This is a genomic window from uncultured Shewanella sp., assembly GCF_947491715.1.
Lineage (GTDB): Bacteria > Pseudomonadota > Gammaproteobacteria > Enterobacterales > Shewanellaceae > Shewanella.
Genome location: NZ_CANLKR010000031.1, coordinates 1 through 57,671 on the forward strand (window position 1 = coordinate 1; position 57,671 = coordinate 57,671).

Annotated in this window: 50 protein-coding genes (1 of these 50 running past the window's edge); 19 read left to right on the plus strand and 31 right to left on the minus strand. The window is 42.2% G+C overall.

The genetic code is table 11. From position 1 onward, the window contains the following. Positions 1-161: 161 nt before the first annotated feature. The 4 genes from Q0779_RS17850 to Q0779_RS17865 all read right to left on the minus strand — a co-directional run bounded on the left by Q0779_RS17850 (position 162) and on the right by Q0779_RS17865 (position 6,569). The gene (locus Q0779_RS17850; protein ID WP_298774657.1) at positions 162-2,468 is read right to left on the minus strand and encodes a S8 family serine peptidase; all 2,307 of its coding nucleotides are present in this window, start codon (positions 2,466-2,468) and stop codon (positions 162-164) included. Between the two features lie 384 nt (positions 2,469-2,852). Beyond that, complete coding sequence (locus Q0779_RS17855) at positions 2,853-3,749, minus strand: flagellin (RefSeq protein ID WP_298774658.1); 897 nt, start codon at positions 3,747-3,749, stop codon at positions 2,853-2,855. 444 nt (positions 3,750-4,193) lie between these two features. Continuing rightward, entirely contained in the window at positions 4,194-5,081 is an 888-nt protein-coding gene (locus Q0779_RS17860) for a flagellin (RefSeq protein WP_298774660.1), read from the minus strand. A gap of 657 nt (positions 5,082-5,738) precedes the next feature. After that, entirely contained in the window at positions 5,739-6,569 is an 831-nt protein-coding gene (locus tag Q0779_RS17865; RefSeq protein WP_298774662.1) for a flagellin, read from the minus strand. A 335-nt stretch (positions 6,570-6,904) separates the two neighbouring features. On the opposite strand from Q0779_RS17865, the gene Q0779_RS17870 reads away from it, so the two are divergent. Next, positions 6,905-7,138, plus strand: a complete 234-nt coding sequence (locus Q0779_RS17870) for a hypothetical protein (protein WP_298774663.1) — start codon at positions 6,905-6,907, stop codon at positions 7,136-7,138. Positions 7,139-7,394: 256 nt separating this feature from the next. Here the strand turns inward: Q0779_RS17870 and Q0779_RS17875 are convergent, their stop codons facing one another. From Q0779_RS17875 to flgB, 14 genes are all read right to left on the minus strand, one after another. After that, entirely contained in the window at positions 7,395-8,372 is a 978-nt protein-coding gene (locus Q0779_RS17875) for a transposase (RefSeq protein ID WP_298774664.1), read from the minus strand. Between the two features lie 272 nt (positions 8,373-8,644). After that, on the minus strand, positions 8,645-10,825 hold the full coding sequence (locus Q0779_RS17880) for a hypothetical protein (protein ID WP_298774667.1): 2,181 nt from the start codon (positions 10,823-10,825) through the stop codon (positions 8,645-8,647). A gap of 447 nt (positions 10,826-11,272) precedes the next feature. Continuing rightward, positions 11,273-12,328 (minus strand): hypothetical protein, encoded by a 1,056-nt coding sequence (locus Q0779_RS17885; protein ID WP_298774669.1) that lies wholly within the window; start codon positions 12,326-12,328, stop codon positions 11,273-11,275. A 12-nt stretch (positions 12,329-12,340) separates the two neighbouring features. Beyond that, positions 12,341-13,255, minus strand: coding sequence for a flagellar hook-associated protein FlgL (gene flgL / locus Q0779_RS17890; protein WP_298774670.1), 915 nt, complete (start codon positions 13,253-13,255; stop codon positions 12,341-12,343). 11 nt (positions 13,256-13,266) lie between these two features. Further along, positions 13,267-14,640, minus strand: coding sequence for a flagellar hook-associated protein FlgK (gene flgK, locus Q0779_RS17895; protein WP_298774673.1), 1,374 nt, complete (start codon positions 14,638-14,640; stop codon positions 13,267-13,269). A gap of 86 nt (positions 14,641-14,726) precedes the next feature. Continuing rightward, positions 14,727-15,155 carry a rod-binding protein gene (locus tag Q0779_RS17900; RefSeq protein WP_298774675.1) on the minus strand — a complete coding sequence of 143 codons (429 nt, stop codon included), beginning with the start codon at positions 15,153-15,155 and terminating at the stop codon, positions 14,727-14,729. Between the two features lie 82 nt (positions 15,156-15,237). Then, positions 15,238-16,368, minus strand: coding sequence for a flagellar basal body P-ring protein FlgI (locus tag Q0779_RS17905; RefSeq protein WP_298774678.1), 1,131 nt, complete (start codon positions 16,366-16,368; stop codon positions 15,238-15,240). Between the two features lie 47 nt (positions 16,369-16,415). Further along, positions 16,416-17,078, minus strand: coding sequence for a flagellar basal body L-ring protein FlgH (gene flgH / locus Q0779_RS17910; protein WP_298774680.1), 663 nt, complete (start codon positions 17,076-17,078; stop codon positions 16,416-16,418). Between the two features lie 48 nt (positions 17,079-17,126). After that, complete coding sequence (flgG, locus tag Q0779_RS17915; RefSeq protein ID WP_298774683.1) at positions 17,127-17,912, minus strand: flagellar basal-body rod protein FlgG; 786 nt, start codon at positions 17,910-17,912, stop codon at positions 17,127-17,129. Between the two features lie 11 nt (positions 17,913-17,923). Continuing rightward, positions 17,924-18,658, minus strand: coding sequence for a flagellar basal body rod protein FlgF (locus Q0779_RS17920; RefSeq protein WP_298774685.1), 735 nt, complete (start codon positions 18,656-18,658; stop codon positions 17,924-17,926). A gap of 83 nt (positions 18,659-18,741) precedes the next feature. Next, entirely contained in the window at positions 18,742-19,950 is a 1,209-nt protein-coding gene (gene flgE / locus Q0779_RS17925) for a flagellar hook protein FlgE (RefSeq protein ID WP_298774689.1), read from the minus strand. 62 nt (positions 19,951-20,012) lie between these two features. After that, complete coding sequence (locus Q0779_RS17930; RefSeq protein ID WP_298774691.1) at positions 20,013-20,672, minus strand: flagellar hook capping FlgD N-terminal domain-containing protein; 660 nt, start codon at positions 20,670-20,672, stop codon at positions 20,013-20,015. 1 nt (position 20,673) lies between these two features. Continuing rightward, on the minus strand, positions 20,674-21,090 hold the full coding sequence (gene flgC / locus Q0779_RS17935) for a flagellar basal body rod protein FlgC (protein ID WP_298774692.1): 417 nt from the start codon (positions 21,088-21,090) through the stop codon (positions 20,674-20,676). A gap of 9 nt (positions 21,091-21,099) precedes the next feature. Beyond that, positions 21,100-21,450 carry a flagellar basal body rod protein FlgB gene (flgB, locus tag Q0779_RS17940; RefSeq protein WP_298774694.1) on the minus strand — a complete coding sequence of 117 codons (351 nt, stop codon included), beginning with the start codon at positions 21,448-21,450 and terminating at the stop codon, positions 21,100-21,102. 259 nt (positions 21,451-21,709) lie between these two features. On the opposite strand from flgB, the gene flgA reads away from it, so the two are divergent. The 6 genes from flgA (at position 21,710) to Q0779_RS17970 (ending at position 29,502) form a co-directional block, all read left to right on the plus strand. Next, complete coding sequence (gene flgA, locus Q0779_RS17945; protein ID WP_298774696.1) at positions 21,710-22,429, plus strand: flagellar basal body P-ring formation chaperone FlgA; 720 nt, start codon at positions 21,710-21,712, stop codon at positions 22,427-22,429. A gap of 181 nt (positions 22,430-22,610) precedes the next feature. Beyond that, positions 22,611-22,901, plus strand: a complete 291-nt coding sequence (flgM, locus tag Q0779_RS17950; protein WP_298774699.1) for a flagellar biosynthesis anti-sigma factor FlgM — start codon at positions 22,611-22,613, stop codon at positions 22,899-22,901. A gap of 4 nt (positions 22,902-22,905) precedes the next feature. After that, positions 22,906-23,355 (plus strand): flagellar protein FlgN, encoded by a 450-nt coding sequence (locus Q0779_RS17955; RefSeq protein ID WP_298774701.1) that lies wholly within the window; start codon positions 22,906-22,908, stop codon positions 23,353-23,355. Positions 23,356-23,709: 354 nt separating this feature from the next. Next, positions 23,710-25,059 carry a M20/M25/M40 family metallo-hydrolase gene (locus Q0779_RS17960; RefSeq protein WP_298774703.1) on the plus strand — a complete coding sequence of 450 codons (1,350 nt, stop codon included), beginning with the start codon at positions 23,710-23,712 and terminating at the stop codon, positions 25,057-25,059. 265 nt (positions 25,060-25,324) lie between these two features. Next, positions 25,325-26,392, plus strand: coding sequence for an efflux RND transporter periplasmic adaptor subunit (locus tag Q0779_RS17965; RefSeq protein WP_298774704.1), 1,068 nt, complete (start codon positions 25,325-25,327; stop codon positions 26,390-26,392). After that, the gene (locus Q0779_RS17970) at positions 26,389-29,502 is read left to right on the plus strand and encodes an efflux RND transporter permease subunit (RefSeq protein ID WP_298774706.1); all 3,114 of its coding nucleotides are present in this window, start codon (positions 26,389-26,391) and stop codon (positions 29,500-29,502) included. The genes Q0779_RS17965 and Q0779_RS17970 overlap by 4 nt, the downstream gene beginning before the upstream one ends. A 95-nt stretch (positions 29,503-29,597) precedes the next feature. Here Q0779_RS17970 and Q0779_RS17975 read toward each other — a convergent pair whose 3' ends face one another. The 8 genes from Q0779_RS17975 to Q0779_RS18010 all read right to left on the minus strand — a co-directional run bounded on the left by Q0779_RS17975 (position 29,598) and on the right by Q0779_RS18010 (position 37,693). Next, positions 29,598-30,026, minus strand: a complete 429-nt coding sequence (locus Q0779_RS17975; RefSeq protein ID WP_298774708.1) for a flagellar FliJ family protein — start codon at positions 30,024-30,026, stop codon at positions 29,598-29,600. 96 nt (positions 30,027-30,122) lie between these two features. Further along, the gene (gene fliI / locus Q0779_RS17980) at positions 30,123-31,436 is read right to left on the minus strand and encodes a flagellar protein export ATPase FliI (protein WP_298774710.1); all 1,314 of its coding nucleotides are present in this window, start codon (positions 31,434-31,436) and stop codon (positions 30,123-30,125) included. After that, a complete protein-coding gene (fliH, locus tag Q0779_RS17985; protein ID WP_298774713.1) occupies positions 31,426-32,172 on the minus strand; it encodes a flagellar assembly protein FliH in 747 nt (248 codons plus the stop codon). Before fliH ends, fliI begins: the two co-directional genes overlap by 11 nt. Further along, the gene (locus tag Q0779_RS17990; RefSeq protein WP_298774759.1) at positions 32,172-33,158 is read right to left on the minus strand and encodes a flagellar motor switch protein FliG; all 987 of its coding nucleotides are present in this window, start codon (positions 33,156-33,158) and stop codon (positions 32,172-32,174) included. The genes fliH and Q0779_RS17990 overlap by 1 nt, the downstream gene beginning before the upstream one ends. 143 nt (positions 33,159-33,301) lie before the next feature. Then, positions 33,302-35,020 carry a flagellar basal-body MS-ring/collar protein FliF gene (gene fliF / locus Q0779_RS17995; RefSeq protein ID WP_298774716.1) on the minus strand — a complete coding sequence of 573 codons (1,719 nt, stop codon included), beginning with the start codon at positions 35,018-35,020 and terminating at the stop codon, positions 33,302-33,304. 75 nt (positions 35,021-35,095) lie between these two features. Continuing rightward, positions 35,096-35,434: a flagellar hook-basal body complex protein FliE gene (gene fliE / locus Q0779_RS18000; RefSeq protein ID WP_298774719.1), complete on the minus strand. Its 339-nt coding sequence runs from the start codon at positions 35,432-35,434 to the stop codon at positions 35,096-35,098. 41 nt (positions 35,435-35,475) lie between these two features. Further along, a complete protein-coding gene (locus tag Q0779_RS18005; RefSeq protein WP_298774721.1) occupies positions 35,476-36,795 on the minus strand; it encodes a sigma-54-dependent Fis family transcriptional regulator in 1,320 nt (439 codons plus the stop codon). After that, positions 36,782-37,693 carry an OmpA family protein gene (locus tag Q0779_RS18010; protein WP_298774724.1) on the minus strand — a complete coding sequence of 304 codons (912 nt, stop codon included), beginning with the start codon at positions 37,691-37,693 and terminating at the stop codon, positions 36,782-36,784. The genes Q0779_RS18005 and Q0779_RS18010 overlap by 14 nt, the downstream gene beginning before the upstream one ends. An 871-nt stretch (positions 37,694-38,564) precedes the next feature. On the opposite strand from Q0779_RS18010, the gene Q0779_RS18015 reads away from it, so the two are divergent. The 7 genes from Q0779_RS18015 to flhA all read left to right on the plus strand — a co-directional run bounded on the left by Q0779_RS18015 (position 38,565) and on the right by flhA (position 45,192). Beyond that, positions 38,565-39,446 carry a FliM/FliN family flagellar motor switch protein gene (locus Q0779_RS18015; protein ID WP_298774726.1) on the plus strand — a complete coding sequence of 294 codons (882 nt, stop codon included), beginning with the start codon at positions 38,565-38,567 and terminating at the stop codon, positions 39,444-39,446. Beyond that, positions 39,439-39,795: a flagellar motor switch protein FliN gene (gene fliN, locus Q0779_RS18020; protein WP_298774729.1), complete on the plus strand. Its 357-nt coding sequence runs from the start codon at positions 39,439-39,441 to the stop codon at positions 39,793-39,795. The genes Q0779_RS18015 and fliN overlap by 8 nt, the downstream gene beginning before the upstream one ends. A gap of 1 nt (position 39,796) precedes the next feature. Beyond that, complete coding sequence (gene fliP / locus Q0779_RS18025; RefSeq protein WP_298774762.1) at positions 39,797-40,525, plus strand: flagellar type III secretion system pore protein FliP; 729 nt, start codon at positions 39,797-39,799, stop codon at positions 40,523-40,525. A 287-nt stretch (positions 40,526-40,812) separates the two neighbouring features. Beyond that, positions 40,813-41,082: a flagellar biosynthesis protein FliQ gene (gene fliQ / locus Q0779_RS18030; RefSeq protein WP_298774730.1), complete on the plus strand. Its 270-nt coding sequence runs from the start codon at positions 40,813-40,815 to the stop codon at positions 41,080-41,082. Positions 41,083-41,084: 2 nt separating this feature from the next. After that, complete coding sequence (gene fliR / locus Q0779_RS18035; protein WP_298774732.1) at positions 41,085-41,864, plus strand: flagellar biosynthetic protein FliR; 780 nt, start codon at positions 41,085-41,087, stop codon at positions 41,862-41,864. Positions 41,865-41,964: 100 nt separating this feature from the next. Next, positions 41,965-43,095, plus strand: coding sequence for a flagellar biosynthesis protein FlhB (gene flhB, locus Q0779_RS18040; protein ID WP_298774734.1), 1,131 nt, complete (start codon positions 41,965-41,967; stop codon positions 43,093-43,095). A 15-nt stretch (positions 43,096-43,110) separates the two neighbouring features. Next, entirely contained in the window at positions 43,111-45,192 is a 2,082-nt protein-coding gene (gene flhA / locus Q0779_RS18045; protein WP_298774736.1) for a flagellar biosynthesis protein FlhA, read from the plus strand. Positions 45,193-45,630: 438 nt separating this feature from the next. Here flhA and Q0779_RS18050 read toward each other — a convergent pair whose 3' ends face one another. From Q0779_RS18050 to Q0779_RS18070, 5 genes are all read right to left on the minus strand, one after another. After that, a complete protein-coding gene (locus Q0779_RS18050; protein ID WP_298774737.1) occupies positions 45,631-46,701 on the minus strand; it encodes a serine hydrolase in 1,071 nt (356 codons plus the stop codon). 842 nt (positions 46,702-47,543) lie between these two features. After that, positions 47,544-48,257, minus strand: a complete 714-nt coding sequence (locus Q0779_RS18055) for a hypothetical protein (protein WP_298774739.1) — start codon at positions 48,255-48,257, stop codon at positions 47,544-47,546. 153 nt (positions 48,258-48,410) lie between these two features. After that, positions 48,411-48,758, minus strand: a complete 348-nt coding sequence (locus Q0779_RS18060) for a hypothetical protein (RefSeq protein ID WP_298774741.1) — start codon at positions 48,756-48,758, stop codon at positions 48,411-48,413. A 318-nt stretch (positions 48,759-49,076) separates the two neighbouring features. After that, a complete protein-coding gene (locus Q0779_RS18065) occupies positions 49,077-49,442 on the minus strand; it encodes an MmcQ/YjbR family DNA-binding protein (protein ID WP_298774743.1) in 366 nt (121 codons plus the stop codon). Between the two features lie 22 nt (positions 49,443-49,464). After that, positions 49,465-50,274, minus strand: a complete 810-nt coding sequence (locus Q0779_RS18070) for a sterol desaturase family protein (RefSeq protein WP_298774744.1) — start codon at positions 50,272-50,274, stop codon at positions 49,465-49,467. A 368-nt stretch (positions 50,275-50,642) separates the two neighbouring features. Here Q0779_RS18070 and Q0779_RS18075 point away from each other — a divergent pair, with 368 nt between their 5' ends. From Q0779_RS18075 to prpF, 5 genes are all read left to right on the plus strand, one after another. Beyond that, on the plus strand, positions 50,643-51,341 hold the full coding sequence (locus Q0779_RS18075) for a GntR family transcriptional regulator (protein ID WP_298774765.1): 699 nt from the start codon (positions 50,643-50,645) through the stop codon (positions 51,339-51,341). Then, positions 51,328-52,206, plus strand: a complete 879-nt coding sequence (prpB, locus tag Q0779_RS18080) for a methylisocitrate lyase (protein ID WP_298774746.1) — start codon at positions 51,328-51,330, stop codon at positions 52,204-52,206. Before Q0779_RS18075 ends, prpB begins: the two co-directional genes overlap by 14 nt. A gap of 381 nt (positions 52,207-52,587) precedes the next feature. Then, a complete protein-coding gene (prpC, locus tag Q0779_RS18085) occupies positions 52,588-53,712 on the plus strand; it encodes a 2-methylcitrate synthase (protein ID WP_298774748.1) in 1,125 nt (374 codons plus the stop codon). A 177-nt stretch (positions 53,713-53,889) separates the two neighbouring features. Further along, positions 53,890-56,496 (plus strand): Fe/S-dependent 2-methylisocitrate dehydratase AcnD, encoded by a 2,607-nt coding sequence (gene acnD, locus Q0779_RS18090; protein WP_298774751.1) that lies wholly within the window; start codon positions 53,890-53,892, stop codon positions 56,494-56,496. Then, positions 56,496-57,671, plus strand: the 5' portion of a protein-coding gene (prpF, locus tag Q0779_RS18095) for a 2-methylaconitate cis-trans isomerase PrpF (protein WP_298774752.1). Its footprint extends 39 nt past the window's final position; the window shows 1,176 of its 1,215 coding nt (coding positions 1-1,176); the start codon lies at positions 56,496-56,498; the stop codon falls past the right edge of the window. Before acnD ends, prpF begins: the two co-directional genes overlap by 1 nt.

The window sequence follows — 57,671 nt, forward strand, 5'->3', positions numbered from 1 at the left end:
CAGGAGCAATTAATGACCTTGCCTAAACGCGTTTTAATTCCAGCTGAATCCTGCATCTTCAAGTGGTTTGGGTATAGGCATCGTAAAATGGAAAATAAAAAGGCGCTTAACAATAAGCGCCTAATGGTATGATTGTCTGTGCATAAATGAAGGTAATGAGATTATAAGAAGCTTATGCTCCAAGAATTAATATGGCCAGAGTCCTTTCTATATTTATCAACAATTTTCAACTTCCAAGTCCCTTGAGAACTAACATTCGACATATCAAGATTATAGGTCTTAACTAGGCTGTTATTACTGCCTCCCCAATTTTTATGTAATGTAGTCACTTCACCCGTTGGGCTATATAGATCAATTTTAAGATCGCCCACAAAACTGTGAGTGATGTCGACATTGATACTAATATTGCTCGCATTGCCTGAATGAGTGACTGTAATTGGTAGTGTTACTCCATTATCATCATTATCTGGAATGTTAGTTTGGGTTGTGTAGCTATATATAATCGAATCTTCAACGGGGTCGATAGGGTCGATAGGGTCGATAGGGTCGATAGGGTCAACAGGGTCAACAGGGTCAACAGGGTCAACAGGGTCAACAGGGTCAACAGGGTCAACAGGGTCGATAGGGTCGACAGGGTCAACAGGGTCAATAGGGTCAACAGGGTCTGAACCTTCACAAGAATCCGTTAAATAAATACTGGCAGCGCTGGCATTCACTAAGCCATAACCGGTTCGGTCATCTCGCCCAGCAACATCAATATCGTCAGCTGTGGCGGTTAACGCGGCGCGGACTTCTGTTGCTGTACATTCTGGATGATGGCTCCACACTAAAGTGGCGACACCCGCGACATGGGGTGAGGCCATAGAAGTGCCATCGTAGAAAGCATAGTCGCCATCATCAAATGTGCTTAAGGTAGTACTGGAACCTAATTTCTCTTTAAGTAAAAGCCCTGTTGCTCTGTCTACGTTAGCTGCAATCAAGTTGATGCTACCATTTGCATCGACAAAACTGCTATTTTTAAGCCCTGGAAGTTGTTCTCCATTGAAAACAATGGCCCCTTTTGCACCATAATATTGGCAAGCACTAATCCCCCAAGTGACTCCATTTTCTTTTTGATCGATCAAACAAATGCTGTTTGTGACATTACCTGTACAGCTGGTTTGATTTAAATTGTTCATACTGCAATCAAGTATTACTAAATCGCCTGTGACACTGCCTAATATATTAGCCGATAGGGTTTCTTTTTTACCGTTAATGACTCTGCCTGTGTAAAGGTAACGAGTGGCTGGGAATATTTGATGCTCAATATACGATTTCCCGTCAACAATAATGTCGGCTAGATACCCTTCGCCTTGAGTGACCGTCGATAAAACAGCTACTCCCGGTGCCGATATTTCAACTTGAGGTGTATATTGTGAAAAAGCAGCGTGATTACCGTCATTGTCGACAGCGGCAACAGCCATGACACTGTCATATGAAGCGGGGTAGCTCAGTGCATTATTACCATCATTTCCTGCGGCAGCAATAAGCAAAACATCATTATTATAGTGTGTTTGCAGGGCGGTTTCTTCTAAAGAACTACGACTTGGGCCACCTAAACTCATGTTAATAACGTTAGCCCCATTTTCAGCGCATTTATCAATAGCACTTGCGACGCCAGAGGCATAACCCCAACCATCGCTATTAAACACTTTAACAATATGAACATTGACATTTTGGTTTGGCATGACACCTATAACGCCTTGACCATTACTGATCGCTGCGATAGTGCCAGCAACATGAGTGCCATGGGCATTATTGACACCCGGTACAGACCAATCACCTGTGCCTGTCACATTGGTGCCGCTAACATTATTACCGTTTAAATCTGGATGGCTAATATCATAACCTGAGTCGATAATACAAACCGTGCGGTTACTGGTTTGGCTATCATCGAGTAGGTCATTATTATCAGACAGTAGTCCTATGTGATCGAGTCCCCATGGACTGGCTTCATTGAAGGTAAAGTTACTATTAAATAATCTTCTAGGTACATCTTCTTCAACATATTCAACGTCCGCTCTAAGTTTTAGGGCATCGACTTCTGTCTGTGAAAGCGCACTAGTATAACTATTACTTCGGCCAATTCTGCGCACATCGGCGCGCTCGGTATCAAAACTTACCGCTTGCTGTAAAATCGCTTCTTGAGTAAACACTTCATGACTCATAGGCTCATAGTTCAGTGAATGAGAACTTGAACTCGCTGCGGTGTTTAAGTGAGTCGAAGAGCGACGCATGTTATTGGATGGGTTTTTAAATTTAACAATATAGCGCTTAGGTAATGGGTTCATCGAATCCGATGTTGGAGATGCTTGAGCGGGCGCTAAAATGCTTGTTTGCTCTATTGCATTGGCATTTACTTGATTTGATATAGCTAAAGACAAAAGTGATAACTTAATGGCTATCAGGGGCATTTTTTTTATTATCATAACGAGTCCATGTTGTGGGATCCTTTTGGATCGCCTTATTATTTTTATGTTAAGTATTTTTGTATTGCTTCATTAATCTATTTTTGTGACGTGCGCCACTGCTTATTTTTCACCCTTTTTAAAGTATTGTTAACCATATGACTGGCAAAATAAAAAGCGACCAAAATAAGAATAAATAAACTCTGTAATTGCTAATGGGGGAAGTAAGGAAGGGGAAAGAAAAGTAAGAGTAATTGTTAATGGAGGAATAAAGCAGGGAAGGGGAATGGTATATAAAAAAAGAGTACATTAAAAAAGGGTACAGTACTTTCGTTACTATACCCTGATTGATTAATATCGTGAGTGATGACTCAACGGTTAAGCATTCGAGTCATCAGCTGGATATTAGCCTAAAAGACCCATAACCAAACCAGTGTTTTGGTTAGCTGAAGATAATATGTTAGTCCCAGCTTGAACAAGAAGTTGGTTCTTCGTCATGTTACCAGTTTCAACCGCAAAATCAGTATCCATGATACGACCCGCAGCCGCTTTGGTGTTTTCAGTTACATTGGCAAGGTTTGATGCTGTGTGGCCTAAACGGTTAATGTTAGCACCTAAAGTTGAACGTGCTTCACCAACAACATCAATCAGTGCATCAACTGCATTCATTGCACCACCCGCACCAGCCCCTTGAGTAACAATGGTATCACCAGTATAGTCTGCATCTACACTTGCATCAGTTAGGCGTAGGGCAGTTAAATCTACGGTTGCTGTTGCACCATTAGCATCGCTTGCTGTGATCGCGGCTAAGTTTGTCTGAGCAACGGTAACATCTAAAGTTTCAGAACTTGAAGCACCAATTTGGAAGGTTGTAGTGTTAGCTAGTGCATCAAATAAGTTATTGCCAGCATAGGTAGTTTCTTCAAGAATACGTGTCATTTCAGCTGTTAACTGCTGAAATTCAGCATCTAAAGCTGCTAAGTCTTTACCTGAGTTCACACCGTTATTAGCTTGCGTAGCCAATTCTTTTTGACGGTTAGCAATAGTCGTAATTTCTTCTAATGCACCATCAGCTGTTTGCAACATAGAAGTCGCATCCGACACGTTACGGCTAGCCGTTTCCATGCCTGTCACGTTAGCATTTAAACGAGTAGCAATTTGTAATCCTGCTGCATCATCAGCCGCGCTATTAATGCGTAGACCCGTTGATAAACGCTCCATTGCATTGGATAGTAGGTCATTGGTTTTGTTTACAGAATTTTGTGCGATTAGTGAAGCATTGTTAGTTTGTACTGATAACATCTCTCTATCTCCGAAAATGTATTCATGATTGGTGTCAGCAAAATTAAAACGACGCCAAATTTCGGAACTGAAAGGATTTATAAAAAAGGGCAGGGTTTTAGTGGGTTTATTTTTTATTTTCTTTAAAATCAATTCTTTAGGGTTAATGATTCTTGGTTGTGAAATATGAGTAATTGTTTTTATATTATTTATTGTTGATTTAATTTGTTTTTTTTGTATTTGTTTTTTGTTTTAATTTGGTTTTTTATTTCACATGGGTTGTGTTTTTAAGTTGATAATACTGCTGATTTATAACGCGTTCTTATGGTGTTAATTTAAACAGCTGTGATGTTAATTTAAACCGTTAGATAAGAATGAAATAAGAAAGAGCTTCAACAAAGTTAAAGTTAAGGCTCTTTCGAACGTACAAAATATTAAGTACAAACCTATCTAATACTATTGAGTTTAGCTCAGCAGCCCTAATACTAAGCCAGTGTTTTGGTTAGCCGAAGATAGGATATTTGTCCCCGCTTGCACTAATAATTGATTCTTCGTCATGTTTGCCGATTCAATGGCAAAATCTGCATCCATAATACGACTAGATGCTTCTTGTGTATGTTGAGTGACATTAGCTAGGTTTGATGCTGTATGCCCTAAGCGGTTGATGTTTGCACCTAATGAAGAGCGAGTTTCCCCTATCAAATTAAGTAATCCATCAATAGCGTCCATTGCTCCTGCCGCACCAGAGCCGTCTTGACCTGCATAAAAGTCAATTGCCTCACTGGTGTCCGTTAAACTCATGCTAGTGAGTTCTACACGGCCACCATTACCTTGAGCATCAGTCATGCCAAATTTTTCTACATCAATGAAATCAACTTGAGCACTTAAGGTTTCTGAGCTAGACGCACCAATTTGAAAGTTAACGCCAGCATCTAATACATCAAATAATGCATTTCCGGCAAAAGTCGTTTCTGTCATTATTCGTTCAATTTCAGTGGTAAGCTCTTGAAATTCTTTATCCAGAGACTTGAGATCTTCTGCTGAATTGACACCGTTAGCGGCTTGAATAGCTAGCGATTTTTGTCTGTTGGCAATGTTTGTGATTTCGCTTAGCGCACCATCAGCCGTTTGTAGCATAGAAGTTGCATCTGATACGTTACGACTAGCGGTTTGCATGCCTATCACATTGGCATTTAAACGAGTGGCAATTTGTAAACCCGCAGCATCATCGGCAGCGCTGTTAATTTTCAGCCCCGTCGATAATCGTTCCATGGCGCTAGCAAGTAAGCTATTGTTGCTGTTGACTGAATATTGCCCTATTAATGAGGCATTATTCGTGTGTACTGATAACATAATATATCCCTTAAAATATGTTGATCATTGTGATGTTAAATGAAACGTTTGATGAGCTCCCCTCTATCGCATTCATTTTTATGTTAGTGATGACTTTGCAATGCATATGTGGATATAGAAAAATTAGGGAAAAGGTATAAATGCTCTAACTCATTCATGAATCGGGTTAGAATCCAATGTGGCTCTAACTTGAAATCGTTAATTATAATCATCAACAAATCGTTCGAATGAAGATAAAAGCGGTCCACTTGATTGTTAATCTGCATTATTTATAAGGTCATTATAAAGTCATAAAGAAGGCTAAGATTAAAACGAAGAAGGAGAGTGGAAAATAGCCTAGTAAGTTAACTAAATTAACCGAAAAATGAAACGCAATACCATTCTTATCTTAAGCATATAAGAAACATATAAGCTGACACCAATCAAATTATACATTTCAAACCCACTATCGCGGAGCAAATATTAAGTTTCATTCCTGACAAGGCTATATTGACAGGGCTAAACGAAAAAAGTTAACTCACTAGGACGCTGACTTTATTCTTATTTATTCACAAGTCGATTATCGATAAATGTCCTACCCATGAATAAATAAAGCGCCCCTCGTGATAGTATTTTACTATACTAAGAAAGCGCTTTGCTTGTCTTTATATTAAGGAATTAACCTAAAAGACCTAAAACCAAACCAGTGTTTTGGTTAGCTGAAGATAGGATGTTAGTCCCAGCTTGAACAAGCAGTTGGTTCTTAGTCATGTTAGCAGACTCAACTGCGAAATCAGTATCCATGATACGACCAGAAGCTGCCATAGTGTTTTCAGTCACGTTAGCCAAGTTAGCTGCTGTGTGACCTAAACGGTTGATGTTAGCGCCAAGCTTTGAGCGTTCAGTTGAAACGGCTTGAAGAAACCCATCTACTGCATCCATAGCTGCAAGTGCGTCAGTTTTATCAGTGTCAGTGCCGTTAGCAACTTGATTCGTTAGCTCAGCTAATGTACCTAAAGCTACATCTAATCTTTCGTCTGAACCAGAACCTATTTGGAAACTAGTACCAGTACCTGTTAATACACCGTCGGTGGCCTCAAATAATTTATTACCAGAAAATTCAGTTTTTTCAATAATACGTTTAACTTCTGCATTAAGTTGCTGGAATTCTGCATCTAAAGAATCCATATCTTCTTTTGAGTTCACGCCGTTCGCCGCCTGTGTCGCTAGCTCTTTTTGACGGTTAGCGATGGTTGTTAGTTCTTCTAGCGCGCCATCAGCAGTTTGTAACATAGACATGGCATCAGACACGTTACGGCTAGCAGTTTGCATGCCCACAACGTTTGCGTTTAAACGAGTGGCGATTTGTAGACCCGCAGCATCGTCAGCTGCACTGTTAATACGAAGACCGGTAGATAAACGCTCCATAGCGTTTGAAAGCAGGTCATTGGTTTTGTTGACTGAGTTTTGAGCGATCAGTGAAGCATTATTAGTATGTACAGATAACATGTTCAAATCCTTATTAAAGCGTCTTTAAAAAAATTAAAAAGTCTATTTTGTTTGTCACATTCAATAAAACGACGCTCAAACAACAAACTGAACATTTGTGTGAAAAAAAATGATCTAATGTTCGGTTTTGTTATAAAAAGATCACAGTTTTTTGTAGTTTGAATTTGTTTTTTGTTTTTGATTTAATTGGTTATTATCCACTTTGTTTTAATTTACCCCAAAAGATTAATTTTTTGTAACCCCGGCTCCCCCTCCCACTATCAAGACACCCATAATTAATCATTAATTAGTCTAATTCACATCAATTTTAGTGGTTCCCTCCTTGTAATTCATTGATGTTTGACCAAGGTCTTAATGCTTCTGTTCGTTTTAGAGTGTTTATTGCTCGTATTTATGTCAGTGTCACTATTCAGATGTCACTTTCAAGACATCCAGCACTATCAAGACATCCAGCACTATCAAGACATCCAGCACTACTATCAAAGCACCACTATCCACTATTAACGCTATCAAGAGAACGCTATCAAGACATCCAGCACTATTATCAAAGCACCACTATCCATTATTAATATCCATTATCAAGACACCCAAAATTAGCGCTGAATTAAGGGTATGAATGATATTCTAAAAAGGGATTTTGTTGGCTTGATGAACTTCTTGTGATGAGCTATCGAGGGTCGAAAGGCCGAAATCTAGTCTTGAAGGCTTAAATTCATCGGTTAGACGCTTTTATGTGTTTTTGAATCATTAGATATTTGATTCATTGAAATTGATTCAATGAAGGAGGATAAGTGATCATTTGTTATATTTTAAGGATATTACAGTTTAAGGTTCCAGCCATTGGTGGCAATTGGCGGCTCCTTGTCTTCTTTTTTTGTCTAAGTGTTCACAGTAAAGGCTGAGTTCTTGTAATGTTCCGACAGGGCCTTTAAATAATCGAGTAAAGTCAGAAGTGAGTTTGATCCAGTTTTGGATGGGAATATTGAGTTTTTCCAGAAGTGTTTTTGTTGGAATATAGAGAGATGCCTGTTTTTTTCCCTGAATAATTAGACTGGTGTCATTGAGTAGTTCGCAATAATCTTGAAAATGGAAGGTTAACCCTTTAGGTGAATTTTGGCTTCTATTACCGATGAAAGGAAGTAAATACTGAGGTTGTTTGTTAGCAGTTGTGGATTTGATTCTCTTTTGAATGCTAGTAAAATCTGCGTTTTCTAGAGTATTCGCTGTTTTTGCACGAATAGGATTGAGATCCACATAAGCCATACAAGCAATAATGGCGGCTTCGTCAAGTAATGCCTGAGATTTGAATCTTCCTTCCCAAAATCGTCCACTGCATTTATCTTCTTTATTCGCCATTCTCGCTATGGGCTCATTGAGTGTACGCATGAACCAGCTAATATCACTCAGTCTGCTTCGGTAAGTTGCTATTGTGTGTGCTAAAGTATCAATTTCATGGCTCTCAAGCTGTAGGCCCTTACTGAACTTTTGAGTGATGTTTGTCCCTTTGAATAGTTTGTGCCAGCGCTCAACAATTTCTTTATTACTCCAATTATTGGCTTGATAAATATCAATGCTTAAGACTAAATGTACATGATTAGACATAATGGCATATGAGCAAATATCGATAGAAAATATTTGTGCTAATTGCAGTAAGCGTTCTTCTACCCACTCTCGCCTATGTTCATAAGATTGCCCTGTATAATGGTCGACGCCACATAAAAATGCTTTACGTACACATCGTGAAATACAGTGATAAAAAGATGTATCTTCTAGACTAATAATGGATTTTCTTGGGGTAGGCATGAATACGACCTTAGCTGTTTAGCATCAACTATATTAAGCCTAGTCCAAAATACTTGATGTTTTAAGGTCAATATGAATTTCGAATTAAAATGGGTGTCTTGATTAAACTTCTTGATTAAACTGATTTGGGGCGGAATGATCTTCAAATAGGCTGTCAATGACGTTGAAGGGGAGTGGATAATAAGTTTTTATAGTAATCAATATTTTGAGGTATAAAGCCAATACAGAATGCATTGGCTTTATACTGGGGAGCGCGTAATGTGGATTGTAAATTAATGGTTTCTGTCTATTAATAATCCTTGAGTCATTAGCTGGCTATTGTGCCCAAAGGTAATACTTGCATTGGGCTCAATAATGAAAATTGCGTTAGGGGAAATAGACAGAGTCATGTCGTCACTAATGTGTAAATGGCTGCCTGAAGTTAGGGTAACCACTTGATAGCGCTTGATTTGAGTATCACCTGCAATGATAAAATTACCATCGAGTTCATATTCCGTTTCAAGGTTGTAGCCTGGGTCAATTTCAAATGGATCGGAAATTTTCAAGTCATCTGGTAATTCAACAACTAAGCTATTCCTAGCGATATCATTTAAAATTGGTGAGTTACGATATTGGCTATAATTGACACGTAAGCCATCAATCTCATTAGTTGCATGTTGAAAGTCTATGATTTTATCAGATATCTCAGAGATTAAATGACTTCCCCACCAGTTAAATTTGGCATTTATGATGATTGATGATAAAGGAATTGAAGCCTCAAAAGAATGCTGACTTTCTTCTGCATACGCATGGAAAGGGTAGACCTGACTAAATAAGTGGATGTTATTATCAATGAAGTCATTATATTCAATTAATGTTTCGACATTTTGAGTTTCTGGTACGACATCAATGCGTATGGCTTGCTCATTTTCAATGAAACGAGTACGGGTGATTTTTATTTTTGTTGGCTCATTGATAAGATTTAAAGAGGTGTTTGAGTTAATTCTTTCTGGATAGGTAATTGCTGGTACTAGATTGGCGTAAATGCCTTGTTGTGCATGTTGAACTTGTGAGTATCTAAGGTTTATTTCTGCTCCTTGAGAGACTTGGATCCCTTGCCACTCTTGGTTGATTAAGTGCGATGCAGCGCTAAAATTAACTCTGTTATGGGAGGCTCCGTTGGCATATAAGCTACCATTTAGATTTATTTTAGCGCCTTCTTCTGCAATAACTTGAACGCCTTCAAACAATTGCCAGTGACCATCTACATTGATTTGACTATTTTGACGTAAGTAAATGACGGCGCCTGGTTCCGCAATAAACCTTGCTGTTTCAGTAATGGTGAGCATGCTATTTTCACTGACAGTGAGCAAACTGTTTGCCGTAAGTGTTGCTAATTGGTATGGCTTGAATTGGGTATTTCCCGCAATTAAAAAATTACCATCCAATTGATAATGACTTTCTCGATTGAATCCTGGATCTATGGTGATAGGGTCGTCTAATTTCCATTTTTGAGGTAATGCCAACATGAATGCATTGGTTAAAATGTCATTGTAGTAGATCGATTGCCTGTAATGACTGTAGTCGACCCTTAATGCATGGTTGTTTCGGCTCTCTTCGCTTGAAATGCTTTGGGTATCTCGAATACTTTGTTTTATTTGACTGGTATCGGTTGTAGACCACCAATTAAAGCGAGCATCAACAATGGATGGACTTAGTTCTGTACCATGAGTATGTGCTTGGCTAGATGTATAAAGGTGGTATTCATTATCACTAAATTGATTGTATTGAATGTTGGAATCTAATTGGCCAAATGTATGTAACTCACTAATGTTGATAGCTGTTTGGTTATGACTGAAAGTACTATAGCGGACATTAAGTTGGCTGGTAGGCGTACTATTTATCGTGTTTGCTGTTTCAGTGTTAACATGGGTGTCTAAATAATTATTATGGGTGTCTAAATAATTATTATGGGTGTCCGAATTAGCGGGGAACAAAATAGTGGTGCCGATTTGGGCGCGGATGGCATTGACTGCGTGGCTTATTTGAGTGTATTGCAAGTTCACTGTAGAGCCATTGTAAGTCGTTATGCCTTGCCAGTCGGTATTTGTTGGTGATAGCTGCACTGATTGCAATCTATTCATGTTGTAAGCATTGCCAAACGAGTTTAATTCACCATAAACCGCAATTTCAGCATTTTCACCAATATCAATATTAACCCCTTCTTCCAAAATTAATGCGGCATTTGGATCAATTGTGATTTTCGCATCGGCGCTTAAATAAACATGGGTGTCTTGGGTAACGATGATCCTGTCACCGGCATCAATCTGAACATCTTGCTGTATAACCCATTGCTCTGAAGCGTAATAATCTGTAGCTAACGCTGAGGGTGATAAGATTAATGCTGTTATGCTTAAAGAGGTGAATGTCATCAAACTTGTGAAACGTGAAATAGAACCAATATAAGTACGCACAGTCATTTCCTTTTAAATTTGTTGAGTACTTGGATAGCAATGAACGGGTGATCTTTATATCAATGCTATCGTTCTTGTCTTTCAATTGGCGCTACCTTACCCCTGAAGGAGTGGCAAATAAACCCTCCCTCATCACAAATTAAACATTTTATTAACAAATTGTGATGAAGATCGAATAAATACTCGTCTTACGAGTTATCTAGAGGTTTGACCACTGTGTATGTGATATTTTGTAGATAATAAAATGTCAATTTAATTAAATGGCAGTCGATTAAACTTAATGGATTATTCTGTTATAGAGGTGAAAGTATAGAGATGCTTTTTAGAGGCTAGAGCCATTTAGATTGTTCTTCGCGTGGATAAAGGAGTGTTGATGTGTGGTGGAGCATGCTGATGCCAATCACCCAACATGTAGATGGGTGACTTCAATTTATTATCGAATTTATACTAGCCTAACAATGACGACACTTGATTGCGATTAACGTTGGCTTGTGCCATGAGTGATCGTACATGGGCACTGAAAGGGCTAGGCTGCATGAGGGTATTAAGGCGCTGTAAAGTCGTCTGCACATCAAAATCGGGCTGTTGAGCCGTGTTGACCTGTTTAAGTTGTAAACGGATTTTTTGTTGTACTTCGCCTAATTCTTGCAATTGTTTTTCAATCTTACTCAAGGATTTACTGATCTTGGCCAGGCTTTGCTTCAGTTCACTCTGGCTATTAAATTGCCATTCTCTTGGATCTTGCCAGTTAAGCTCTTCGATGACTTTAATTAATCTGGGCTCTCCAGCTGGTAGGCGTTGACCTTGTCCCGTCATAAAGATGCCATCTTTTATTAGTTGCCACTGTTGCTCGTGAGTATTAAACAAACTAGGCAATGTCTGCGTGCCCATTGCTTGATGAGTTGGTGCGTGTTGAGCTTGCAGTTGGATCCCCAGAGGTTGAAGACTTGCCGCTAGATGGCTCGATAAACGAGCTTGAGAGTAATTCGCCGGTAAGGTGATATTTATTGTAGTACCGCCGAGCTGTAAGCTAATGCGCTCGTCTCTGCTTTTAGGTTGTGTTAGCTCCACAGATTTCAATCTAAATTGGCGTGGACTTGCTGGTCGGCTAGGGGAGATCACATTAAGCTGATGATCAATTAGGGCTTTACCTTGGTATTGGGGAGTGAGATTCACTAATCTTTGCTGTAATCGTAAACAGGTTTGATCGGGCTCTGCGTGTATGGCTGAGGTATTTTTTAGCGATACATTGACTTGTTTTTTCAGTTTTTTAAGCAACTGAACCACTTGTTTTAAGCTATGTTCAGTGACTTGTGCTGCTGAAATCTTATGTTGCCCTTGGGTGACTTTTGCCCAGCGAACATAAGATTCCAGTCTGTGGGTCGGAATGGAGGACACTTTGGCCTGAACGTTTGGCAGAGATTGTGGCAGTTCACTGATCGGTGCACTAACAGTTTGACTGCGATGTTGAACATTTAGGCTGTCTGTAACTCCATTAAGCATAATTTTTTATCTCTATGTTTGGCTAAATAGCGAAAGTTTACTGATCTCAATAAAAGTGTATTGTGTGGCTTGAAGTGCCGTCATTAGTTTTGTTGATTCTGAAATAGAAGCAGCATAATCTAAATCTTTGATTTCACCTATGACTCCTTTACTAAAAATATTCATTTCTTCGTGAGAGGTTTTGGTTAAACTTAGGCTATTTTGCTTACCACCTAAATCTGTAATCGTTGCACTAATGCTGTTTAGGGTATCATCCAATGTGGCAAGCATATCTTCAGCGGCGGTATCGAACCCAGCATCTCCCGGTGATAATGTGGGATCGTTTAACACTTCCATGTAAGCCTGAGCCTGATTGAAAATATCATTACTGCCATTACTGAAAATGAAGGCTTCTGCAGTAACATTGGCTTCCATCCAGGTATTATTGGCTACTTGTACTTCCCGTTGGTTACTATCGCCTTGGTAGCTGTACACCCCACCAGTGTTCAGCAGGGGCTGAGTGTTGGTTAAATTACCAGAAAATAGGTAATTACCACTTTCATCGGTTGCATTGACTAATGACACCATGCTCTTCATGAGTTCTTTCATTTCGTCGCCGTAGGCGGCTCTATCTTCTGGTGACAAGCTGCCATTGTTAGAGGCAACGGCAATTTCACGTAAACGCCCTTGTAAATCTATCATGCTGGATAAATGGGTTTCAGAGCGATCAAGGCCAGTACTGAGCGAGTCAATATTTTTGATGTATTGTGACGTTGCAGCGACATCGCGCTCAGTGCCTATGACTTGTACGGCACCGATAGGATCGTCAGAGGGCTTAAGCAGCTTAGTGTACGTTGCTTGCATTTCATTATGTCGAGCCATTTCAGCCGTTGATTTTTGTAGGCTATACAGATTACTGCTGTACATGTTTTGCATACTAACGCGCATAATTTATTTCCTTAAATGCTGCTTAAAAGAGTTTGAAACAACTGATCGGCCGTAGAGATAATTTTGGCATTAGCTTGATATTGTTGTTGGTATTGGATGAGATTCACTCGCTCTTCATCTAAATTGACGCCGCTAGTGCTCGACCATTGAGCTTGTGCATTCATTTGTAATTGTTTACTGGTTTCAGCATTTAATCCGGCTTGACGTGCGCTTGAACCTAGTTGACCGATTTTGGCTGCAAAGGCATCGCCCATAGTGGTAGTGGCATTGATAGAGCCAAAGGTAAAGCTAGTATTAACTATATTGACAAGATCTTTAAGGTTGCTGTTATCCCCTGGGGTACTATCTTTACCAAAAGCCAGCATGTCAGAGGTAAAGCCAGATGTCAGGGTTAAGGTACCTGCTGGGTTGCCAGGATCATAGCTAAACAAATCGACTGTTGGAGTGGCACCATTAAGATCGGTACCATTTTTGAGTACGGTATTAAATTCATCCGCTAAGTTTTTAGCCATTTCGTTGGTAAAAGTGATGGAGTCTGCGAGATCGTTATCGCGATAGTCCAGTAACGCCCCTAAACTGCCACCAGTGCTTTCATCCACAGGAAAGCTTGACTGACCAAACTCAATACTCACTTGATTCAGTGTTGGATTACTATTGAGTGGTGATGTCACTAAAGTTGAGGTGATAGTGCCAGCAAGTAATGGCTGGCCTTGAGCCAATGAGATATTCACCATGCCATTGCTTTCTTCTGTGACGCGAATGTCGATAATTTTGGCAAGATCATCAATGGCAACATCACGGCTATCTAATAATGAAGCAGACGGATTGCCGTTATTGGCCGATGCTTGGATCTCTGTGTTTAAACGGGCAATAGTGTTAAGTTGCGTATTGATTTCATTGACCGAAGCGCCAATTTGGCTTTCTATTTGGGTGGTTTGTGTACTTAAACTATCGCTGATTGAGTTGATACGCTGGCTTAAGGCTTTAGCTTCATTGAGCACACCTTGGCGGTAAGCGGTTTCGCTGGGTTTTTCCATTGAGGCATTGAGCGCTGCAAACAGGGAATCTAAGCCTTCAGAGATATTATTGCCGTCAGTATTGAAAATGGTTTCTACTTGACTGTGATAGCTTTGTTGAGTATTGGCGTAACCCACGCTACTGCTTGAATTCCAAAGCTGAGCGACTTGATATTGATCTGAAATGCGGCGAATGCCATCCACATTGACGCCAGCACCGCCGCCATATTGCCCACCTGCTACCGAGCTGCTCATGACTTGTTGGCGTGAATAACCGACCACCGCAGCGTTAGCAACATTATTTGAGGTGGTATTTAAGGCTGCCATACTGGCCGTTAGCCCTGACATACCAATATTGAGAAGACTCATGTTGTTTCCTTAATTTAGTCGAACAAAGCTGCTAATACCCATTCCCTATGTGTTCAGAGCGGGGGTTATACCGACATGCTTACGCTTTACTTCACGTTTATTGGCGTGATTAGCGCAGGCTGCATGGCTGTGGTTGATATATTGGTCGCAATATTAGCGGCGTTTTGTGTTGATATTTGTTCATTAGAGGCGACCGCTTCAGGGCGTGACTTAAGGGCGCTGGCTAATTGTTTGGTCATGACGCTGGCAAGGCCTGTGCTTTGCATTTGACTTAAGCGTCCGGCAAGCTCTGAGTCATGCCAATCACGATATAAGCTGTCTTTTTGCGCCGAGAGTGGGTTATCTTCATCCGCCATCACATCGGATGCACTGCGCATTTGCTTTAGCACTGTTTGTAAAAACTGCGCTTCAAACTGCTGGCTGACCAGTTTTAGCGCACCGTACTCGCCGTTGCTTTTGATAAGATCGCCAGCATTCGTTTGATTTAAGTAGCTATGTGAATTGTCGAGTTTCATATGCACGCCATTACTGAATGTTAAAAAGCAAGCTTAACCGCCTAATTGCTTAAGCGATAAGCTTGCTGGGGTTGAACCGTTATTATATGACCACGAGCTCGGCTTCTAGTGACCCAGCTTCGTCTAAGGCTTGCAAAATAGACATTAAGTCCATGGGAGAAGCACCTAGGCTGTTAATGGCCCTGACAATTTCTTCCAATGCAACCCCTTCTTCCCAGACAAACATATGTCCGCTGCCTGTATCGAGATCCACTTGGCTATCGGTTGTCACCACAGTACGGCCTTGTGCGACACCATAAATTGCACTGTTTGGTTGGCTGACTTGTGGTTTTTCGATAATGCTCACGGTTAAATTACCATGGCTAACTGCCGCTTTTCGCACTACGACACCGCCACCCATAACGACTGTACCGGTTCGGCTATTAAAGACCACTCTGGGTGGTTTACGCCCTTGTAGAATTTGCAGCTCTTCTAGCATGGACATGAAGGTAATACGTTCACGGTGAGATTTTGGGGCGCGGACTAATACCTTGCCTTTGCTGTCGGCTGCCGCGACATTTGGACCAAAAAGATCGTTGACGGCGCGTTCGATATTGCGAGCGGTTTTAAAGCTTGGGGCTCTAAGGTTCAGGACAATATGATCTTTGCCATGAAAGTTACTGGGAATTTCTGCTTCCAATATGGCGCCATTAGGAATATTGCCTACTGTGGTGACATTGACTGTCACTGAGGTGCCATTACGACCTTGAGCGGAAACGCCGCCAACGACTAAGTTACCTTGCGCCACGGCGTAGATTTCACCATCCACCCCTTTTAGCGGTGTCATTAATAGGGTTCCGCCACGTAAACTTTTCGCATCACCTAATGATGATACTGTGATGTCTATAGTTTGCCCTGGGCTGGTGAGCGCTGGCACGGTTGCATGCACGGCAACGGCGGCCACGTTTTTCAATTTAGGATCGATTCTATCGTCAAGTTGTACACCAAATTGTTTAAGCATATTGACAACAGATTGACTGGTAAATTTGACTTGAGTGCGATCGCCTGTGCCATTTAGCCCCACCACTAAACCGTAACCCACTAACTGGTTACCACGAATACCTTGTACATCGACAATGTCCATGAGATATCGAGTTTGGGTCGACTCTTGGGCGAAACTTGGACCTGTGGTTAGCATCAAAAACACACTGGCGAGTAATGTTAATTTTTTCATTTTCCCCTTCCTTGCCGAAGTGAATCGAAGTTGGAATAAATCTCGCATCATAATGGGAACCATGGACTGTTAAAGTAACGTGCTGCCCAGCCCATAGAGTTACTATCGGCAATGGCGCCTTGGCCACCATAAATGATGCGAGCATCAGCAATTCTTTGAGAAGAAATGGTGTTGTCTGTACCGATATCATCGATACGAATAAGGCCAATTAAGCGCAAATACTCATCGCCCTGATTAAGCCTTAACCACTTTTCACCACGAATAAGGAGCGCACCATTAGGCAGTACTTTAGCAACGGTGACGGTAATGGAACCCGACAGTTGATTTTGCTGTGTACTGGAACCGCTGCCATCAAAGGCACGACCAAAAGATCCATCGGCATTGGCAGAATAAGCATTACCATCAATATCTGAGGTTAAACCGAAACCCATTTGTTGATCTTTGCTGGTTGAAGTATCAGCCTTTTTGCTTGAAAAGGTTTTTTCATCCAAAGCAACGGTGAGAATGTCACCTTCTCTAAAAGCACGCTTATCTTTAAACAGGGTTAACATATAACCCTGACGATATAGGCTGCCATCTTTTGCCTCTGGTAGGCTGTAATCGATTTCTGGCGGTGCCCATTCAGCAAGACCGGGTTGGGTTTCGGCCTCTGGAAAATGGGCTGCACAACCTGATAATACTAACAGCACTCCTATCCATAAATGACGCATTCGTATCCCTTATCGTATTGGTGTAAAGTGGAACAACATCAGTTTCGATTAAAGAGACTGGTTGAGAAATTTAAGCATGTCATCTGACGCTGAAACGACTTTGGCGTTCATTTCATAGGCGCGTTGGGTTGAGATCATTTCAACCATTTCTTCAACAACATTGACGTTTGCACCTTCTAACGAACCTTGTCTTAATTGGCCCATGGCTTGATCGCCTGCAATTCCTTCAATGGCGGTACCGGATGCGGATGTTTCGCGGTAAAGGTTGTCACCGCGCGCTTCAAGACCCGTTGGGTTACTGAAGTTGACGAGTGTGATTTGACCGAGTTCTTGTGAGTCACTGTTACCGGCAATTTGTGCTGATACAGTACCGTCTGCTGCAATGGTGATGTTGAGTGCATCTTCAGGAATTTCGATATTTGGCACTAAAGGCAAACCTTGAGAGGTCACCATTAAGCCTTCACTGCTACGATAAAATTGACCGTTACGGGTATAACCAATATCGCCGTTTGCTTCTTCAATTTGAAAGAAACCTTGTCCTTCAATGGCAATATCGAGCTGTTGGTTGGTCGTTAGCATGTCGCCTGTGGTGAAAACTTTTTGCGTGCCAACCACGCGAGTACCTGTACCTAGCTGTAAGCCTGAAGGCAGTTGGTTGAGCTCATCAACTTGACCACCAGGTTGACGTTGTACTTGGTAGAAAAGATCGTTAAAAGCGACACGGTCACGTTTAAAACCTGTGGTGTTAACGTTTGCCAAGTTGTTGGCAATGGTGGTCATTTTAACATCTTGAGCCGTTAGGCCTGTTTTACTTACCCATAATGCTGATTGCATTTTCTTATCCTTTAAGCGTTTTTAATCAGGCGGTTGCCTGCTTCGGCTAATTTTTCGGCGCTTTTCATCAATTTGACTTGAATTTCAAATTGACGGCTGAGATCCATTGAAGCGATAAGCTCACTGACGGCTTGCACATTACTGGCTTCTAAAAAACCACTGTCGACTCTGACGCTGTCATCGGCGACAAGAGGATTGCCATCGCGGCTGTAAAACAGACCGTCTTGTCCTTTCTTCATGGTGTCGAGTTCAGGGTTAACCATTTTGAGCTGAGCAACTTGCTCAATAATCGCGCCTTCAGCGCCTAGAATGCTAATACGGCCATCGTCGCCAACAAAGAGTTCACGGTATTCAGGCAGCACAATTGGGCCGTTTAATCCTTGTACGCTGCGACCATCAAGAGTCAGTTGACCTGTTGCATCTGGTACAATGGCACCGGAGCGCGTATAGGCTTCACCTTCGTCTGTCATCACAGTAAATAAGCCATGATCGCGGATCGCTAAATCAAGGGTGCGGCCTGTAGGGTTTAGGGCGCCGGCCTGTTTGTTAAAGCCTGTGTCTTCCGTTTGTGCCAGTACGCGAGTGCGCAAACTGTTGCCCATCGGCGTCACTGTTTGTGCATTAACGCGTTCGAGATCAGCTTTAAAACCTGTGGTATCGGCATTGGCTAAGTTATTTGCGCGAATGGACTGAGCTTCCATTATTCGCGCCGCACCTGTGGCCGCTGTGTATAGCATTCTATCCATGCTGTGATCCTTACATCCTATTAGGTTATTTAATATGGAAAACGGACTGAGTCGCTAGGCCACTCAGTCAAGCGTCAATGGCATTAAATGGCGTTTAATAGGGCTTGTTGCATGGTTGAGTTTGCATCGAGCACTTTGGCATTTGATTGATAGTTACGTTGTGCTGTCATTAGGTTCACCATTTCAGCGGTGGTATCCACATTTGACCCTTCAAGGTAGCCTGAGGTTACCCCACCTAATGTGCCCGTTGTAGGCGAGCCAATGACCGCTTGACCCGCTTGGTTTGTGGCGGCCCAAGCATTGTTACTGACAGGAGTTAGACCATTGGGATTGTTAAAATCGGCTAATACCACTTGACCTTGCAATTGCTCTTGCCCATTAGTGTAAGTGCCGTAAAGCATGCCATTTTCATCGAGACGAATACCGTTTAGCTCGCCTGAGCTATAGCCATCTTGGCTGAGACTCGAGTTATTATAAGCACTCTTATTTTGTGTCATGTTGGTATAACTTAAACTGAAGTTTAAATCTTCAACACCTGCGATAATGTTAGGGTGGGTACCGCTAGTAATACTCAGGGCATTAGTGCCAACGGTATTTAACGTGCCATCGTTGTTAAAGGTCAGGTTATTTGTGCCAACAACCTCGCCATCCATCATATAATTAATGGTCCAAGCATTGTCAGCTGTTTTGACATGATATTCAGTGAGGGCGTGCTCTCCGCCTTGAGAATCATTCAGTATAATGGTGGTGGAAGAATGAAAGCTACTGCCGTTATTAGCATCGAAAGGGATAGCAATAGGATCGATAATATCAGCGGTGCCATCTAAATTGGACGCAATCCCGACTGAGGTGGTGGCTTTGGCAGCAAGGTTGCCTGATTGGATTTGTAAGTCACTGATATTACCGTTTTGCAGCTGTTTTGCCGCATTAACAGGGTAACCTTGCAAGCGGTTACCGGCAGGATCGACCACATAACCATTTGCATCTTGATTGAACATGCCCGCACGGGCATATAACGTGCTGCCATCTTGTCCGGATAAGACGAAGAAACCATCACCTTGAATACCTAAGTCAAGTTCACGGCCGGTATAGCTTAATGTGCCGCCCGTTGAGAAATTTTGTGTGGTGGACATGACGTTGACACCGCCAGCTTGACCACCATTATAAATGGCAGCAAATTCACTGCGTCCGCCTCTAAAGCCTACAGTTGATGCATTAGAGATGTTATTACTGATGGTGTTTAAGTCTTGGGTTGTTGCTTGCAGGCCACTCAGTGCGATGTTGTAAGACATAAGAAGGTTTCCTTTATTAAATCAATATGAAGTCAATTAAATGCCGTTGATTGGAAGTTCAATTAAGACACTTCAGATATTTCAAGAACAGAAACTGTTCCTAGTCCATAGCCAAGTTCGGCCATCATCATGCCTGAGGCACTGGCAAAGTGAATTTTTTCAATGGGTGCTTGTACGAAAGTTTTTAAGCTGGTGGACTCATCGCCTGTGGTGGCTTTGGCTTGCAGTTTGTATTCGCCTTTAGGTAAGCCAAGAACTTGAGGGTTTATGTCAAAAGGAGTATCGCCTTTACCTTGTGCGCCTAAGTTGATGGTGTGGGCCACGTTGCCGTTAACATCGACAATCTCAACACTCACCTCACTTGTGGCATTTTCAAGATAAATTTTCCCTTGAATGGTGTCACTGTCAGCTTCAATTTTGAGTGAATCGGCTGCGACCATGGCGTCTTTGCCAATTAGATTCGCTGATTGCACTATGCCCATGTTTTCAATCATCACCATTTGGGTGTTTTGATCTGAGCGCATTTTTTCTAAACTTTCGACCTGTGAGAACTGCGCTAATTGAGACACATATTCTGTGCCATCAATAGGGTTAGTTGGATCTTGGTTTTGAATTTGTGCAATCATTAACGTCATGAATTCGTTGGTTAGTGCGCTTGAACTGTCTGCACTGGTTGCGACTTCAGGGGTGTTATAACTGCTGGATAACGCATTAACATTCATCTTAATTAGCTCCGAGTTGTAAGAGACCTTGCTGCATTGAGCGAGCGCGATTCATGACTTCTACACTGGTTTCAAAGGCGCGACTGGCGGCCATCATGTCTGCCATTTCATCGACAGTGTTGACGTTGGAATAGGCCACATAACCTTGTTTGTCGGCAAAAGGATGATCCGGCTCGTAACGCATATCGAGGGGGGCATCGGTTTCTACAATGGCGGCGACGTCCACTTGAGCGCTGGTTACTTGACCATCAACCTTGTTATAAATAGTCGAAAAAACAGGTTTTAATGCTCTGTAAGCATCATCAGGGTTTTGGGCTGCCGCGCCTGCGTTGGCAAGGTTACTGGCCACGGTGTTAAGGCGAATGGTTTGTGCATTCATTCCTGCACCCGCAATTTGATAGATTTCTCCAAATGACATATTGAGTTCCTACTGTCCTTCAATGGCGGATTTTAATCCGGAGATTTTCATATTGAGAAAAGTCAGGCTGGTTTGATAATCCATGGCATTTTGAGAAAATCTAGCCTGTTCTTTTCCGAGTTCTACGGTGTTTTCATCGGCAGAGGTTTGATAAGGCACGCGGTAACCCATTTCATAATCACGATCTGGGGTCATGCCAGCATTGACTTGCGACATGACTGAACTGAAGTCCAAATCTCGAGCCTTATAACCTGGGGTTTCAGCATTCGCTAAGTTTCCTGCGAGTACCTTGCTTCGTTCTACCCTAAAATCCAGTGCCTGGGGATGAATACCCAGTGCTGCATCAAGATTAATGGCCATATCGGCTCCTCGTAATAAAATGATTAAAGCGGTGTTACCGTGAATGGATGTCTATCATTCAATTACTGTGCCAACTATTTTTATTGTTTTATATTAACTGTTTATGGTTTTTTGTGGTTGAAATTAGGAATGGCTACTTCCTCTTTACTCCTTTCATTTCCTATTATTTTCCGCTTTATGTGACGCCAGCCTTGAGACTTGCATCTGAGGCTGGCTTGGGTATATTGCACTGCATATTTTATTCTTTCTGGTTGGCTTTATGATGTTGTTAAAGCGATTAATGCTGATAGCTTGTGGTTTAATGTCAGGTTTGCTTACCTTGTTTGTGCAGGCCGAAACAGCGACGACTGCACAATTGGAAATAAGAATGAGGCAAGTGTTAACGAAGGAGCTGAAGCAGTGGGAAGCCTATGCTCAGGTAAAAGGCATGACTCACAGCATTAACGTTCGCGTTCCTTCTGGCGCTGATAAACTCGCATTATGTCCAACCTTGCCTGTTATCAATTCAGCCGATATTGATTTTGGCCAAGTGCAACGAAAGCTGAGCTGTCCATCAAAAGGCTGGTCTTTATATGTCAGAGCGAAAGTACAAGTCAGTGCGCGATTGCCGGTATTAAACCGTGTCATGAAGCGAGGTGAGCTGGTAAATGGAAAAGATGTGACTTGGATGAAACTTGCGCTCAAAGGATCGGATAAAGAAGTATTAACCAAAGTCGATGATATTATTGGGCGACAAGTGGTGAGAAAACTGCATCGTTTCAAGCCGATTAAAGCCATGTATTTAAGCGCTCCAGTGCTAGTAAAGATTGGCGATAAAGTCATTATTGAAGCGAAAAGTCAGGGCTTTTATGCCAAAATGCCTGGAGAAGCGTTGGAGTCCGGTAGTGAAGGTGAAGCGGTGAGAGTTAAAAATCTCAGTTCGGGGAAAATTATCATTGCGTATCCGACGAGTAAAGGTAAAGTCGCCACGCGTTTTTAAGACTTTTTTGTGTCTGTGCCTTTATTACATATTTTCTGTGTTAGATTTTATTTGTTATCTCATTTTGTTTAGTCATGTGTTGGATCACAATTGTATTTCAGCGAGAGGTATTTGAGGTCGCTTTATGCTATGTACCAAGTCATTGGGAGTATAACGGCATTAATTATAGGGTGGGAATGGTATGGAAATAAATAAGATCAATAGTGCATTGAATGCTGAAGTGGGTTCGAGCCTAGGACAAACTGCGACAAAGGCGGAACTTAAACCTGTAGAGAATCAAGTTAGACAGATTGCTACGCCAAAAGCGGTGAGTGAAGATTGGGAGCTGTTAGCACGTTCTCAAACTCAATTAGAGAAAATGGATGATGTTGATCAAGCGAAAGTTGATGCACTTCGTCAATCTTTGAAAGATGGTACTTTTGATCTGGATTTAGGAAAAGTGACTGAAGCGATGTTTAACCAACACGGATAACACTATGTCAGAAAAACGTGAGCTAGTACAAAGCCTCGTTAGAGGCGTACGCCAAGATGTAGAAGGTTATAAGCAGCTAAAGAATTTGTTAGTGCATCAACGTAAGTTGATGCAGCAGCGAGATCACCAAGCCTTACAGAGCCATAATGAGCATCAAAGTCAATTATGTGAAAGCTTGAAGCAGAGTGCCGATCATCGAAGCGCTGCGCTGCAACGTTTAGGCTTTTCTGGCAACTCTGCAGGCATGGAGCAGTTGATTGCTAAATTGCCTCCTCAATCAGCTAAACAAGTTAATGGGATTTGGCAGCAGTTATTAGCCTTGGCGACAGAAAGCCAGTATGCCAATGATGTTAATGGTAAACTTTTAGTGGATCAGCAGTATATTATTAATAATTTATTGCGCCGTAATAGTGAGCAAACCATAGATTACGGTCATCAAGCTCAGTCAATTTAAGACTCTCTTATTATAAAGAGAGTGAATATTAATGCCGTTATTTGAATGACTCTCTTTAACCATTTTATCACGCGGCTTGATTGTCTTTGAATGCCGCAAGCAGGATACTCTTCCGTTAATACTAACTTGGTTTTATGTTTTTATTTTGTTTTTAATATGTGTTATTTCTCAGCTGTTGTTTTTATGATATTGTCTTTTTGTATTCTTTAAACTTCTGGTTTAATGGCTAATTTTATTTATTATTGCTTGTTAATACTTTGACTGTTTTTGTCAAAGTCCCGTTTAAAATTTAGCGCTTAAAGTGTAATTCGATATACTCAAAAGTCTTTTGAGTGAATTGTCAATGAGGCTTTAATGAGACGCTTACCCCTTTCCCTTTATTTTTTAGCAATGACCTGTTTATTTAGCAGCGTTGCTTTTGCTAATACGCCAACCTTAAATGCCAATAATCAAGACTCACAAATCGAATCTAATATTGTGGCAGCTGTTGATCAGGCGTTACCAATTGCTCAAGAGCAATTGGAGCAAGTGGTTAATATTAACAGTGGCACTATGAATTTTGCCGGCGTAAAAAAAGTGGGTATGGTGTTTAAGAAAGAACTTGAAGACTTAGGGTTTAAGGCGCAATGGCTTGATGGTGCGAGTTATAATCGTGCAGGTAGTCTAATGGCTTCTTATGGTACGAAAGGCAAAAAAATATTACTGATAGGGCATTTAGACACGGTATTTGCAAAGGATGATGCTTTTCAGACCTATCAAATGCTTGATGATACTCATGCAGCAGGTCCTGGTGTGAGTGACATGAAAGGTGGTGATGTGGTCATGTTGACTGCGATTAAAGCGCTGAAACAAGCAGGAGTGCTGGATAAAATAAGCTTGAAAGTCGTGATGACGGGTGATGAAGAGAAAAGTGGTTTACCGCTTTCTGCGTCGAAAAAAGCCATTGTGGATGCGGCTAAGTGGGCTGATGTGGCCTTAGGTTTTGAAGATGGTGACGGTAATATTAAAACCGCTGTGATTGCCCGTAGAGGGGCAGCGGATTGGACATTAAAAGTGACGGGAGAGCCTGCGCATTCATCACAAATATTTACTGAAAAAGTCGGTGATGGTGCCATTTATGAAATGGCGAGGATCCTTAATGGGTTTCGTGAGTCGTTATCATCCATGAATGACTTAACCTTTAACCCAGGGCTTATTCTTGCGGGGACTGATGTTGAGCATAAAACCAATGGAACCAATGGGTCGGCGCTAGGCAAAACCAATGTGGTGTCTAAAGAAGCTATAGTGATGGGTGATATTCGCGCGCTTTCGCCTGAGCAGCTTGATAAAGCGAAAGAGAAAATGTTGGAAATCGTGTCTCAAAGTTTACCTTTGACGTCGGCGACTTTGATTTTTAATGAAGGTTATCCACCTATGGCAGAGACTAATAATAATCGTAAGTTATTAGCGCTTTATAACCAAATTAGTGAAGATTTGGGCTATGGCAAGGTCGTTGCGGTTAACCCACGAAATGCGGGAGCGGCAGATATTTCCTTTGCGGCTAACTATGTGGATATGTCTCTTGATGGATTGGGTTTAATGGGCACTGGCGGGCATACGAGTGACGAAATTGGTGATTTAAGTAGCCTAGGTAAAAATGCAAAAAAAGCCGCTTTATTAATGTATCGTTTGTCTGAGCCCGCTGGAAAATTATTGTCTCAATAGTTTTCTTTCATCCTTGTAATGCATAAACCGTGATGTATTCTATCGCGGTTTTTTGTGTTTAGAAAAAGATTGTTTTGTTTGAACCCTCCTCATATGCTGCTAGTAAGCTATTAAATCGTTTAATAAATATCTTTTATTTGTTGCTTGATTGGTTTAGTCTAATCGGCTACTGATATTAAGCTGTTCGGTATATATCCATAATCATTTAGCATCTTTATATCAGCTCACCGCTTCGTTTATACATAAATTAAATAAGGATATTTGAATGTATTGCTATATCAAAATGGTGCTGCGTTTTTGGCTTGGTGGCGTATTATTGGCCGCCTTTCCCTCTTATGCTGAAGATAAACTGTTAGTTCATGTTGACCAAGTTCAGCCTTGGCATGACGGTATACAAAAAAGCTTATATTGTCATGGGGATGTGCCTTTTCGTCCTCAAGTATCCAGCCATGTGAAAGCGCAACTGGATTGGGTTTTACCCGTTAATATGCCAGTGAAAAAAGGTGATGTTATCGCTTTGCAAGATGACTTTTATCTTGTGCAGGAATCATTAAAGTTAACTGCAAAATTAGAAGCGGCTAAAGCACAAGCGGATTTTTCTGCCCAAGAATATCAACGTATACAGTCATTAGATAAGCAAGAAATGGTATCAGTATCGGATTTAAATAGGGCAAAGCTCGATGCCAAGCTGACTAAGCAGCAGTATCTCGCCTTAAAAGCCGATCAAATGATCCTTGAACATCAAATCGCTAACCTTAAGCATCTTGCACCCGCTGATGGTCAAATTTTTACATTAAATGCTCAGCCGGGTGAATGGTTGGATTCTGGTGACAGTATTTTGAGTTTTTTACCATCTGATAATCAAGAGGTTATTTGCCAAATGTCTCTTGATTTATTTCAAGAGATCAATGACATTGAGCTTGCGAACTTTCAGCTTAAATCCGGTGAAACGTTAGTATTTAATCGTTTGGCATCAAAAGTCGATGAAGCTGCTCAAACGGTGAATGTGCATTTTAATTTTAAGAATGAGACTGCTGCTTTGTTTTTGAATGAAAGGATAGCAGTGAATATGCAAATGCCAATGAAGGCTCTTACCCTGATTACCTATGATGCGTTGAATCTTAAAGATAATGAATATTATGTTTGGCTGCTGAATGATGCCAATAAAGTCACTCAAGTTCCCGTGCAGATTATGGATACACAAGGTGCTCATGCGGTGGTTCAATCGAACATTAAAGTGGGCGAGCATGTGGTGGTGCGTGGCGGTAAATCCTTAAGCTTGAATGATCAAGTGATTGTGGCTAATGCTGATGAAGTGAAGGTGAGGTTATGAAATTTGTCGATAAATACAGCGGCATTATTATCGCTTTTTCTGCTTTACTCGTTTTGTTGGGGGGAATAGCCAGCGTTAAATTGCCCAATGCCTTATTGCCTGATTTGGATCAGCAAGAAATTGCCATGTTGATTAATTGGCAAGGAAAAACCGCGACCGAAATAGAGCAAGTCTTGATTACTCCTTTAGAGAGGCAGCTGGCCAGTATTGGTCAGCTGAAACATTCTCAGTCTTTTATCAGTAATGGCGAAACGTGGATGCGTTTGTTTTTTTCCCCTCAAGCGGATATGGAAAAAGCCTACATGGATGTGATGGCACGCATCAATCAAATTCCAGATTGGCCGGCGCAGGTGGCTAAGCCATTGATATTTGATTACAGTAATGGTGCGGGGAGCACAGTTGCGTCCATGTATTTGTATTCTGAATTAGAAGAGATGACGCCGAATGATTTTCGCCGAGTCTATCGCCAGCATATTGCGTCAGTATTAAGTGATGTGTCAGGCATTGCGAATATCAATATGAGTTACAGTCCGTTGGCGCAGCGAATGGATATCGAATTTAATCCAAAAGCCTTGGCGCACTTTTCATTGTCTATTGATGATGTGACAGAAAAACTGCATGATTTAATTGATCGCTCTGGCGATAAAATGACGTTGGGATCTAAGGCTTATGGTTTACATTTTAAAGGGCAAATGGCCTTAGCGGAATTAACCCAATTACCCGTAGCCGTTCGAGGCGAACGCATTATTCGTTTAGGGGAAATTGCTCAGGTTCATCGACGTTTTGTCACTGAGTGGGACTATTCCAGTTTTGAAGGGCATCCAGCCATGTATTTTAGTTTTCAGCCGGAAAAAAATACCAATGCGCTGAATATTACCGATGAGTTAAGTGTGGTCATGACAGAGCTGAATCAAGGTGTTCTGGCTGATCTGGGCATGAAGTTGTCTTATAGAAGTGATTCGTCAAAACCGATTAAACATGCGCTGAGTCTTGTTTACACTAATATCTTGCTTGGCGTGTTATTAGCCTGCTTGTTTTTATATCTCTTTATACGTGATCTCAAAGTCGTATTTTTGATTTTTATCAGTATTCCTGTGTGTTTATCTTTAGTGATCTTAGGCATGTACTTAGGGGGACGCAGTTTAAATGTGATCTCTATGGCCGGTATGGCATTGTCGGTGGGGTTATTGCTGGATGCCTCTATTATCGTCATGGAGAACATTCAGCGATTACGTGATAAGGGGCTGGGGTTAATTGAGAGTGTATATCAAGGTGTCAAACAAGTCCGTGGCGCGCTGATTTCCTCAACGCTATCGAGTATTGTCATTTTTGTACCGATTATATTGATGCAATCGAGTATTAGCCAAATGTTTGAAGATTTAGCCTATACCATTTCCACCGCGTTAGTGGCCTCCATTCTTGTGGCGCTGATACTTTTACCTGCTTTAGGGCGGTGGATACTCTCTGAACAAGCTCAACAGCCTGAACAATCTCAACAGGCTGAGAGCAAGCCGTTATCCTCCCTCAATAAATGGCCTCAACGATTCACTATGCCCTCTCGTTCACCCCTGCAGGCGAATATTTGGGTGGGATTTGGGATTGTGGGAACATTACTACTGACCTGGTGGGTTATGCCCGCCATTGATTTGTTGCCAAATCCAAAAGCTGACCATGTGATAGCGTATGTTGATTTTAAAGAGCCTTTATCTCAAGAAGCGGCCACAGAGACTATTGGTAAGGTGATAGAGGCGCGTTTTGTTAAAGAGAAAGCTAAGCCCGAGGCGCCTAGATGGACTCAATATGTGTTGAGTTGTAATCCGAGTTATTGCTACTTGAATCTGAAACCTGAAGCGGGAGAGGATTACACAGCATTTGAATATTGGCTTAAAACGCATATTTTGCACGATCTGCCTGATACCGATTTGTATGTCAGGCAAGGCAATTTATTGGGGGGAGCGATTCAAGGTGGCGATCGCAGCCGAGTTGACTTTAAAGGGTTAAGTTTAGGTGAGTTGCAAAAAGTTGGGCAAGATTTAAAAGATATTATCAAAGCGCGAATAGCAGGCAGTCAGGTGCTGGAAACCGTGGCGCTTTCCAATAATGCCACTCAAATAGAGTTTACGCCTAAGGCCGATAAACTCGCTTATTTAGGCTTATCAAGAGCGGAACTAAATCAATATTTAGTGGCGTTAACTGATGGCGAGTATTTAGGGCGTTTTTCGGCTGGCAATGAGAGCTTTCCTTTTTACTTTAAAGGGCAAAAAGTGAGCCATATTGAGCAGTTGCTTGAAACAGAGCTGATGATCCCAGATCATGGCTTAATTCCATTGCGAGATTTAGTGGACAGTAGCATGGTGTTGGCGCCCAGTGCGATTTTTAGGGCCGACAATGAAATGAGTATTTCGCTTGGCGTGGTGCCGCCTAATGGTCAACCTATGGGGCCATTTGTTGATCAAGTCAAAGCTATTGTATCTGAGTATATTAAAGCGCAAGGCCCTGATGGTTTATATGTCGCTTATCAAGGACAAGCAGGAGAGTTAGATAACTTTTTATCTGAGTTCTTACTGACCTTTTTAGTGTCATTATTAGTGCTGTTTTTATTGATGCGCATTGCGCTGGCTTCTTGGTTGTTTGCGACTGCAGTCATGTTATCTATGCCGCTAGCGCTTGCTGGGGGCATGTTAAGTTTGAATGTAATCAACGTGTTTATGCCACAAAATTTAGATGTGATCACTATGATAGGCTTTATTATTCTAATGGGATTAGTGATTAATAATGCTATTTTACTGATCAGTGAATTTAAGGCGGGCATGGAAGAAGGGCTTATGCAGCAAGATGCAATTTACCGCGCTGTGAGTACGCGAATGCGGCCTATTTTCATGAGTACAGGCACCAGTATTTTTGGCATGTTGCCGTTAATGTTAACCCCAGGGGATGGCGCTGAAATTTACCGTGGCTTGGCGAGCGTGATTGTCGGCGGTATGACATTTAGCGCACTCTTTACCTTAAGCTTCATGTCAGCCTTATTGTCTTTACCTGTGTTTGGGATTAAGCCAAAAGAGCATAAGGAGAGTGTGGGGAATGAAGACGTCTTAGTTGGAGCAAGTTAGGCTTATTGTTTGATTGAGGTGATTATCACTCAATAAAAAAACGGCGCTTGATTGCGCCGTTTTTTTATTATCTTATCCACTTGAGTTCAGGTTGGTTAATAAGCCGCAGCGTAACGTCCGGCTAGATCATCGAGTTGTTTTTGTTCTTGTTTATCGAGGTAAGTTTGGTGTTCGGTTTGTTTCTTTTGATATAGCCACTTTATGCCTTGCTGGCGACCGAGTTGCTTGCGCCACATACCATCGATACGTTGATGTTCTTGGGTTAATAAAATCTGTTGACGGGTTAATTTTTTTTGCATCGGTGCCAACACTTGCGCCATATTGGCCGTATTTTGCAATAATAACGGGTTTGCGGTTTGGCTCGGGTATTGGCCATATTGCGACTGCATTTGTGCAATGATGTCTTTTTGCTGTTGAATATGATCGATTCGTTGCTGGGTTTCAGTGCGCTGCTGGCCGAGTTGACTCAATTTCTTTTCTTCTTGTTCGCACAAGGTATGTAACGGTCTGAACTGGGCTTGCATAATCGACTCCTTCATTACTGACTGATTATTTTGCTTCGACACGTTCCACTAAATAGTTGGCGTGCCGAAGGATAATAAAGTTTAATTTTTTGCTTGCTAAAGACTTTCTGCCAGTGTTTTTAATTGTTCAAGACTTTCACTGCGACTGGTTTTTTGATCGCTATCTTGGCGCAAGAATGCCGCCATATTGGGTGCGGCCTGTACGGCCAGATCCATTTCAGGATCTTGTCCTGCTTGATAGCCTCCCAGTGGCAAAAGTTCTTTAACTTCATTGAAGCGGCTATTTAAATGCCTAAAGCGTTGACCTTGAATCAGGCTTTCCTTACTGGCGATTTGTGTCGCCAAGCGGCTGACCGATGCACCAATATCAATAGCAGGAAAATGGCCTTTTTCGGCAAGCTTGCGACTGAGTACTATGTGTCCATCTAAGATGGCTCTGGCAGAATCAGCGACAGGATCTTGCTGATCGTCTCCTTCAGTGAGTACAGTGTAAAACGCCGTTAAAGTGCCAACGGGGTGCTGTCCATTACCCGCCATTTCAACCAAGCTTGGCAGCTGTGCAAAAGCAGAAGGCGGATAGCCTTTTGTGGCGGGTGGCTCGCCTAAACTCAAGGCGATTTCCCGCTGTGCTTGAGCGTAACGCGTGAGTGAATCCACCAATAACAGGACTTGTTTTCCTTGGTCGCGAAAACCTGTGGCAATATGATGGCAAAGCCGCATGGCACGCAGGCGCATCAAAGGAGTGGTGTCGGCAGGAGCGGCAATGACAACGGCCCGTTGCCGACCTTCTTCGCCTAAGGCTTCTTCGATAAATTCACGGACTTCACGGCCCCGTTCACCAATGAGTCCAACCACAATGACATCGGCTTCGGTAAAGCGAGTCATCATGGCAAGCAGCACACTTTTACCGACACCAGAGCCTGCAAATAAGCCTAGTCGTTGGCCACGGCCTACAGGTAATAATGCGTTAATGGCTCGAATCCCCACATCTAAAGGCTCACGGATAGGTTTACGCAATAGCGGGTTACTGACTTGATGCCGTAATGGCACATGAGTCACGTTCTCTAGGGGGCCGAGTCCATCTAAAGGTTGGCCTAAGCCATCGATCACACGGCCAAGCAATCCACTGCCGACAGGAATTTGACAACGCTGTTGCAGTGGAATAACCCGTGCGCCGGGCATGAGGCCTGTGGTATGCTCAATGGGCATTAAGCATAAGGTTTCTTTATGAAACCCGACAACTTCAGCTTCAATGAATTGTCCGTCTCTAGACTCAATATGGCAGCGATCGCCTGTGCCGAGTTGACAACCTATGGCTTCAAGTAATAAACCATTGACTCGCGTGAGGCGACCATAAACTTGTGCCACTGGCACCGTTGGCCAATCTTGAGCATTGAGATCAGGCTTCACTGGCTTCCTCTTCTGTTTCGGCTTGTAAATCGACTTGTTGCAGCTTAGCTTCTACTTGCGTCATACAGGCATTCAGCCTAGTTTCGATAGAGGCATCTGCATCAGATTTATCGCTGACAATTCGACAACCGCCCGCAGTGATAGCCGGATCGGCAATTAATACCCAATCTTTGACTTTATCGGCGGCGAGCTCTTTGAGTTTTTCAACGGCGCTAGGTTCTAAATGTATTTTCACTTCAGATTGACGATCCGGTAGCGCGGCTAAGGTTTCTTCAATGAGTGACAGAATTTGTTGTGGTTGTAAGGTCAGTTCACAACGGATCACTTGTTGGGCGACGCGGCGGACCAAGTCCAAAATCAAGTTTTGTTGTTGGTTAATTTGTTGCGTATGGCCTTCTTCAAGTAATGATTTTAGTGCACCTAATGGTGCAATTAAATCATTGAGCTGAGCGTCAACGCCTTCTTTACCTTTGAGCTGTCCTTCGATGCGGCCTTGATTGAATCCAATAGCATGGCCAGATTGACGACCTTCTTCAGAGCCAGATTCAAATCCTGCCTCATGACCTTTTTGAACGCCTTCATCATAGCCTTTATCAAAGGCTTGCTGATAATCTTCCCAACCTGGTGTGCTTTCATCAGTATTGTTGGGGGGCACTAAAGGCGCAAATCGATGACGACGGGCCAGCTCGCCTTTGAGGCGCCAGCGAGGATCGAGTGGGTTCTTTTTAACTGACATTATTCGACCACCTGTTCTTCAAAGAGCTGCAGTTCTATTTCACCGTCATCCATCATCTGTTTAGCCAGTTCCATGATTTCTTTACGGGCGGCAGTGGCTTGACTCAATGGTACGGCACCGATGGCATCCACTTGTGTTTCAATGGCTGAAGACATGCGTTTTGGCAGCGCATCGAGTAATGTATTTTTCAATGAAGGTTCAATGCCTTTCAGGGCGAGTGCCAACATTTCGGGTGGTACTATGGCCATAATTTCTTGTAAGGTCTCAGGTTTTTGACGGCCCAAGATAATGAAATCAAACATGTTGTCAGCAACGTTGGTTGCTAATTGCGTGTCATGAAGTTTGATCATTTCCATTAATTGTTCGCGATCACCATCGAAGCGATTCAAAATGTCAGCAACCTGACGAATACCAGCGATTTGTGTGTGACTCTTTTCCATTGCAATGAGCATACAACGTTCAACAAGTTGGCGCAGTTCATCGACCACATCACGGTCTAATTCGCCTAATTGTGCGATACGAATAAGCACTTCATCATGGCCAGCAACGGGGAGACTTTGAAGGACTTGAGCGGCGCTTTCTGCTGGAAGTAGGCCGAGTAATACCGCTTGAAGTTGGCTATGCTCATGGGTGATTTCACGGGCTAATAATTGTGGATCAACCCATTCTAGTCTTTTCACTAAGGTTTTGATTTCATCACCGTAGATACTGTCGATGAGGCTTTTTGCCACACGATCGCCTAAGGCGAGATCTAAGGTTTTTTGCAAGTAGGAGCGAGAGGCTTTTGCTATACCCGATTGCTCTTGGTATTTCATGAAGAAGCGTCCAAGTACCGCATCGGCCTCTTGTTGAGTAATACTGGATAGGCGAGCCATTTTATGGCTTAAGTGTTGTACATCGGTTCTATCAAGATGTGCCATCACTTGAGATGCGCCTTTTTCTCCCATACTGAGCAGTAACATGGCTGCTTGTTCATGGTTATCCATTTTTATTCCAAGTTCGTTCTTATTCACTGTCTTCGCCACCTATCTTTTTTTGCGCTATCACTATCGTGCATTCTTTGTTGAGCGAATATGATGAGCAATAGCGCGATGATTTTTTGTCAATGCCTGTTATTGATAAACAATAATTAACTGCTTGACTCGTTACCTCTTTCGCCTATCCAGCTGGAAATGACTTCTGCCACTCTTGCTGGTTCTTCATTGGCTAGAAGGCTTAAGTGTTCCATTTTCACTGTGAGTGGCGATCCTGGTTCAGGCAAACCTTGTCCTGCAATCCAATCATTATCGGCAGCGGCTTGGCTTAAGCCCATTAGCTGATCGGCTAGCGCTTGTGAGTCTTGTTGCTTATCATTGGCACTGATCGCGGCTGGTGCGGGTGACTCTGCTGGTGCGGGAAGTGGCTCAGGCGACTCACTTGGATTATTGTCGGTAGTGCGAGTTAAGTGGCTCACCAGTGGACGTAATACAAAGAAAATCAATCCTAAACCCAGAATACCGCCCATTAAATAACGTAAATAAGCTTGGTACCCTTCGGCTTGCCACCAAGGCATTGGCTCAAATACAGCGCTAGCGACAGGTGCAAAGTTAAAACTGCTGATGCTGAATTGATCGCCACGCTCATTTGAGTAACCGATGGAATCTTTTACCATAGTTCCCAATTGGGTTAGCTGAGCATCACTCCAACCAGTGTCGCCTGCGGCTTGGCTATTTAGTAGCACAGAAACTGACAGGTTTTCTAACTGCATTTGTTGATAACGAGTGTGTTTGACTGAGCGTCCGACTTCAAACTGACGACTTTCTTGTTGCTTCAAGTTACGACGATTATTGGCATTCTCAGTGTCTTCTGTGGTCGGAGGCTGATTACTTAAGGCACCAGGAATACCCAGTTCCATCGCGGTATTACTTTCATTCGTGCTTTGATTTTCCGATGTTATCACCGTTTGAGGATCTAAGGATTCCTTGGTTTCTTCCACTTGATTAAAGTTAACCGCGGCAGAGATTTGTACTTGAAAGTTATCTTGGCCTAGGATCGGACTCAGCATACTTGAAGCACGATTAATCAGGCTTTGTTCGAGCTCTTGAGTGTATTTTAATTGACGATCGCGAGCTTGAGTAATGTCTTGATTCAATGTGATGCCAGCACTTAAATGATTGCCCTCTTGATCGACAATTTGCACGCGTTCAGGCGTCATTCCTGTGACGCTACCCGATACCAAGTTAGCGATGGACTCAATTTGTCCAGGTTGAATTTTACTGCCGGCATAAAGATCTAGCATGACCGATGCAGATGGAAGTTCAGGTTGCTGACGAATAAATAAGGTGCGTTTGGGAATAGCCAAGTGAACCCTTGCGGTTCTAACGGCTTTTAAGGCCATGATGGTGCGAGATAATTCCCCTTCTAAGCTGTGTCTGTATTTTGCTTGCTCCATGAATTGGCTGGTACCAATATCTGAACTGTCTAAAGACTCCATACCTGAAGGTACTTTTGCTTTAACACCGCGAGCGGCCAGTAGCATTCTGGCTTTACCCAGCTTATCTTCTTGAACCAGTACTAAACCTGTATTGGCTTCAAGACGATAAGGAATACCTTCAGCTTCTAGTACTTCAATAATTTGCGATGTTTCAACGGTTTCTTGTTGGCCATATAAGGGGCGGTAACCTTGGCTCGCCGTCCAAAGTAGCAGGACGATGACACAGGCAACAATGGTTGCTAATACTGCGAGTAACAGAACTTGACGATCACCGCGATTAAATTGGCGCCATTTTTGTAGCCATGTGGCTAATAGCTCTGATTTTTGGCTAGCATCGGCCGAATTGGGGCTAGGTTGAGCGATAGTTGTTGACATTGTTATTTTAAACCTTCCATAAAATCCAGTTTATATTGTTGATTTCAAACAATAATGAATTATTCAGCTTAATGATTAGACTGGCATCTTCATGACTTCGTCAAAGGCCTGCACTAAGCGATTTCGTATTTGGATCATGGTAGAAAAAGACAATGATGCTTTTTGGCTTGCGACCATGGCGCCGACTAAATCATCACTTTGCCCTGAATCGACCGCCTTCATGAGTGCAGAAGACACGTTTTGATCTGTGTTGACAGCCGCAACTTTTTCTTTCATGACTTCAGTGAATGAAGGCGCTTGAATGCCGTGATCTTTGGGGTTAGCGGCGATTTTGATTGCACCTTTTGCCATTTCGGTGTGAATACTTAAGGTATTCATCATGGCCTGAGGATTGATTGAAGCTCCAATTGACATATGCGGTTCCTGCCTTAACTAAATAATTTGAAGATCGCGATTTAAGCTGCGTGTCCACGAGCTCGCACTGCTTGATCTATATCGATTCCTTCTTCTCGCATTTGCGCTAACTTATAACGTAATGCGCGTGTCGTCATACCGAGCGCTTGTGCGCTTTGGCTGCGATGGCCATTGAATTGTTTTAGGGTATCTAGAATAAATTGAAACTCAGCTTGGCGTTTTGATGCCTTTAAGCCTTGTTCATTCTGTTCGACTTTGACTAACCCAGCATGAGGTAAATGGCTTAAGCCTAAATCAGCCACTTGAAGTGCTTGACCACGGCGCATCACTAATGCACGTTGTATGGTGTTTTCAAGTTCTCTGACATTGCCAGGCCAATCATGGCAGGTGAGTCTTTGTTTTGCTTGCTCACTGAAATAGCAAGTTTGTGTGCCTGCTAGATGTCTGTATTTGTTTATAAAGTGTTCAGCGAGTGGCAAAACATCTGCTTTTCTTTCTCTTAATGGACTGATTTTTAATGGCAGTACATCGAGTCGATAAAAGAGATCTTCTCTAAATTCGCCTTCTTTAACGGCTTTTTGAAGATCTTTATTGGTGGCAGCGATGATCCTCACGTCCAGTGGAATAGATTTGTGTCCACCTAAACGTTCCACTTCTCTTTCTTGTAAAACGCGTAATAATTTAGATTGCAGGTTGAGTGGCATTTCGCCTATTTCATCCAGCATCAAGGTGCCACCATTGGCTATTTCAAATTTACCAGGTTGTTCTGCATGTGCCCCTGTAAAGGCCCCTTTAACGTGACCAAACAATATCGATTCCAAAATACTTTCAGGAATGGCTGCACAATTGACGGCAATAAAAGGTTTATTTGAACGAGGAGAATGGCGGTGAATATAACGAGCCAGTGGCTCTTTACCTGTACCACTTTCACCTGTCAGTAAAATGCCCGCTTCGGTTGTGGCGGCGCGATGTGCGAGCATGAGTAATTGGCGGCTGACCGACGCGGCGACAATGAGATGGGTATCGGGTTGCTCGAGTCGTCTTAGTCGGTGCAATAACGAACTAACTTGTTCAGCATCAAGGGGCAAAAGCAAGTAATCTTGTACACCTGCGTGCATTGCCGCTGCCGCTAAATCCGTTTGCTCAGGATCGAGCAAAGCGATTTGATTTTTGGCTGGATAAAGCGCCAAGGTTTTGGCGACATTATCACATGTGCTGTTTGATAGGTTAATTAATGATAACCAAGGAGTCGACTCATTTTCTTGCCATTGAGTAAAGCCTTGTAATGCTAATTCATTCAGGCAAGAGGCTGACAAACTGGCATCAACGAGCCTGATTGAGGTGAGGTTATTGTGTGACATTGGGAATATCTCCAGCTGCAGTTTGGGCAACTCGAGTCGATGCCTTTACTAGGCGAACCGTTACACGTCGGTTATAGAGTCGTCCTTTATCATTGTTATTACTGGCTTTAGGGGCTCTAGCACCGTGATTACGAACTTGGATTATTTTGCTACTTAATCCTAATTCCACTAAACGGGAGGCCACTTCGTCAGCGCGTTCTTTACTGAGTACAAGGTTAGCTAAGTGTTCGCCAACGGCATCAGCATGACCATCGACGAGGATTTCTTTAATGCTGTTATCGGCTAAAACATAGCGAACGATAGCATTCAAGTCTTGATCTTGGTGTACATTAAGTTGACTTGAACCTGTGTCAAATTGAAAATCGATTCGGCGAACATAAGAGAATGGCTTAGGTAGCAATGCTTGCCTGCAATGCCTAAATTGATTGACAACCTTTTTAGTATTGACTGTGCTGGCATTAACTTGATAAGTCGCGCCATTATCGCTGCTGATATTGACTTGCCAAGATTGCCCTTGGTCGAGTCCTTCTAAAAAGGGGTTAATATTATCTTGGCTGCTGGCACTTCGACCGAGCCACCAGAGCTGAGTACTATGACGACTTTGTTGATCGATTTGCCAAGCTGATGGAATAACTTGTGCCTGACTTTGCGTATTATTAAGTGATAGCCAGTCAGTATCAAGTTGTAACTTGAGCGCTTCACCTGGCAGGGCGATGAGCGTTAACTGACCAAAACCTTGTATCTTGTGTTGAAGCTGACAATGGAAAACATTGCCATTGAAACTCCATTTAGCTTGTTCTAGTGGTGTTTGATAATGTGTCACTGCTGCGCTGACACTATTAGGAATAGCCAAATAAACAAACAGCATGCAGATTAATTTATGAGCTGACGGTTTCACTGATCCAGTTCCCTTTTATTTATTACTTCAACGACAAGGTAATTTATATTTTTTGTTATTAACTAAGAGTCAGACCAAGCTGTTGGAGCTCGGCTGTTTTATTCTCTTGGCCTGTTTTGTTGTGTAATTAAACACACAATATTAATTCATGTAAAATGATTTCTGTTAAATAATAAGGTATTTATTTATTCAAGTCTATAATCAATATTATATTGCTTGAAATATTATTTATATAAAATTGATAGTATTTAATTATTTCTACAGTTCAGTTATTGGTCTGATTGTTTTTTATTCTATATTTTATTTTTTAGTAAAGTATATAAGATTTCTGTATGTTTCGCTAGAATTGTATTTTCATAACTATATGGTTTTAATCGATTTTTAATTTGTTTTATTATTTTTTTAAAATTATTAAAGTTTTTATACTTTTTGCCGATAGCCATTTTTATTGATTTGATATAGGCTCAAATTTAGCATTAATTGCAAATTTTTATATATCTTAGGTTCACTTCAATGTATATTCGTCTGGCTTTTAAATTATATTAAACGATAGGTGAGATAAAGTTGTATGAGAGCGTCATTATTTTGTCGAGTGCCATTTTAATATACATTTTTACGATTTGACGATTAATTGACGCTCAGATTTAGTGTGCAGATTAATTAATCGTTTATTTTACGTTAAACAAAATGGCGTCATGTTTTTGTCGAGCGTCAAATAATATAACAATTTGTTGTTTGATGAATATCTAGTATGGCTAGAATATCATTTTAATAAATAGTAACACTATTTAATTGACGTCATTATTTTGTCAAACGTCAATATTTATAGGTTTCATTATTTTAATTATTAATTATTCAGTTTGGGATTGTAATGAAAACAACTTCAAAAGCGAGTCTACTTAAACCTCACTCAGGTGTAAGAGTCAGGCCTGTTGCACTCATTCAAGAGAAACTAGCGCGTAGTCGATTATTATTACAAGTTGAGGCTTGTCATCGTTTACTACTGGATGCTGTCAATGGAGTGCTAAATCCTATCGTCAGGCAAGGTCATCATGCTTTGTCTCATATTGGATTGTCAGAGCATAATCGCCCTATTGAGCCTGATTTAAATCAAGCATGGTTTTTATTAAGCTATCATCGTGTGCCTCTCGCTTGGTGGCGTATCGATAGATGTACATTAGATCAGTTAGCGAGTGGCTATTATGGCAGTTTAGCGAGTCCATTAAGTTCACCGTTACGTGCTCCGAGCCAATCTGAATATCGTTTAGCAAAGAAATTGATTCTAGCGGCATTAGCTGCTCTACCAACAACAGAGTTGGATGAAGATGCATTGAAACTGGAGTTAGTAGCCAGTAATACGCCTATTGATGCACCTGTGCAGTGGGAGCTCAGCTTCCCTAAAGAGCATTTGGCGCCATCAATGTTATTTTGTATGACTGAAAATTTACTGGGATTAATGGCGGAACAACCGAGCCAATATCAAGCTAATCCCGATCTCGCTGAGAAATTATCTCATCGGTTAAGACAAATTCCACTGAAAATTTCTTTAGAGCTGGGTCGACAAAGTACACCCGTGACTTCATTGAATGCCTTAAAAGTGGGCGATGTATTACCGATTAATTTACATTCCCGTTGTCCCGTGACTGTGGGGAAACGCCCTTTATTTTATGCGTCTGTTCATACCCATGAGGGACAAATGGTCGCAAAACTAACCCATGATGCCTATCAACAAGAGGATCCAAACAATGGCTGAACAAAATATCCTACAGGACGAAGACTTTCTCTTGGATGATGATCTTTTCGGTGAAGAAGAAGTTGTCACACCGGCTGCTGCACCTAAACCTGCAAAAGATATATCATTTTTTCATCAACTTCCTGTACAAGTCACATTAGAACTCGCCAGCGCAGAAATGTCTTTAGGCGAATTAACGCGCATGGGCGAAGGTGATGTAGTCGCATTGGATCGCATGGTGGGAGAGCCGTTAGATATTCGTGTTAATGGTGCATTGCTAGGTCGTGGTGAAGTCGTCGAAGTAAAAGGGCGTTATGGCGTTCGTTTACTTGAGGTTGAAGCCATTAGTCTAACAGGAGCGAATGACTAGTATGCTTCGTGCTTTGTTGTTTTCACTTTGCTTGGTGACGCCATGTGTCTTTGCCAGCGACGGTTTTACTTTATTTACATTAGGTAATGGAGAGGAAACACAATCGGTTAACGTTAAACTTGAAATTTTAGCGTTAATGACGGTATTGAGTTTTATTCCCGCTCTATTGATGATGTTGACCAGTTTTACCCGCATTATTGTGGTGCTGGCTATTTTACGTCAAGCATTGGGGTTACAGCAGAGTCCACCTAATAAAGTATTGATTGGCATTGCCTTAGTATTGACGATTTTTGTCATGCGGCCCGTTGGTGATGCCATCTATACTCAAGCCTATGTGCCTTATGATAAAGGTCAGATTGAACTGACTGAGGCTGTGATGATAGCTGAAAAACCATTGCGTAAGTTTATGTTGGCTCAAACGCGAGAAACCGATCTCGAGCAGATGTTGAAGATTGCTGATGAGCCAGTGACGTTATCGGCTGAAGAGGTGCCTTTTTTTGTTTTGATGCCCGCTTTTGTATTGAGTGAGCTTAAAACAGCCTTTCAAATTGGCTTCTTATTGTTCTTGCCATTTTTAGTCATTGATTTAGTGGTTGCCAGTGTGTTGATGTCAATGGGAATGATGATGCTATCACCGTTAATTATTTCTTTGCCTTTTAAGCTCATGGTGTTCGTGCTTGTCGATGGATGGTCCATGACGGTGAGCACATTAGTGGCGAGTTTTGGTTGACGTGATTAATCGGTAGGCTTGATTAAGCGAGATAGGTTGTCGAATTTTTGACGACCTATCATAGCTTTCATCAATATGAATCGACTCGTTTTAAGCGATTTGGGTATACCCAGCATGAAAACCAAAGAGGAAGTAAGGTGGTTGATAAAATAATAACTTTTTCAATCGATGATCTGTTTGTTGATCTTGTTTATTTACTAGCATGCAGTCTCATTGGAATGATTGTTTTGTTTGATGCTTGGGATTGGCTTGTTAATGTGTTAGTGAAGATTTGAAGGGAAGGATGAATGGAAATAGCTGAATTAACCTCCCTGTTCTCCGATGCCATTTATTTAGTGGTATCTATGGTGGCTGTACTGGTGGTACCGGGGTTATTAGTGGGGCTCGTGATTGCTGTCTTTCAGGCGGCCACACAAGTGAACGAACAAACATTAAGTTTTTTACCAAGGCTTGTGATCACTTTACTCATGGTACTTTTTGCTGGGCAATGGTTGTTGCAAGAAATAGCCGATTTCTTTCAGCGTTTATTTATGAACATACCACACGTTATTGGGTAGCCATGCTGTCACTTACTTCGGCTGAAATAAGCACTTTTATTGGAACATTTTGGTGGCCATTTTGTCGCATTATGGGTGGCTTTTTAGTGATGCCATTTTTGAGTAGTGCTTATATTCCTGTGATGGTGCGGGTATTACTGGCTATTTCCATTTCAGCTTTATTGGCGCCGATATTGCCAACACCTCCCGTTGTGGATGCATTATCGCTTGGGGCCTTGCTATTGGCTATCGAGCAATTGCTTATTGGTTTTATGTTGGCCTTTTTTCTCACTTTTATGATCCATGTGATGACATTAGTGGGTGCGATGATGTCGATGCAAATGGGCTTGGCAATGGCGGTGATGAATGATCCATCCAGTGGTAACTCTAATCCTATTTTAGGCCAGTGGTTTTTGTTTTATGGCACCTTATTATTTTTAGGGTTAGACGGTCATTTGGTGGCGATTGGGATTCTGGTTGATAGCTTCAGGTTGTGGCCAATCGGTACTGGTATTTTTGATTTACCCTTAATGGGATTGGTGAGCCGAATGGCTTGGTTGTTTGCATCGGCATTAATGCTGGCGCTCCCAGCCATTTTAGCCATGCTTATGGTGAACGTGACCTTTGGCGTGTTGAGCCGAGCTGCACCTTCGTTAAACGTTTTTGCATTGGGTTTTCCTATGTCTATGCTAATGGGACTGCTATGTGTGATGTTCTCATTTACAGGATTACCAAGCCGTTATAGTGAGCTGTGCTTAGATGCCTTGTCGGCAATGTATGGCTTTATTGGAGGCACGGCATGATGCTTTCATTTACGGGGCTTTCATTTATGGGATCATCGAGCCGTTATAGTGAATTGTATAGTGAACTCGCCATTCATGGGATTCAGATTGGGGAGGAGATATGAGCAAGAATACTGGTCAAGATAAAACGGAGAAAGCGACCCCCCAAAAACTCAAAAAAGCGCGCCAAGAAGGGCAAGTTCCGCGCTCCAAAGATTTAGCATCCTCTTCGTTAATTATTGGTTGTTCATTGATGCTGATTGCCAGCGCCGATTGGTTTGGCGATCGAGTGTCAAAATTGACGCAAATGAACATGAATATTACCAAAGCTGAATTAGACCGGCCCGGCATGTTATTACAGCATTTAGGGGCCACCTTAGTTGAAATGCTCAATATTTTGACGCCGCTTTTTATTATGGTGGCGGTGATTGCTATGGTGGCTGGCGCCTTACCTGGCGGCCCAGTCTTTAGCTTTAAAAATGTCGAATTTAAATATAGTCGTATCGATCCTATTCCTGGCATGGGACGGATGATCTCGGCTAAATCCTTTGTGGAACTGATTAAATCGGTACTGAAGATCACTTTGCTGATTGGCATTATGTGGTCATTTTTAAGCAGCCATTTACAAATTTTGCTTAGTTACAGTCAGCTCCCCATTGATGAGGCGGTGAGTAGAGGTATTAGTATGCTGTCTGAAGGCATGCTGTATTTAGGCGTCGGCTTACTGTTTATCACTTTTATTGATGTTCCGTATCAATATTGGCAGCATCACAAAGATTTGAAAATGTCTCGTCAAGATGTGAAAGATGAGCATAAACAGCAAGAAGGTAAGCCGGAAGTTAAGCAAAAAATTAGGCAATTACAACAACGTATTGGTCGCTCTCGTGCCGATGTTGCCATACCAGAGGCGGATGTCTTACTGGTTAATCCTACCCATTATGCTGTGGCACTTAAATATGATACCAGTAAGGCCGATGCGCCTTATGTCCTCACTAAAGGCGTGGATGAGCTGGCCCTTTATATGCGGCAAATCGCCACTAAAAATGATGTTGAAATTATAGAACTGCCGCCACTGACTCGGGCCATTTATTATTCGACTCAAGTTGAGCAACAGATCCCTTCGGCATTATTTATCGCCATTGCACATGTACTCAGTTATGTCATACAAATTAAAGCGGCTCGCCAAGGAAAACAACAAAAACCAGCCCCTTTACCTCACTTTTTCATTCCGCAACATTTGCGACACGATTAAAGGATACTCTACTTCATGAATTGGTTATCGCGCACATTTGCTGGCAATCGCGCTTCTGTCGGCATCCCTATTATGTTGTTGGCCTTGCTCGCCATGATTATTTTGCCGCTGCCACCTTGGTTATTGGATATTTTCTTCACCTTTAATATCGTGTTAGCGATCATGGTGCTGTTGGTGTCTGTGTCTATCAGGCGCCCATTGGAATTTTCAGTGTTCCCGACATTGTTGCTGCTGGCAACCTTAATGCGCTTGACCTTAAATGTGGCTTCGACCAGGGTGGTGTTGATTGAAGGCCATCAAGGCGGCGATGCTGCGGGCCGAGTGATCCAAGCTTTTGGTGAAGTCGTGATCAACGGTAACTATGTTGTGGGCGCCGTGATCTTCCTGATCTTAATGATCATTAACTTTGTGGTGATCACTAAAGGTGGCGAGCGGATCTCAGAAGTATCCGCCCGTTTCACTTTAGATGCCTTGCCCGGTAAACAGATGGCCATTGATGCCGATCTTAATACTGGCGTATTAACCCAAGAGCAAGCGCGCGAGAGACGTCAAGAAGTGGCGCGAGAAGCCGATTTTTATGGTTCGATGGACGGTGCATCAAAGTTTGTTCGTGGTGATGCGATTGCCGGGTTATTGATCTTAGCCATTAACATGATTGGTGGTGTGTTAATTGGTGTGTTCATGCACGATTTAACGGCTGCGGATGCCTTTAAAACTTATGCACTGTTAACCATAGGTGATGGTTTAGTGGCGCAAATCCCGTCGCTATTATTAGCAACAGCGGCAGCCATTATTGTGACCCGTGTGTCTGATGCAGAAGAAATGCCTGCACAGCTGACTCGTCAATTATTAGCCAACCCAAAAACCTTGATGATTGCATCTGCAGTGATGACTATCTTAGGTTTAGTGCCGGGCATGCCCGCGTTTGTGTTCTTGTCTTTTGCGGCGGTATTAGCCTTTGCGGCCTGGAAGCAAAGTAAAGTCGTGCCTATTCAACCTGAGACCCAAGTTGAAGCGCAAATAGAAAAAAATCTCTCTGAGCCATCGGCGCCGAGTTGGGATGCCTTGCCTTTTACCGATTTAATTGAAGTGCGTTTAGGTTATCGTTTAGTGCATTTGGTTGAGCGCAGTAAAGGGGCCGAGCTACAAAAACGCTTAACGGGGATCAGGCGGACCTTATCGGAACAAGCAGGCTTTTTATTGTCTGAGGTGAGAGTAAGGGATAATTTATCGCTGGCACCTAATGCCTATCAAATTAATTTACTGGGTAATCCTGTGATCACAGCAGAGCTTGAGCCTGAGCATTTAATGGCGATCAAGAGTGGTCCTGTGCATGGCAATATCGATGGGATCATTACTAAAGAGCCCGCTTATCAAATGGATGCTACTTGGATCGAGCCGGAGCTTAAATCTAAGGCCTTGAACTTAGGCTACTCTGTGGTGGATAACGCCACTGTGATCGCGACCCATGTCAGTAAGCTTATTCGTGAGTCTCTACCGGATCTGCTGCAGCACGATGATGTGATTGCCTTAAGCGATCGCTTATCTAAGCAGTCACCTAAATTGGCCGAGTCACTCAATACGGCCTTAACGCCTATTCAGTTATTGAAGGTGTACCGTTTATTGTTAAAAGAGCAAGTTTCTTTAAAAGATATTCGCACCATTGGCACGACATTGCTCGATTGCAGCGAAAACAGTAAAGATCCCGTGTTGCTGGCGGCCGATGTTCGCTGCGCGTTGCGTAACAGTATTTTGCATTCTATTGCTGGCGATAAGTCGAGTCTTAATGTGATGACATTGGCGCCGGAGCTTGAGCAAACCTTAATGACGGCGTTAAATCAATCGCAGCAGCAAGGTAAGGTATCCTTAGACAGCTTTGCCATTGAGCCGCAATTACTCGCTCAACTTCAGCAACGTATGCCACAGTTATTGGCCGAAGCGAAAGAACAAGGCCATAATCCTATGCTGTTAGTGCCACCACAATTAAGACCGATTTTGGCACGTTATGCGCTGGCCTTTGCTCGTGGGTTGCATGTGCTTTCATACAATGAAATTCCTGAAAGTCGCGAACTGATGGTCGCAGGCCAGTTGGGGTAGGCTCATTTTCATGAGCTATGAATTTTGAGCTTTCCATTGCAATGTGAATTCGGTGATTGACTCAATCAATTTAAGGCCTTATTTGTTAATTCAAATAGGGCCTTTTTATTGGAGGGAGCTAACCTTATGGGATTTATTGCTTACAGTAGGCTAAGGTTGTGTTTTCCATTCACATACGTAAACTTTTTCATGAAATTTGATCATATTTTATAGCTGGATTTAATTGGTGTTGGTTGAGTGTGCTTGGGATATTCTGGCTCAGTTGTATTGATTTCTACAGAACGAATTTATGAGATGAAGCCGCTCAAAAAAATGCCTGCTCTTAAACTGTAAGCAGACATTGATATTTGCAGTCTATAATCACTCTGTTCGTCAGCGGAAATGATAGTGGTTACAATTAATACTTCCACAGTTTAAGTTAGCTATAATTTCGTTACTTTACATAATCGATTCTATTCCTAATACTTCAGCAGCTATCGACAATGACAAAGGCCTAGCATAACCATCGCCATTCATCATCACGGATATATATAATTCTTTTTCTGGAAAGTAAAGCGAGTCAGAGGCAAATCCAGGCAGGTTTCCACCATGATGGACAGTTGAGAACATGCCGATCTTTTCTATGAACAAACCAAAACCATATGGGTATTCTTGACCGTTTTTTAGTTTAAGTGGCGTCGTCATGGCTTTATAACTTTCATGACTAATTAACTTGCCATTTATCAATGCATTATGCCAAATTCCCAAGTCAGTAGGCGTAGAAACTATTGCTCCTGATGCATAAGGCCAGGTCATATCAACGAATTGGGCGTGTTGATATTCTTTATTTTTGTTTAAACTGTAGCCAGTCGCTCTGTTCAATATAAGCTGAGGTCCGTCATATTGACTGTTGTGCATACCTACTTTCTTAAAAATATTTTCTTCTATAAAGGTCTTATAACTTACTCCTGACGTAATCTCTATTATCTTACCTAGAAGGTTATAGTTAATAAAGTTGTAGCTAAACTCTGTTCTTGGTTCCGTGAATACAACTTCTTTGGCTAACCAAGCCAGCATTTCATCAGGCGACGCCGCAGTGTTGTCTTTTACATCTAATTGACTAATAAAGCTTGGTGTTATTTTAATCCCTGATGTGTGATTCAGCAGATTTTCTATCGTGATTGTGTTTCCCTTAGTTGAGAAGCCAGGAAGATATTGATTGATATTATCCTTAATGGATAATTTATTCTGTTCTTGCAGCATCATAATTGCAGTACTAGTAAACTGCTTGGTGATTGAGGCAATCCTAAAAACAGTTTCATTATGAGCGGCAACAGCCAGTTCCAGGTTAGCTTTACCTGCGCCTCCTGCATAAATTAATTTGCCTTTATGGGTAACAGCATAACTAACCGCTGGCGATTGTTCACGCTGAAATTCAATCACATGCTGTTCTATGTTCTTTAGCACATCAGCTCGTAAAGTGGTTGATACTATGATAAAGGTAAAAAATAATATAAAACGAGAGTGCATGGTTTATTCCTGATTATATATTTTAGTTTTATGAGAGAATAATTATTGCGTAAGTCATCTTGTTATATTACCGACGTTTTTTGCAATGAGCTCACAGGCTTGTCAACTGGTTGATAATATACGGTTTTTTCCTTAGCGGGTTTTTTGTTGTGGATGTAAAATGGTTAAATTATTTGTCATTCAGTGACTATCAATTTTATTAAACAAGTTTTTATGACGTGCTTTTATATTTTTAACTTGAAAGTATTTATTATCAAAATAACTAATATATTGAAAATAGTTGGCAAGTTTGTTTTGTGACTTTAGTACCGAAATTTTCTTAGCAGTTTGTTCAGAACGATAATTTGATACAACTAACGCTACATTTAGGAAAACTCATTCTACATCTTCAAAATATTAAATTTAACGTTTATTTTGTTACATTATTGTTTTTTATGCTAAAAGTAAAGGTTTTGTGATGTTGATATCGACAAGCGGTCTTAGAGATAACTGAAATTCTCACTTCCCCCTCTCCAAAAAAGTGTCGATTAAAACGATTTATAAAGCAGAGTGTGATAATTCTTGTTCTATGACTTTGTAGCTATTATTCCCGAGCTATTACTCCTGAGCAATGCCCAGCTGTTGTTGTTTTATTTTAGTGAGGCCAGAAGACACAATTCGGTGGGATTGCGTTAAGTAATAGGTTAATGCTTCAAACGTGTCTTTGCTGCAATTGTGTGTCTGTATCCATTTCATTCCACGGGAAGCGAAGGTGAGGGTTTATCTTATTAATTAACATTTAAAAACAAACTGTTGCTCGATTAGAAGCATCTTTATCAAACAATCGATATGTAAATGAATACTCAAACTATAGCCTTAAAACTGACTCCCGTACTCAAAATGATATTAAGTGTATTGATGAGAGTATCATCTGTGTCCATGTATTTCTGATTACTTGTTTTTGAGATCATTCCCGGTTGGTGGGATGCGATATAATCTTCTGTTTTCTTTTGCGCTCTTTCTATCACGTCTCTAATATGAATTCGACCAGCGACATCTTCTTCTGTGTACTTGAGGTGATCGCCTGATGCTGTTGGACCACTTTTTTCTGTGGCTAAGGCTGTATTTAAAAAACCGGTAGCCTCAACTAATTTGTCATTACCATTAAGCTTAGCTTTAAGGTAATTGTACTCCCGATCTGATAAATTGTGATTAATAACCTCTATCTCGTCACCAGTATGGGTAAAATCGAACGTTTTAGTCAATAAACTGGGTTGTTCAGATCCTACTTCAGCTAATACTCGTTGCGTTTCAGAGACCGTGTCTTTAACCGCGGTATCTCTTTTTTCAAGGTAGACTTCAAATTTCAGTAAGGCCGACTCGACTTTAGATCTTTGCTCTACTGGCGATAGTTTCGTGGTAATGGTTGCGGTATGTTGCTGAGGTGGAATTGAAATAGTGTTGTTGGAGCGATTCGTGTCATCATGCATTGTTGATGGAGTGACAGGTAGTTTGTTAATGTGTTGCGCTGGCGTGGGTGAGTTTAGTGGAACTGGTATTGCAGAGGTGATTTTCATATTTACTTCCTTTTAAAGGGCTTGTGATCCTTTCAGTTCGTTAAAAAAGTTATCGGCAAGATTGATATTAACTAAAGTGCTTTTATGTGGAATTGAACGCTTGAGATAACAAGAACGTGAGTACCTTAGTACTCACGTTATAAACCTGATGGTTTAACCATTAATGTGCTCGATTAGTGTTTCATCACAAATGTGAATAAATTTATAATTATCATGAAATTTACTCTCATCCACAATCTGAGAGAGAGGAACCATATAAACAATTTGAGCTATGTTATAAGCGACCTCCCAAATATCCCTAGGTGTGCCAAAGTTAGAGGCGAGGGTTTCTACCTTTTCACCACGACAACTAGGTAAGTCAAATGCGGCCGTAAATTGTCCCGATTCATCTGTTGTAAGGGTTCTAGTTACCCGTTCGCCATTTACAAAAGTAAAAACGACTATTTGCTCGCCAATAACGGGGATACCATTAACATCAACAGCTTTACCGCTTGCACTCAAGTTTGAGAATGCCAATGCAAAAAATGATTCGGAATAAGTTTATAGCATCATCAATATAGGGAGTAAGATTTGTTTGGTTGGACTATCGGCTGTGTTCTTTTCGATAGTAAAGAGGGCGCTATCGATCAAAGCTAGGTTGTTTCTCCTGTGTCCATGATGTGATATTCGATACAAAAAATGCCATTGGTCTAAAGAGCATTTATGAGACGATTTATGAGGCAGAGTATTGATAAAACCCAGTATTGATAAAAAAGAGTATCGATAACTCTTGTTCTATGACTTCGGCGCTATTCTTTTTGAGCTATTACTTCCGAGCTATTACTTCCGAGCAATGCCCAGTTGTTGTTGTTTTATTTTAGTGAGGCCAGAAGACACAATTCGGTGAGATTGCGTTAAGTAATAAGTTAATGCTTCAAATGTGTCTTTGCTGCAATCGTGTGCCTGTATCCATTTCATGCCACGGGATGCAAAGTAGGGAGCGGGTTGATAGCCTGAATGCGCTGTTAAAAAAACAAAGTTTTGCTCGGACACTTTAAAGGTGTATGTGGGTTGATTGTTTTTCCCTAAATTACCAATGGCAAATACTTTGCCACCGACTTTCCATACATGGGAGCCCCGCCATTGCATGACATATGTCGTGGCGGGTAAAGTGCTACAGAAGTCATTAAACTCATCATGGGTCATAGTGACTGCCTTCATGTCCTTATTATTGTATTTTTTCTTTTATTGTTGTTTCTGTGTTGATCACAGTGGTGTTTAATTTTCGTTTTGGCCCTAAGCCTAACATTAATCTGAGCGTTGAATTGGCATAGTTTAATCCTAATATGTCATCTTTGGGATGTTCTTTATAGTCAGTATAAGTGCCAAATAATCGATCCCAAATAGAAAACATAAACCCATAATTCGAATCAGAAAAATGTCTTTTTTTACTATGGTGTACAAAGTGCATTTGTGGCGTTACCAGTAAGTATACGAGTTTATTTTCAAATGGAAAAGTGACATTAGTGTGAAGCCAATGCTGGTTTGCCAAAAATAAAATCAGGATAACTAAACTGGGCCAAGAGCCAAATTGTGCAGGAAATAAAATCACGGTGATAATAATCGGTAATCCCATCATCATGACATGCATGGGTGAAGCTCGCATTCCTCCTAGCCACCAAATATGCTTTTGTGAGTGATGGAAAGCATGTATGTTCCATAACCATTGTTGATGCATGATCCTATGTGCCCAGTAAGACAACAAATCGATGAGTAGTAGATGGATCACTAATAGCGTACCTGTGGATAAAGGGGCGGTATACTGATACCAAGCTTGCATGAAGGGTAATTCAGAAACAAACAAAATGGGGCTAGCCATGAGCATAAAGAATCCTATATTCACAAGGTAAACATAAATACAGCCCACTAGATCTAACGTTTTTTCTGCATTTTTCACTTGTTTTCTGAAAGGCTTTATCATTGAAGCGAGTTGGAGGAGTAAGCCCAAGGCTACAAATAAAACATATTCCTTAATCATTGAGTTGCCCATTATACTAAATAATAATCATTATTATCATTGTTTTTATTTAAAAACAATCTTGGCAAGTTTGGTGAGTTGGTTTAATCGTGAAATGTAATTCTAATCTTTTTAATATGTTATTTTAAATACCCTTGCTTGTTAGGTTTTCTATTTGTTCAAATCATGTTTACGATTTCAGTGAGGCGAATGTATTAAGTTTACTTTTATTGGGCTTTTTGTGTCTTTATCTCATTCCTTTTTGGGTATAAGTGAGCCTGCTTTCTCTTACCCCTTATTGTCGACAATAATTGGCTTAAAACTTGACTAAGGTCGATAAAAAGCCTACATTGTCGACAATTAGTGTATTTTTATGTTGTTTATTCACCATGACATTTTTGTTTGAACAAACCGAAGAACACGCGATTACTTCAGCAGATAAGACTTTTTTTCAGCTAAGAAAAGATATTGTTGAAGGTGTGATTGCGCCTAGCGCTAAATTAAGTGAAGCTGAATTGTCGACAAAGTATGCAGTGAGCCGCGCTGTTGTTCGTGAGGCCATCAATCGTTTAGCGTCTTGTCATTTAGTTGAGCGAAAAGCGAATGTGGGCGCGCGGGTGGTGAGCTTAACTCGAGAAGGGTTAATTGAATTATATCAAGTGCGAGAGTCCCTTGAGGGAATGGCGGCACGTTTGGCGGCCAAAAACATGACAGAAATTGAGATTAGCGATCTCAATGGATTATTGAAAACCCATTTTGATGAAGTGCGTTCGGGTGAGTCTTATTATCAAGAAGCCGGTGACGTGGATTTTCATTATCGTATTATTTTAGGCAGTAAAAACCATCATCTCATCAATTTGTTATTAAATGGCATTTATCATTTAGTGCGTATGTACCGTGTACAACTAGGCATGAGCGGTCCTCGTGTCACTACCGCCTTTGATGAGCATAAACATATCGTACAGGCCATTGCCAATCGGGATGAAGAATTAGCTGAAATGCTGATGAGACGGCATATTTTATATTCAAAAAACAATATACAAAGCAAGCTTGAAAAACAGCAGGGAGAGAAAAATGAGTGCAGGTAAGAAGTTTCGTCAAGCATTAGCAGACAATCATCCTTTACAAGTGGTGGGGACGATCAATGCCTATTCGGCCATTATGGCGAAAAAAATTGGGCATCAAGCCATTTACTTATCCGGTGGTGGTGTGGCGAATGCCTCTTACGGCTTGCCTGATTTAGGCATGACGTCTCTCAACGATGTGCTGGTTGATGTGCAGCGTATTACCTCTGCCTGTGATTTACCTTTACTTGTTGATATCGATACGGGGTGGGGCGGTGCATTTAATATTGCCAAAACCATACGCGATATGGAAAAAGCGGGGGCAGCCGCTGTGCATATGGAAGATCAGGTGGCTCAAAAGCGTTGCGGTCACAGGCCCAATAAAGAGATTGTATCGACCGAGGAGATGGTGGATCGCATCAAAGCGGCGGTAGATGCACGCACCGATCCTGATTTTTTCATCATGGCCCGTACGGATTCCTTTGCACAGGAAGGGTTAGAAGCGGCAATAGAACGTGCCAAAGCTTATGTGGCGGCGGGCGCAGACGGTATTTTTGCCGAGGCCGTGAAAACAGAGGCCCATTATCGTGCGTTTTCAAAGGCGTTAAATGTGCCTATTTTGGCTAATATTACTGAGTTTGGGCAAACAGAGCTTTGGAATAAAGCGCAGCTAGGAGAGTGGGGGGCAGCCATGGTGCTGTATCCACTTAGTGCTTTTAGAGCTATGAACAAGGCTGCAGAGCAAGTGTACGGGGCTATATTAGAAGATGGCGATCAAAAAGCGGTGCTGGATTCCATGCAAACGCGAATGGATCTATATGATTATTTGGGTTATCACGATTATGAGCAAAAACTAGACAATTTGTTTGCCGAAGGGAAAAATCTCTAATAAGCTAGGGCCTGTTGACCTTTGGTGATGATTTCTGCAGCAGTTTGTGGGTTCTTTATACAAGGCAGAGCTTGTGTGGTGTAGTTATTCTACATAAACAAGTGATAACGCCGTAGAAGGGAGTCACAAACGCTGTCCGTAGGATCCGGCTAAATGTGTTTTACTCTTTGTTGAGAGCCTCTTTGTTAAAGAAAGAGGACTTAGATCACTAGGCGTCACTCCTCCCGCCTCGATTAAAACACGTTTATCTCGGACATAATTTAACCTCGAAAGGTCAACAGGCCCTATATCTCCTTTATTTAAGGGCGATTTACTGAGTGGCAGCTATCAGTACCCAATAATGTGAATGAGTTACAGCATACCAATGAAAGGAATTTAGTGATGGTGGATAAGAAATTAGCGGGCGCAGGCCTTCGTGGTCAAAGTGCAGGTGAAACGGCGTTATGTACAGTGGGTAAGTCAGGATCTGGTTTGACTTACCGAGGTTACGATATTTCAGATCTGGCTGATAATGCCTCTTTTGAAGAAGTGGCTTACTTACTGTTTAATGGTGAATTACCCAATGAATCTCAGTTAGATACCTATAAAACAGAATTATTTTCATTACGGGATCTTCCTCAAGCCTTAAAGGAAGTGCTACAGCGTATTCCTGCTGATTCTCACCCTATGGATGTGATGCGTACAGGGTGTTCTTTTTTAGGTAATTTAGAACCTGAAATGGATTTTAATGCACAAAAACAAGCGGCTAATCGATTACTGGCTGCCTTTCCCGCCATCATGTGTTATTGGTATAAGTTCTCTCATGACAATGTTGAGATTGATTGCGTCACTAATGAAGAGTCGTTAGCAGGGCATTTTTTGCATTTATTGAAGGGTAAGGCACCCTCAAAGCTGCATTGCCGTGTGATGGATGTGTCACTCATTTTATACGCAGAACATGAATTTAACGCATCGACCTTTACCGCTCGTGTTTGTGCATCGACTTTATCGGATATGTTCTCTTGTATTACGGGGGCAATTGGTACCTTGCGTGGCCCATTGCATGGTGGTGCAAATGAAGCGGCCATGGATATGATCCAGTCCTTTAAGTCGCCAGGTGATGCCAAAATACAAATGGCAGGCATGCTTGAGCGTAAAGAAAAAATCATGGGCTTTGGCCATGCCATTTATCGCACATCGGATCCTCGCAATGTGATTATTAAGTCTTGGTCTGAAAAACTGGCGCAAGAGTTTGGTGATAGCTCACTGTATGATATTTCTGTTGCCTGTGAAGAATTCATGTGGGATAGCAAAAAGCTTTTCTGTAATGCTGATTTCTTCCATGCCTCTGCGTATCACTTTATGGGGATCCCCACGAAACTCTTTACGCCTATTTTCGTGTGTTCACGCTTAACGGGCTGGGCATCACATGTGATGGAGCAACGTTCAAATAACCGTATTATTAGGCCTAGCGCTGATTATATTGGTGAGGAACCCCGTAAAGTCATGCCGATCAGTGAACGATAAGCTGTCATGATCAGGGCAGCATTGGCTGCCTTTGTTGATCTAATGACATTAACATTGTGTTTAGTGTGAGTTTTATTCCGAGATTATCCCGTCTTTTGTTTTGCTAACCTTGCTTTTTAATACAGACATATTGTTGAAATAAATCGGTTTATCTCGTGATGTACATGGAATTAAATTATGAATACCCTTTATCGCAAGCCATTAGTTGGTACGGCGCTCGACTATTTTGACACTCAAGCCGCTGTTGATGCTATCAGTCCGGGGGCTTATAAGAAGCTTCCTTATAGTTCGCGTGTTTATGCCGAAAATTTGGTTCGTCGTTGCAGCCCTGAAAAATTAACCGCGTGTTTGACTCAGATCATTGAGCGTAAACGAGACTTAGACTTTCCTTGGTATCCGGCTCGCGTAGTGTGTCATGATATTTTGGGCCAAACGGCGTTAGTGGATCTGGCGGGTTTGAGGGATGCTATTGCCGATAAAGGGGGCGATCCTTCAAAAGTGAATCCTGTGGTACCGACACAGTTGATTGTGGATCATTCTTTGGCTGTTGAGCATGCGGGGTTTGATCCCGATGCGTTTGAAAAAAACCGCGCGATTGAAGACAGGCGTAACGAAGACAGATTTCATTTTATCAATTGGACGAAAACGGCTTTTAAAAATATCGATGTGATCCAACCGGGTAATGGGATCATGCATCAGATAAATTTAGAAAAAATGTCGCCTGTGGTGCAATCACGTGATGGCATCGCATTTCCTGATACCTTGGTGGGAACCGATAGTCATACACCCCATGTGGATGCCTTAGGTGTGATCGCCATCGGTGTGGGGGGATTAGAAGCAGAGAGCGTCATGCTAGGTCGTCCTTCTTACATGCGTTTACCGGATATTGTTGGCGTGGAGCTGGTGGGACAGCGCCAAAGTGGTATCACGGCAACGGATATTGTATTGGCCATTACCGAATTTCTACGCAATGAAAAAGTGGTATCGACTTATTTAGAGTTTTTCGGCGAAGGGGCCAGTGCGCTGACATTAGGTGATCGCGCGACGATTGCTAATATGACGCCTGAATTTGGCGCCACAGCGGCGATGTTTTATATCGATGAGAAGACCATTGATTATTTAAAACTGACAGGGCGAAGTGAAGAGCAAGTTAATCTTGTTGAAACCTATGCCAAGCAAAGTGGTTTGTGGAGTGACAGCTTAAAAGAGGCCGAATATGAGCGTGTTCTTAAGTTTGACTTATCATCTGTGGGACGCAATATCGCTGGCCCCTCAAATCCTCATCGCCGGGTATCGACAACGGATTTAGCCGTCAAAGGCATTAGTGGTACGGTTGAAAATGACGCTGGCTTAATGCCCGATGGCGCCTGTATTATTGCTGCAATTACCAGTTGTACCAATACCTCTAATCCAAGAAATGTGATTGCGGCAGGCTTGCTCGCGCGTAATGCCAATGCCAAAGGCTTAATGCGTAAACCTTGGGTGAAAACCTCTCTAGCACCAGGTTCTAAAGCGGTGCAATTATACCTTGAAGAAGCAAAGTTATTACCCGAACTGGAGCAATTAGGCTTTGGGATAGTAGGGTTTGCTTGCACGACCTGTAATGGTATGAGTGGCGCGTTAGACCCGCTTATTCAACAAGAAGTGATTGACCGAGATCTCTATGCCACGGCGGTATTGTCTGGTAATCGTAATTTCGATGGCCGTATTCATCCTTATGCTAAGCAAGCCTTTTTAGCCTCACCGCCTTTAGTGGTGGCCTATGCAATAGCGGGAACCATACGGTTTGATATTGAGCAAGATGTATTAGGTCAAGACAGAGAAGGACGAGATGTCAGACTGAAAGATATTTGGCCCAGTGATGAAGAAATTGATGCCGTCGTGAACGCCAGTGTGAAGCCTGAGCAATTTCGTCAAGTGTATGAGCCGATGTTCGATATTAAGGTTGAATACGGTAAGGATAATGATCCTCAATATAATTGGCGCCCTCAGAGCACTTATATTCGTCGCCCTCCTTATTGGGAAGGCGCATTAGCGGGTGAGCGAACCATGCAAGGCATGCGTCCACTGGCCGTATTGGGTGACAATATCACTACAGATCACCTTTCACCGTCTAATGCCATCATGCTTGATAGTGCTGCGGGGGCTTATTTACATAAAATGGGACTTCCTGAAGCTGACTTTAATTCTTACGCCACTCACCGAGGCGATCATTTAACGGCGCAACGGGCCACTTTTGCTAATCCAAAGCTGTTTAATGAAATGGTGACGCAAATCGGAAAAGAAGGGCCAGTTGAAGTGAAGCAAGGCTCTTTTGCTCGTATTGAGCCTGAAGGTGTTGAGTCGCGCATGTGGGAAGCTATTGAGACTTACATGGCACGTAAACAACCCTTGATTATTATTGCTGGGGCCGATTATGGCCAAGGATCATCTCGTGACTGGGCGGCGAAAGGCGTGCGTTTAGCGGGTGTTGAGGTCATTGTTGCAGAGGGTTTTGAGCGTATTCATCGAACTAATTTAGTCGGCATGGGCGTGTTACCTCTGGAGTTTAAGCAGGGGGAGAGCCGTCACACTTATGCAATCGATGGCACTGAGACCTATGATGTGGTGGGCGAGCGTACTCCAGGGGCTGATTTAACACTGACCATTCATCGACGTAATGGCGAAGAGCTTCATGTTCCGGTGACTTGTCGACTCGATACTGCAGAAGAAGTGTCTATTTATGAGGCGGGTGGTGTGCTGCAGCGTTTCGCGCAGGACTTTTTAGAAAAAGGAGCGGCATAATGTCAACGTCTCACGTTTTTCCGCCACAAATAAGAGTCCCCGCGACTTATATGCGCGGCGGTACTAGTAAAGGTGTTTTTTTTAATCTCAACGATTTACCGATTGCGCTGCAAGAGGCGGGGCCCCAAAGAGATGCTTTTTTATTGCGTGTCATTGGCAGTCCCGATCCCTACGGTAAACAAACCGATGGCATGGGCGGCGCCACTTCTAGTACCAGTAAGACGGTGATTCTATCCAAGAGTATGCAGGCTGATCATGATGTGGATTATTTGTTTGGCCAAGTGGCCATCGATAAACCGTTTGTGGATTGGAGCGGTAATTGTGGCAATTTATCGGCGGCTGTTGGCGCGTTTGCTATCAATTCAGGCTTAGTGGATAAAACGCGCGTGCCCGATAATGGCATTGCTGTGGTGCGTATTTGGCAGAAAAATATAGGTAAAACCATTATTGCTCATGTGCCTATGATTAACGGTGACGTTCAAGAAACGGGCGACTTTGAGCTTGATGGTGTTACATTCCCGGCAGCCGAAGTGGTGGTGGAATTTATGTCACCCGCCGATGGCGAAGGTGCGTTGTTTCCAACGGGTAACCTTGTTGATGAACTCAGTGTCCCTGTTGATATTGCGAGCAATGGCGTGCTTGAGGCGACCTTGATTAATGCAGGGATCCCGACGATTTTCATTAAGGCGGAAGATATTGGTTATCAAGGCACCGAGCTGCAAGAGGTCATTAATGGCTCACCGCAAGCTTTGGCTATGTTTGAAACTATTCGCGCTTATGGTGCGGTGAAAATGGGCCTCATTTCTCATGTTGATGACGCCAATTTACGGGCGCATACACCGAAAGTGGCAATTGTGAGTGAGCCGAAAGAGTACGTGTCATCCAGCGGAAAAACCATCACGACAGATATGATCGATCTTAATGTACGTGCCTTGTCTATGGGGAAACTGCATCATGCCATGATGGGAACCGCTGCTGTGGCGATTGGCGTGGCTGCGGCTATTTCAGGCACATTAGTTTATGAGGCCGCAGGGGGGGATGAGCGATACAGTCACTCTGGTAATGTTCGTTTTGGTCACCCTTCTGGCACGCTTAAAGTGGGGGCCCAAGCAAGTGAGCTTGGTGGTGAGTGGCAAGTAACAAAAGCCATTATGAGTCGCAGTGCACGCGTGTTG

Coding starts and splice junctions, on each gene's coding strand:
- Q0779_RS17875 (WP_298774664.1), bottom strand. CDS start 8,372: ATGCCTACCCCAAGAAAATCCATTATTAGTCTAGAAGATACATCTTTT.
- Q0779_RS17850 (WP_298774657.1), bottom strand. CDS start 2,468: ATGATAATAAAAAAAATGCCCCTGATAGCCATTAAGTTATCACTTTTG.
- flgC (WP_298774692.1), bottom strand. CDS start 21,090: ATGTCATTTGGAGAAATCTATCAAATTGCGGGTGCAGGAATGAATGCA.
- Q0779_RS18075 (WP_298774765.1), top strand. CDS start 50,643: ATGACATTTTTGTTTGAACAAACCGAAGAACACGCGATTACTTCAGCA.
- acnD (WP_298774751.1), top strand. CDS start 53,890: ATGAATACCCTTTATCGCAAGCCATTAGTTGGTACGGCGCTCGACTAT.
- fliP (WP_298774762.1), top strand. CDS start 39,797: ATGCTTCGTGCTTTGTTGTTTTCACTTTGCTTGGTGACGCCATGTGTC.
- Q0779_RS17955 (WP_298774701.1), top strand. CDS start 22,906: ATGTCAGAAAAACGTGAGCTAGTACAAAGCCTCGTTAGAGGCGTACGC.
- flgE (WP_298774689.1), bottom strand. CDS start 19,950: ATGTCTTACAACATCGCACTGAGTGGCCTGCAAGCAACAACCCAAGAC.
- Q0779_RS17860 (WP_298774660.1), bottom strand. CDS start 5,081: ATGTTATCAGTACACACGAATAATGCCTCATTAATAGGGCAATATTCA.
- flgL (WP_298774670.1), bottom strand. CDS start 13,255: ATGCGCGTTAGTATGCAAAACATGTACAGCAGTAATCTGTATAGCCTA.
- Q0779_RS17905 (WP_298774678.1), bottom strand. CDS start 16,368: ATGAAAAAATTAACATTACTCGCCAGTGTGTTTTTGATGCTAACCACA.
- Q0779_RS17990 (WP_298774759.1), bottom strand. CDS start 33,158: ATGGATAACCATGAACAAGCAGCCATGTTACTGCTCAGTATGGGAGAA.
- prpB (WP_298774746.1), top strand. CDS start 51,328: ATGAGTGCAGGTAAGAAGTTTCGTCAAGCATTAGCAGACAATCATCCT.
- prpC (WP_298774748.1), top strand. CDS start 52,588: ATGGTGGATAAGAAATTAGCGGGCGCAGGCCTTCGTGGTCAAAGTGCA.
- Q0779_RS18055 (WP_298774739.1), bottom strand. CDS start 48,257: ATGAAAATCACCTCTGCAATACCAGTTCCACTAAACTCACCCACGCCA.
- flgB (WP_298774694.1), bottom strand. CDS start 21,450: ATGGCCATTAATCTTGATGCAGCACTGGGTATTCATCCCCAGGCACTG.
- Q0779_RS17900 (WP_298774675.1), bottom strand. CDS start 15,155: ATGAAACTCGACAATTCACATAGCTACTTAAATCAAACGAATGCTGGC.
- Q0779_RS18065 (WP_298774743.1), bottom strand. CDS start 49,442: ATGACCCATGATGAGTTTAATGACTTCTGTAGCACTTTACCCGCCACG.
- Q0779_RS18050 (WP_298774737.1), bottom strand. CDS start 46,701: ATGCACTCTCGTTTTATATTATTTTTTACCTTTATCATAGTATCAACC.
- flgG (WP_298774683.1), bottom strand. CDS start 17,912: ATGCAATCAGCATTATGGGTAAGTAAAACAGGCCTAACGGCTCAAGAT.
- flgM (WP_298774699.1), top strand. CDS start 22,611: ATGGAAATAAATAAGATCAATAGTGCATTGAATGCTGAAGTGGGTTCG.
- flgK (WP_298774673.1), bottom strand. CDS start 14,640: ATGAGTCTTCTCAATATTGGTATGTCAGGGCTAACGGCCAGTATGGCA.
- Q0779_RS18015 (WP_298774726.1), top strand. CDS start 38,565: ATGAAAACAACTTCAAAAGCGAGTCTACTTAAACCTCACTCAGGTGTA.
- fliH (WP_298774713.1), bottom strand. CDS start 32,172: ATGTCAGTTAAAAAGAACCCACTCGATCCTCGCTGGCGCCTCAAAGGC.
- flhA (WP_298774736.1), top strand. CDS start 43,111: ATGAATTGGTTATCGCGCACATTTGCTGGCAATCGCGCTTCTGTCGGC.
- Q0779_RS17885 (WP_298774669.1), bottom strand. CDS start 12,328: ATGCTTAATGGAGTTACAGACAGCCTAAATGTTCAACATCGCAGTCAA.
- fliN (WP_298774729.1), top strand. CDS start 39,439: ATGGCTGAACAAAATATCCTACAGGACGAAGACTTTCTCTTGGATGAT.
- Q0779_RS17870 (WP_298774663.1), top strand. CDS start 6,905: ATGTTTGACCAAGGTCTTAATGCTTCTGTTCGTTTTAGAGTGTTTATT.
- Q0779_RS17960 (WP_298774703.1), top strand. CDS start 23,710: ATGAGACGCTTACCCCTTTCCCTTTATTTTTTAGCAATGACCTGTTTA.
- fliE (WP_298774719.1), bottom strand. CDS start 35,434: ATGTCAATTGGAGCTTCAATCAATCCTCAGGCCATGATGAATACCTTA.
- flgH (WP_298774680.1), bottom strand. CDS start 17,078: ATGCGTCATTTATGGATAGGAGTGCTGTTAGTATTATCAGGTTGTGCA.
- Q0779_RS18070 (WP_298774744.1), bottom strand. CDS start 50,274: ATGATTAAGGAATATGTTTTATTTGTAGCCTTGGGCTTACTCCTCCAA.
- Q0779_RS17920 (WP_298774685.1), bottom strand. CDS start 18,658: ATGGATAGAATGCTATACACAGCGGCCACAGGTGCGGCGCGAATAATG.
- Q0779_RS18005 (WP_298774721.1), bottom strand. CDS start 36,795: ATGTCACACAATAACCTCACCTCAATCAGGCTCGTTGATGCCAGTTTG.
- Q0779_RS17970 (WP_298774706.1), top strand. CDS start 26,389: ATGAAATTTGTCGATAAATACAGCGGCATTATTATCGCTTTTTCTGCT.
- Q0779_RS17855 (WP_298774658.1), bottom strand. CDS start 3,749: ATGTTATCAGTACAAACTAACAATGCTTCACTAATCGCACAAAATTCT.
- flgA (WP_298774696.1), top strand. CDS start 21,710: ATGATGTTGTTAAAGCGATTAATGCTGATAGCTTGTGGTTTAATGTCA.
- fliR (WP_298774732.1), top strand. CDS start 41,085: ATGCTGTCACTTACTTCGGCTGAAATAAGCACTTTTATTGGAACATTT.
- Q0779_RS17975 (WP_298774708.1), bottom strand. CDS start 30,026: ATGCAAGCCCAGTTCAGACCGTTACATACCTTGTGCGAACAAGAAGAA.
- fliF (WP_298774716.1), bottom strand. CDS start 35,020: ATGTCAACAACTATCGCTCAACCTAGCCCCAATTCGGCCGATGCTAGC.
- fliQ (WP_298774730.1), top strand. CDS start 40,813: ATGGAAATAGCTGAATTAACCTCCCTGTTCTCCGATGCCATTTATTTA.
- flhB (WP_298774734.1), top strand. CDS start 41,965: ATGAGCAAGAATACTGGTCAAGATAAAACGGAGAAAGCGACCCCCCAA.
- Q0779_RS17930 (WP_298774691.1), bottom strand. CDS start 20,672: ATGAATGTTAATGCGTTATCCAGCAGTTATAACACCCCTGAAGTCGCA.
- Q0779_RS17865 (WP_298774662.1), bottom strand. CDS start 6,569: ATGTTATCTGTACATACTAATAATGCTTCACTGATCGCTCAAAACTCA.
- Q0779_RS17965 (WP_298774704.1), top strand. CDS start 25,325: ATGTATTGCTATATCAAAATGGTGCTGCGTTTTTGGCTTGGTGGCGTA.